The organism is uncultured Hymenobacter sp. (assembly GCF_964243305.1).
GTDB lineage: Bacteria > Bacteroidota > Bacteroidia > Cytophagales > Hymenobacteraceae > Hymenobacter.
Genome location: NZ_CAXTEF010000012.1, coordinates 12602 through 68907, shown reverse-complemented (window position 1 = coordinate 68907; position 56306 = coordinate 12602). Strand labels below are relative to the sequence as shown.

General features: G+C 62.3%; 53 protein-coding genes and 1 other RNA gene (1 of these 54 cut by a window edge). 28 read left to right on the top strand and 26 right to left on the bottom strand.

The genetic code is table 11. The features are described 5' to 3' along the window. The 6 genes in view from pseC to ACFE70_RS09370 are tightly spaced (at most 19 nt apart) and all read left to right on the top strand, a layout consistent with a single transcriptional unit that may run on beyond the window. Positions 1 to 1170, top strand: partial view of a UDP-4-amino-4,6-dideoxy-N-acetyl-beta-L-altrosamine transaminase gene (pseC, locus tag ACFE70_RS09395; RefSeq protein WP_375417478.1) — the 3' portion only. The gene continues 12 nt to the left of window position 1, outside the view; 1170 of the gene's 1182 nt are visible here — the last part of the coding sequence; its start codon lies beyond the left edge, outside the window; it ends in the stop codon at positions 1168 to 1170. An 18-nt stretch (positions 1171 to 1188) separates the two neighbouring features. Beyond that, positions 1189 to 1842 carry a pseudaminic acid biosynthesis-associated methylase gene (locus ACFE70_RS09390; protein ID WP_375417477.1) on the top strand — a complete coding sequence of 218 codons (654 nt, stop codon included), beginning with the start codon at positions 1189 to 1191 and terminating at the stop codon, positions 1840 to 1842. Further along, entirely contained in the window at positions 1842 to 2576 is a 735-nt protein-coding gene (locus ACFE70_RS09385) for a cytidylyltransferase domain-containing protein (protein WP_375417476.1), read from the top strand. The genes ACFE70_RS09390 and ACFE70_RS09385 overlap by 1 nt, the downstream gene beginning before the upstream one ends. A gap of 4 nt (positions 2577 to 2580) precedes the next feature. After that, positions 2581 to 3489: a class I SAM-dependent methyltransferase gene (locus tag ACFE70_RS09380; protein ID WP_375417475.1), complete on the top strand. Its 909-nt coding sequence runs from the start codon at positions 2581 to 2583 to the stop codon at positions 3487 to 3489. A gap of 19 nt (positions 3490 to 3508) precedes the next feature. Beyond that, positions 3509 to 4138 carry a GNAT family N-acetyltransferase gene (locus tag ACFE70_RS09375; protein WP_375417474.1) on the top strand — a complete coding sequence of 210 codons (630 nt, stop codon included), beginning with the start codon at positions 3509 to 3511 and terminating at the stop codon, positions 4136 to 4138. Continuing rightward, positions 4104 to 6044 carry an NAD-dependent epimerase/dehydratase family protein gene (locus ACFE70_RS09370; RefSeq protein WP_375417473.1) on the top strand — a complete coding sequence of 647 codons (1941 nt, stop codon included), beginning with the start codon at positions 4104 to 4106 and terminating at the stop codon, positions 6042 to 6044. Before ACFE70_RS09375 ends, ACFE70_RS09370 begins: the two co-directional genes overlap by 35 nt. A 90-nt stretch (positions 6045 to 6134) precedes the next feature. Here the strand turns inward: ACFE70_RS09370 and ACFE70_RS09365 are convergent, their stop codons facing one another. After that, positions 6135 to 7646 carry a tail fiber domain-containing protein gene (locus ACFE70_RS09365; RefSeq protein ID WP_375417472.1) on the bottom strand — a complete coding sequence of 504 codons (1512 nt, stop codon included), beginning with the start codon at positions 7644 to 7646 and terminating at the stop codon, positions 6135 to 6137. A gap of 710 nt (positions 7647 to 8356) precedes the next feature. Here ACFE70_RS09365 and ACFE70_RS09360 point away from each other — a divergent pair. The 7 genes from ACFE70_RS09360 to ACFE70_RS09330 all read left to right on the top strand — a co-directional run bounded on the left by ACFE70_RS09360 (position 8357) and on the right by ACFE70_RS09330 (position 16421). Then, on the top strand, positions 8357 to 9025 hold the full coding sequence (locus ACFE70_RS09360) for an HAD family hydrolase (protein WP_375417471.1): 669 nt from the start codon (positions 8357 to 8359) through the stop codon (positions 9023 to 9025). An 84-nt stretch (positions 9026 to 9109) separates the two neighbouring features. Beyond that, complete coding sequence (gene pseI / locus ACFE70_RS09355; protein WP_375417470.1) at positions 9110 to 10153, top strand: pseudaminic acid synthase; 1044 nt, start codon at positions 9110 to 9112, stop codon at positions 10151 to 10153. Then, complete coding sequence (locus ACFE70_RS09350; RefSeq protein ID WP_375417469.1) at positions 10143 to 11450, top strand: hypothetical protein; 1308 nt, start codon at positions 10143 to 10145, stop codon at positions 11448 to 11450. Before pseI ends, ACFE70_RS09350 begins: the two co-directional genes overlap by 11 nt. A gap of 23 nt (positions 11451 to 11473) precedes the next feature. Continuing rightward, the gene (locus tag ACFE70_RS09345; protein ID WP_375417468.1) at positions 11474 to 12892 is read left to right on the top strand and encodes a DUF7033 domain-containing protein; all 1419 of its coding nucleotides are present in this window, start codon (positions 11474 to 11476) and stop codon (positions 12890 to 12892) included. A gap of 23 nt (positions 12893 to 12915) precedes the next feature. Next, a complete protein-coding gene (locus ACFE70_RS09340; protein WP_375417467.1) occupies positions 12916 to 14397 on the top strand; it encodes a lipopolysaccharide biosynthesis protein in 1482 nt (493 codons plus the stop codon). Positions 14398 to 14522: 125 nt separating this feature from the next. Continuing rightward, the gene (locus ACFE70_RS09335) at positions 14523 to 15809 is read left to right on the top strand and encodes an AAA family ATPase (RefSeq protein ID WP_375417466.1); all 1287 of its coding nucleotides are present in this window, start codon (positions 14523 to 14525) and stop codon (positions 15807 to 15809) included. 15 nt (positions 15810 to 15824) lie between these two features. After that, positions 15825 to 16421 (top strand): hypothetical protein, encoded by a 597-nt coding sequence (locus tag ACFE70_RS09330; protein ID WP_375417465.1) that lies wholly within the window; start codon positions 15825 to 15827, stop codon positions 16419 to 16421. 6 nt (positions 16422 to 16427) lie between these two features. Here ACFE70_RS09330 and ACFE70_RS09325 read toward each other — a convergent pair whose 3' ends face one another. From ACFE70_RS09325 to ffs, 7 genes are all read right to left on the bottom strand, one after another. Further along, complete coding sequence (locus ACFE70_RS09325; protein WP_375417464.1) at positions 16428 to 17465, bottom strand: Gfo/Idh/MocA family protein; 1038 nt, start codon at positions 17463 to 17465, stop codon at positions 16428 to 16430. Further along, a complete protein-coding gene (locus tag ACFE70_RS09320) occupies positions 17462 to 18646 on the bottom strand; it encodes a DegT/DnrJ/EryC1/StrS family aminotransferase (RefSeq protein WP_375417463.1) in 1185 nt (394 codons plus the stop codon). The genes ACFE70_RS09325 and ACFE70_RS09320 overlap by 4 nt, the downstream gene beginning before the upstream one ends. Beyond that, complete coding sequence (locus tag ACFE70_RS09315; protein WP_375417462.1) at positions 18643 to 19599, bottom strand: glycosyltransferase family 2 protein; 957 nt, start codon at positions 19597 to 19599, stop codon at positions 18643 to 18645. Before ACFE70_RS09315 ends, ACFE70_RS09320 begins: the two co-directional genes overlap by 4 nt. Positions 19600 to 19755: 156 nt before the next feature. Continuing rightward, on the bottom strand, positions 19756 to 20403 hold the full coding sequence (locus ACFE70_RS09310) for a cell division ATP-binding protein FtsE (protein ID WP_375417516.1): 648 nt from the start codon (positions 20401 to 20403) through the stop codon (positions 19756 to 19758). Between the two features lie 155 nt (positions 20404 to 20558). Further along, positions 20559 to 20762: a fructose-6-phosphate aldolase gene (locus tag ACFE70_RS09305; protein WP_375417461.1), complete on the bottom strand. Its 204-nt coding sequence runs from the start codon at positions 20760 to 20762 to the stop codon at positions 20559 to 20561. A 159-nt stretch (positions 20763 to 20921) separates the two neighbouring features. Beyond that, entirely contained in the window at positions 20922 to 21578 is a 657-nt protein-coding gene (gene fsa, locus ACFE70_RS09300; protein ID WP_375417460.1) for a fructose-6-phosphate aldolase, read from the bottom strand. Positions 21579 to 21715: 137 nt separating this feature from the next. After that, an RNA gene (gene ffs, locus ACFE70_RS09295) (signal recognition particle sRNA small type) lies at positions 21716 to 21812 on the bottom strand. A 294-nt stretch (positions 21813 to 22106) separates the two neighbouring features. On the opposite strand from ffs, the gene guaA reads away from it, so the two are divergent. Then, on the top strand, positions 22107 to 23645 hold the full coding sequence (gene guaA, locus ACFE70_RS09290; RefSeq protein ID WP_375417459.1) for a glutamine-hydrolyzing GMP synthase: 1539 nt from the start codon (positions 22107 to 22109) through the stop codon (positions 23643 to 23645). 100 nt (positions 23646 to 23745) lie between these two features. Beyond that, the gene (locus tag ACFE70_RS09285; protein WP_375417458.1) at positions 23746 to 24435 is read left to right on the top strand and encodes a type 1 glutamine amidotransferase; all 690 of its coding nucleotides are present in this window, start codon (positions 23746 to 23748) and stop codon (positions 24433 to 24435) included. A 78-nt stretch (positions 24436 to 24513) separates the two neighbouring features. Here ACFE70_RS09285 and dgt read toward each other — a convergent pair whose 3' ends face one another. The 6 genes from dgt to ACFE70_RS09255 all read right to left on the bottom strand — a co-directional run bounded on the left by dgt (position 24514) and on the right by ACFE70_RS09255 (position 32396). Then, positions 24514 to 25887, bottom strand: coding sequence for a dGTP triphosphohydrolase (dgt, locus tag ACFE70_RS09280; RefSeq protein WP_375417457.1), 1374 nt, complete (start codon positions 25885 to 25887; stop codon positions 24514 to 24516). A gap of 279 nt (positions 25888 to 26166) precedes the next feature. Next, the gene (locus ACFE70_RS09275; protein WP_375417456.1) at positions 26167 to 26838 is read right to left on the bottom strand and encodes a DUF1361 domain-containing protein; all 672 of its coding nucleotides are present in this window, start codon (positions 26836 to 26838) and stop codon (positions 26167 to 26169) included. 60 nt (positions 26839 to 26898) lie between these two features. Beyond that, positions 26899 to 28368: a TolC family protein gene (locus tag ACFE70_RS09270; RefSeq protein WP_375417455.1), complete on the bottom strand. Its 1470-nt coding sequence runs from the start codon at positions 28366 to 28368 to the stop codon at positions 26899 to 26901. Next, the gene (locus ACFE70_RS09265) at positions 28358 to 29761 is read right to left on the bottom strand and encodes an HlyD family secretion protein (RefSeq protein ID WP_375417454.1); all 1404 of its coding nucleotides are present in this window, start codon (positions 29759 to 29761) and stop codon (positions 28358 to 28360) included. Before ACFE70_RS09265 ends, ACFE70_RS09270 begins: the two co-directional genes overlap by 11 nt. Positions 29762 to 29889: 128 nt before the next feature. Further along, positions 29890 to 31653, bottom strand: coding sequence for a peptidase domain-containing ABC transporter (locus ACFE70_RS09260; RefSeq protein ID WP_375417453.1), 1764 nt, complete (start codon positions 31651 to 31653; stop codon positions 29890 to 29892). An 89-nt stretch (positions 31654 to 31742) separates the two neighbouring features. Further along, on the bottom strand, positions 31743 to 32396 hold the full coding sequence (locus tag ACFE70_RS09255) for a TetR/AcrR family transcriptional regulator (protein WP_375417452.1): 654 nt from the start codon (positions 32394 to 32396) through the stop codon (positions 31743 to 31745). Positions 32397 to 32590: 194 nt separating this feature from the next. Between ACFE70_RS09255 and ACFE70_RS09250 the strand changes: the two genes are divergently transcribed. The 6 genes from ACFE70_RS09250 (at position 32591) to ACFE70_RS09225 (ending at position 39055) form a co-directional block, all read left to right on the top strand. After that, entirely contained in the window at positions 32591 to 34471 is a 1881-nt protein-coding gene (locus tag ACFE70_RS09250) for an ABC transporter substrate-binding protein (RefSeq protein ID WP_375417451.1), read from the top strand. Positions 34472 to 34546: 75 nt separating this feature from the next. Then, the gene (locus ACFE70_RS09245) at positions 34547 to 35152 is read left to right on the top strand and encodes a cysteine hydrolase family protein (RefSeq protein ID WP_375417450.1); all 606 of its coding nucleotides are present in this window, start codon (positions 34547 to 34549) and stop codon (positions 35150 to 35152) included. Between the two features lie 147 nt (positions 35153 to 35299). Next, positions 35300 to 36637, top strand: a complete 1338-nt coding sequence (gene hemL / locus ACFE70_RS09240) for a glutamate-1-semialdehyde 2,1-aminomutase (RefSeq protein ID WP_375417515.1) — start codon at positions 35300 to 35302, stop codon at positions 36635 to 36637. A 115-nt stretch (positions 36638 to 36752) separates the two neighbouring features. Further along, positions 36753 to 37613, top strand: coding sequence for a hypothetical protein (locus ACFE70_RS09235; RefSeq protein ID WP_375417449.1), 861 nt, complete (start codon positions 36753 to 36755; stop codon positions 37611 to 37613). 144 nt (positions 37614 to 37757) lie between these two features. Further along, positions 37758 to 38297 (top strand): dCTP deaminase, encoded by a 540-nt coding sequence (gene dcd, locus ACFE70_RS09230; RefSeq protein ID WP_375417448.1) that lies wholly within the window; start codon positions 37758 to 37760, stop codon positions 38295 to 38297. A gap of 206 nt (positions 38298 to 38503) precedes the next feature. Next, complete coding sequence (locus ACFE70_RS09225) at positions 38504 to 39055, top strand: hypothetical protein (protein WP_375417447.1); 552 nt, start codon at positions 38504 to 38506, stop codon at positions 39053 to 39055. Between the two features lie 82 nt (positions 39056 to 39137). Here the strand turns inward: ACFE70_RS09225 and gldC are convergent, their stop codons facing one another. Both gldC and dnaN read right to left on the bottom strand, forming a co-directional pair. After that, positions 39138 to 39491: a gliding motility protein GldC gene (gene gldC, locus ACFE70_RS09220; RefSeq protein ID WP_375417446.1), complete on the bottom strand. Its 354-nt coding sequence runs from the start codon at positions 39489 to 39491 to the stop codon at positions 39138 to 39140. Between the two features lie 189 nt (positions 39492 to 39680). Then, positions 39681 to 40805 carry a DNA polymerase III subunit beta gene (gene dnaN / locus ACFE70_RS09215; protein ID WP_375417445.1) on the bottom strand — a complete coding sequence of 375 codons (1125 nt, stop codon included), beginning with the start codon at positions 40803 to 40805 and terminating at the stop codon, positions 39681 to 39683. A gap of 163 nt (positions 40806 to 40968) precedes the next feature. Between dnaN and ACFE70_RS09210 the strand changes: the two genes are divergently transcribed. Together ACFE70_RS09210 and ACFE70_RS09205 are read left to right on the top strand one after the other, a co-directional pair. Continuing rightward, entirely contained in the window at positions 40969 to 41148 is a 180-nt protein-coding gene (locus tag ACFE70_RS09210) for a hypothetical protein (protein WP_375417444.1), read from the top strand. Continuing rightward, the gene (locus ACFE70_RS09205; RefSeq protein WP_375417443.1) at positions 41136 to 41429 is read left to right on the top strand and encodes a type II toxin-antitoxin system RelE/ParE family toxin; all 294 of its coding nucleotides are present in this window, start codon (positions 41136 to 41138) and stop codon (positions 41427 to 41429) included. Before ACFE70_RS09210 ends, ACFE70_RS09205 begins: the two co-directional genes overlap by 13 nt. Positions 41430 to 41437: 8 nt before the next feature. Here ACFE70_RS09205 and ACFE70_RS09200 read toward each other — a convergent pair whose 3' ends face one another. The 5 genes from ACFE70_RS09200 to ACFE70_RS09180 all read right to left on the bottom strand — a co-directional run bounded on the left by ACFE70_RS09200 (position 41438) and on the right by ACFE70_RS09180 (position 46255). After that, positions 41438 to 41884: a hypothetical protein gene (locus ACFE70_RS09200; RefSeq protein WP_375417442.1), complete on the bottom strand. Its 447-nt coding sequence runs from the start codon at positions 41882 to 41884 to the stop codon at positions 41438 to 41440. 29 nt (positions 41885 to 41913) lie between these two features. Continuing rightward, entirely contained in the window at positions 41914 to 43617 is a 1704-nt protein-coding gene (gene gldG, locus ACFE70_RS09195; RefSeq protein ID WP_375417441.1) for a gliding motility-associated ABC transporter substrate-binding protein GldG, read from the bottom strand. A gap of 45 nt (positions 43618 to 43662) precedes the next feature. After that, a complete protein-coding gene (gldF, locus tag ACFE70_RS09190; RefSeq protein ID WP_375417440.1) occupies positions 43663 to 44388 on the bottom strand; it encodes a gliding motility-associated ABC transporter permease subunit GldF in 726 nt (241 codons plus the stop codon). Between the two features lie 161 nt (positions 44389 to 44549). Next, positions 44550 to 45458, bottom strand: coding sequence for a gliding motility-associated ABC transporter ATP-binding subunit GldA (gene gldA / locus ACFE70_RS09185; RefSeq protein ID WP_375417439.1), 909 nt, complete (start codon positions 45456 to 45458; stop codon positions 44550 to 44552). Positions 45459 to 45559: 101 nt separating this feature from the next. Then, positions 45560 to 46255 carry an SDR family oxidoreductase gene (locus ACFE70_RS09180; RefSeq protein WP_375417438.1) on the bottom strand — a complete coding sequence of 232 codons (696 nt, stop codon included), beginning with the start codon at positions 46253 to 46255 and terminating at the stop codon, positions 45560 to 45562. A 34-nt stretch (positions 46256 to 46289) separates the two neighbouring features. Here ACFE70_RS09180 and ACFE70_RS09175 point away from each other — a divergent pair, with 34 nt between their 5' ends. After that, positions 46290 to 47105 (top strand): GIN domain-containing protein, encoded by an 816-nt coding sequence (locus ACFE70_RS09175; protein WP_375417437.1) that lies wholly within the window; start codon positions 46290 to 46292, stop codon positions 47103 to 47105. Positions 47106 to 47180: 75 nt separating this feature from the next. Here ACFE70_RS09175 and ACFE70_RS09170 read toward each other — a convergent pair whose 3' ends face one another. Then, complete coding sequence (locus ACFE70_RS09170; RefSeq protein ID WP_375417436.1) at positions 47181 to 47894, bottom strand: SDR family oxidoreductase; 714 nt, start codon at positions 47892 to 47894, stop codon at positions 47181 to 47183. 122 nt (positions 47895 to 48016) lie between these two features. Here ACFE70_RS09170 and ACFE70_RS09165 point away from each other — a divergent pair, with 122 nt between their 5' ends. After that, complete coding sequence (locus ACFE70_RS09165) at positions 48017 to 48748, top strand: MlaE family ABC transporter permease (protein WP_375417435.1); 732 nt, start codon at positions 48017 to 48019, stop codon at positions 48746 to 48748. A 108-nt stretch (positions 48749 to 48856) separates the two neighbouring features. Further along, positions 48857 to 49657 carry an ABC transporter ATP-binding protein gene (locus ACFE70_RS09160; protein WP_375417434.1) on the top strand — a complete coding sequence of 267 codons (801 nt, stop codon included), beginning with the start codon at positions 48857 to 48859 and terminating at the stop codon, positions 49655 to 49657. 177 nt (positions 49658 to 49834) lie between these two features. Here the strand turns inward: ACFE70_RS09160 and ACFE70_RS09155 are convergent, their stop codons facing one another. From ACFE70_RS09155 to ACFE70_RS09140, 4 genes are all read right to left on the bottom strand, one after another. Further along, on the bottom strand, positions 49835 to 50371 hold the full coding sequence (locus ACFE70_RS09155) for a YfiT family bacillithiol transferase (RefSeq protein WP_375417433.1): 537 nt from the start codon (positions 50369 to 50371) through the stop codon (positions 49835 to 49837). A gap of 145 nt (positions 50372 to 50516) precedes the next feature. After that, positions 50517 to 51152: a bifunctional nuclease domain-containing protein gene (locus tag ACFE70_RS09150; RefSeq protein WP_375417432.1), complete on the bottom strand. Its 636-nt coding sequence runs from the start codon at positions 51150 to 51152 to the stop codon at positions 50517 to 50519. A 233-nt stretch (positions 51153 to 51385) separates the two neighbouring features. Further along, a complete protein-coding gene (locus tag ACFE70_RS09145; protein WP_375417431.1) occupies positions 51386 to 52363 on the bottom strand; it encodes an electron transfer flavoprotein subunit alpha/FixB family protein in 978 nt (325 codons plus the stop codon). Between the two features lie 125 nt (positions 52364 to 52488). Continuing rightward, positions 52489 to 53226 carry an electron transfer flavoprotein subunit beta/FixA family protein gene (locus ACFE70_RS09140; protein WP_375417430.1) on the bottom strand — a complete coding sequence of 246 codons (738 nt, stop codon included), beginning with the start codon at positions 53224 to 53226 and terminating at the stop codon, positions 52489 to 52491. Positions 53227 to 53302: 76 nt separating this feature from the next. On the opposite strand from ACFE70_RS09140, the gene ACFE70_RS09135 reads away from it, so the two are divergent. Together ACFE70_RS09135 and ACFE70_RS09130 are read left to right on the top strand one after the other, a co-directional pair. Continuing rightward, a complete protein-coding gene (locus tag ACFE70_RS09135; protein ID WP_375417429.1) occupies positions 53303 to 53641 on the top strand; it encodes a tetratricopeptide repeat protein in 339 nt (112 codons plus the stop codon). Between the two features lie 181 nt (positions 53642 to 53822). Then, on the top strand, positions 53823 to 56303 hold the full coding sequence (locus tag ACFE70_RS09130; RefSeq protein ID WP_375417428.1) for a M1 family metallopeptidase: 2481 nt from the start codon (positions 53823 to 53825) through the stop codon (positions 56301 to 56303). The last annotated feature ends 3 nt before the right edge of the window (positions 56304 to 56306 follow it).

The window sequence follows — 56306 nt, the reverse complement described above, 5'->3', positions numbered from 1 at the left end:
TCCTTCCACCCCACCCGCCCCCTACCCTACGGCCGGCAGCACATCACCGAAGCGGATGTGGCGGCCGTCACGGCCGCCATGCAGGCCGACTACCTGACGCAGGGGCCCACCGTGGGCGAGTTTGAGCAGCAGTTTGCCGCCTACATCGGGGCCAAGTTTGCCGTGGCTGTGAGCAACGGCACGGCCGCCCTGCACCTGTGCGCGCTGGCGCTGGGCGTGGCGCCGGGGCAGCGTGTCATCACGACCCCGCTCACTTTTGCTGCCTCGGCCAACTGCGTGCGCTACTGCGGCGGCGAAGTGCACTTTGCTGATATCAACCCGGACACTGGGCTGATTGATTTAGCGCAAGTGCGGGGCCTGCTGGAAGCGCATCCCCAGGGTTATTTCCAGGGCCTGATTCCGGTTGATTTCGCCGGGCTGGCCGTGAATTTAGAGCAGGCCCGGCAGCTGGCTGACGAGTTTGGGCTCTGGATTATTGAGGACTCCTGCCACGCGCCAGGCGGCTTTTTCGTCGATGGGGGGGGTAGGGAGCAGTGCTGCGGCAACGGGCAGTTCGCCGATTTGGCCATCTTCAGCTTTCACCCCGTCAAGCACATTGCTACCGGCGAGGGCGGCATGATTACGACTAACCGCGAAGACCTCTATCATCACCTGTTGCGGCTGCGTACCCACGGCATCACCCGCGACCCGGCCGACTTGGTGCGCGAGCCTGATGGCGGCTGGTACATGGAAATGCAGGAGCTGGGCTACAATTACCGCCTGCCCGACATGCTTTGCGCGCTGGGTTTGAGTCAGCTCGCCCGCGCCGACGAGGGCCTGGCCCGCCGCCGTGAGCTGGCCGCCCGCTACGACGCCGCTTTTGCGAATCTGCCCGGCGTGACGCCGCTGGCGCCCGGCCAGCCCGGCCATGCCTACCATCTTTACGTCATTCAGGTCGTGGACCGGCGCGGGCTGTATGACTTTCTGAAAACCCGGCAAATCTTTGCGCAGGTCCACTACATTCCGGTGCACCGGATGCCCTACTATGAAGCTTTGGGCTGGCGCGCAGGCGACTTTCCACACGCCGAAGAATACTACCGACACTGCCTGAGCATTCCGCTGTTTCCCACGCTCACGGATGAGGAGCAGGACTACGTCGTGGCGTGCATTCGCAAGTTTATCCTTTCCTAATTTCCCCACCCCCTCGTTTTGCAACACACCCCGCAGGAAAACTTCTGGACCGGCGACTTTGGCCGCGACTACACGGACCGCAACTCGCGCGAGCTGGACGAGTGGAATGCCTTCTACCGCGCTACCTGGGGCCAGACCAGGCTGGAGATGAACCAGGATTTCGTGGGCGAGCTTCCCCGCGACGCCCGGCTTCTGGAAGTGGGCTGCAACACGGGAATGCAGCTGCGGGGCCTTCAGGAAGCTGGTTTTACCGACTTGTACGGCGTAGAATTGCAGCCCTACGCGGTTGAGAAAGCCAAACAGTACACGCAGCACATCAATATTGTGCAGGGCAGCGGCTTTGATTTGCCCTTCAAGGACAACTTCTTTGAGGTGGTGGTCACCAATGGCGTGCTGATTCACATCGCGCCGGCCGACCTGCCGCGCATCATGGCCGAAATGGTGCGCTGCTCCCGGCGTTACATCTGGGGATTTGAGTACTTCGCTCCCGAGCTGACGGCCGTGCCGTACCGGGGAAACGAGGGCTTTTTGTGGAAGGCGGACTATGCGCAGCTGTTTCTGGCGCAGTTTCCGGGGCAGCTCCGGCTGGTGAAGCAGGAGCTGTTTTCTTACGTGACAGACGCCGAGCGCGGCAACCAGGACGTGATGTATCTGCTCGAAAAGATAAACTGATGCGGCGGGTCGGCATTATTTCGCAAGTGCGTATGGGCAGCACCCGCCTGCTGGGCAAGGTGCTGCTGCCGGCCGCCGGCCGCCCGCTGCTCGACTACCACGCAGCGCGCCTCGCCGGCAGCGGCCTGCCCGTGGTGCTGGCCACTACCACCGAGGCGGCCGACGACGTGCTAGCCGCCTACGCCGCCGCCCACGCCCTGCCCTGCTACCGGGGCTCCGAAACCGACGTACTGACCCGCTACCACGAAGCCGCCCAACACTTCGGCTTCGACGTGATAGTGCGCGTGACCAGCGACTGCCCGCTGATTGACGGCGAGCTAATCGGGGCCGCCGTGGGCCGCTACCTGGCCGAGGGCAACCCACGCGCCTACCGCTCCAATGGTGTGGTGCGCACGTTTCCACGGGGGCTGGACTTCGAGATTTTCTCGGCCGAACTGCTGGCCGAAGCCTTTGCCCACGCCAGGCTGCCCTACGAGCGCGAGCACGTGACGCCCTACCTGAAAACCACGCTGGCGGCGGCCGGGCGGGTAGCTTTGCGCGACGAGGTGTGGGCCGGCGGCGACCTGAGCCGTTTCCGCATCACCCTCGACACGTCCGAAGACTACGCCGTGCTGCGCCGGCTGATTGAGGAGCACGACGCCGCTTCCCTACCCCTGCCCGCGCTGCTGAAGCTGCTGCCGGCCCAGCCCGACCTCATGGCCCTGAACGCCCACATTGAGCAAAAAACCACGTGAGCTTATGACCATTCCCGACGGGCTGCGCCGCAACGAGCTGGGCTACTATGAGGTGACCGACAAGCCCACGGCGGCCGAGCTGCGGGCCTATTACGCCCAGCGCTACTACCAGGAAAACCACGCCACCTACCAGGCCGCCTACCCCCCCGCCGAGCTGGAACACATCCGGGGCAAGCTGCGCCTGCGGGCGCACGTGGCGCAGGCGCTGGCGGACGCTACAGCTCCCGGCCGCTTCCTCGACGTGGGCTGCGGCGAGGGCTGGGCCCTGGCCTACTTCCAGGAGCAGGGCTACGACGTGCTGGGGCTGGACTTCAGCAGCTTCGGCCTCGACCAGCTGAACCCGGCCCTGCGCGAGCGGCTGCGCACCGGCGACCTGTACGAGCAGCTGGTAGCGCTGCGCGCTGAAAAGGCGGCTTTTGAACTGCTGTGGCTCGATAATGTGCTAGAGCACGTGCCCGACCCGGCGGCGCTGCTGGCCGGCTGCCGGGCCCTGGCCGCGCCCGGCGCGGTGCTGATGGTAGAAGTACCCAACGATTTCTCGGCGCTCCAGGAGCACCTGCTGACCGCCGGCCACATCGACCGGCCCTTCTGGGTGGCACTGCCCGACCACCTCTCCTACTTCAACCAGGCTGGCCTGACGGCCCTGGCCCTGGCCACCGGCTGGCGCGTGGCCGACGTGCTGGCCGACCACCCCATCGACCTCGATTTGCTCAACCCCGCCACCAACTACGTGCGCGACCGCGCCGCCGGCCCCGCCAGCCACCGCAAGCGCGTCGAGCTGGACAACCTGGTGCAGCACGCCGCGCCGCTGCCGGCCGTGGCCGCCTATTACCGCGGCTTAGCCGGCGTGGGCCTGGGCCGCAACATCGTGGCCTTTCTACGGCCCGACGGCGCCGAAACGGCCGCACCCTAAGTTTTCTGCTTTCCTCGTCATGCTCCCTACCCCCCCTCCCTGGCCCAATGCCTATGCTGCTCTGCCGGACCTCACTGCGCCCGCGCCGGGCCGGGCCGGCTACGCTCTGATGCCCATTCGGGCGACTGACCGCGAAGCCATTCGGCAGTGGCGCAACGCGCAACTCAACGTGCTGCGCCAGACGGAGCCGCTGTCGGTAGCCGCGCAGGACTCGTACTTTGAAAGCACGGTGCGGCCTCTTTTCAGCCAGCCCCAACCAAATCAGCTCCTGTTTTCGCTGCTGCTGGACGGAGCACTGGTGGCCTATGGCGGGCTGGTGCATCTGCACTGGCCGGATCAGCGCGGCGAGGTTTCCTTCCTAGCCGACCCGGCGCGAGTGGCCGACCCAGCCACCTACCGAACTGATTTTCAAGCCCACCTGCGCCAATTGGCAGCCCTGGCTTTCGGGCCGCTGAAATTGAATCGTTTGTTCACCGAAACCTACGACGTTCGGCCGGCGCACGTCGCTATTTTGGAAGAAATAGGGTTCCGGCCCGAGGGACGGCTACGCCAGCACGTGCGCCTGGCCGGTACCTTTGTGGATTCCCTTCTGCACGGCCTGCTGGCCGCCGACTATGTCCCCTACCCCCCTGAACTTCCCGTTTCGTAAAGTTTTCGTCAGCGGCGCGGCCGGTGTCATCGGCCAGGAAATGGTAGCCCTACTGACTGCTTTGCCCGGCGTCGAGGTACTGGCCGCCGACCTTAAACCCCGCCCGGCCACTTTTCCGCCCCCCATCCGCTACCGGCAGGGCGACCTTAACTTTCTGACTGAGGCTGAGCTGGCGGCCTTTGAGCCGGACCTATTTGTTCACTTGGCCGCCACTTTCGAGCGCAGCACCGAAACCTACGGGTTTTGGGAAGAGAACTTCCAGCACAACGTGCAGCTCAGCCATCGCCTTATGACGGTGACTAAGGGCCTGCCCAGCTTGCACCGGGTAGTATTTGCATCCAGCTACCTTATCTACGACCCGGCGCTTTACACATTTGCGACCCCGCCCGCCGCCCCGCGCCGCCTGCGCGAAGACGACCCGCTGCAACCCCGCAACCTGACGGGCATGGCCAAGCTGGCCCACGAAATTGAACTGCGATTTCTCGACGGCTTCCGGGGGACGCAGTTCACGACCGTAAGCGCCCGCATTTTCCGGGGCTACGGCCGCAACTCGCGCGATGTAGTGTCGCGCTGGGTGCGGGCAGCTCTGGCCGACGAGGAAATCACGGTCTATGGTGCTGAATCGCAGTTTGATTACCTCTATGCTGCCGACACGGCCGAGGGTCTGCTGCGCCTGGCTGCCGCAGAGCAGACCACCGGCATCCTCAACTTAGGCACCGGCCGCGCCCGCCGCGTGGCCGACGTGGTGGCCGAGTTGCAACGTCACTTTCCCGGCCTGCGCACCCGCATTGAGCCCTCGCCCATTCCCTTCGAGGGCTCAGAGGCCGACCTGACGGCCTACGTGGCCGCCACCGGCTGGACGCCGCCCACCGCCCTGGAGACGGCCATTCCCGCCCTTATTGCCTACGAGCGCGGTCGCCTTGACGATGCCCCGACTGCCGCTGCGCCCGGCCATGTGCTCATCACCAGCGCGGCGGCCAAGGTGCCGCTGGTGCAGGCCGTGCGGGCCGCCGCCACCCGCCTGCACCCGGCCGTGCGCGTGGTGGGCGGCGACCTGAATGCCGCCGCTACAACTCAATACTTCACCAACGACTTCTGGGCCATGTCAGCCCTGAATGACGCCGTACTACCCGGCCTGCTGGCTGAATGCCAGGCGCGCGGCATCACCCACATTATCCCGACCCGCGACGGCGAGTTAGCCTTCTGGGCCCGGCACCGGGCGGCGCTGGCCGCAGCCGGCATAGCGGTGCTGGTGAGTGAGCCGGCCGCCGTCGCGCGTTGCCTCGACAAGCTGGCATTTGCCGAGTTTGGGCAGGTACGCGGCTTACCCGTCATCGCCACTGCTTTGCACCCCGATGAGCTGCCGGGCGCCCCGGCCCTGCTGGTGGTGAAGGAGCGCCACGGGGCCGGTTCGCGGCAGCTGGGTTTGGCGCTGAGTCCGGCGGCGGCGCTGGCTCACGCCCAAGGCCTGCGAGAACCGGCGTTTCAGCCCTACGTGACGGGGCGCGAAATCAGCGTCGATGCCTACGTGGACCAGCGGGGCCGGGTGCACGGGCTGGTAGCGCGCACCCGCGACGTGGTGGTGAACGGCGAGTCGCAGGTGACAACCACGCTGCCCGACGAGGCGCTGACGGCCCAACTCACGGCCATCGTGGCGCAACTAGGTTTATACGGCCCGCTCGTGCTGCAAGCCATTGTGGATGAGGATGGCGGGTTGCACCTTATCGAGTGCAACTGCCGGTTCGGCGGCGCTTCCACGCTGGGCATCGCGGCCGGCGTCGATTCGTTTTTCTGGTTTTTGCAGGAAGCGGCCGGGAATAATTTGGCCGATTTTCCGTTCTGCCCCGCCGCTGTGCCCCTGCGCCAAGTGCGGGCTGCGGCCGACATGGTGACGGTCGTAGGATAGGCTTTTTCCCGCGCCGCCACTATCACATAGTTAAAAGCAAGGAAGGCCCCGCACTTTGTGCGGGGCCTTCTGCCGACAACATCAGACCATTCAGCGGGTAAGAACCATCCGCCTACTCACGACTTCTTTACCATTCACGCGCAGAGTGTAGATATAAACACCGGCCGATAGTGAGCCAGCTTGCACCTCTACCGCCTGCTGGCCACCGGCCAGATTGGACAGTGTTTTTACGGTGCGGCCCTGCATATCGCTAATCACGAGGGTGGCCCCGGTTATGCCAACCGGCAACGAATAGTCAATCCGGGTTGCCTGGCCGAAAGGATTAGGCGCGTTCTGCTCCAATTTCACCTGGCTCATATCCAGGCTGGCCGGAGCAGCTTTGTCCGTGGGAGCACTATCCATGCTTTTCCCCACCAATGTCCGCAGCTCGGCCACTTGCGTTTTCAAGTCCGTAAGCTGCTGTTGCAGTTGCGCTGCCTCTGTTTGCTTGGCATCAAGCTGCTTTACAGCCTCTACCAGTACGGGAATAATTGCATCGTAATTTACGGCGAAGAAGCCATCTGCTTGCTTAACGACAGCTTCGGGCATTACCTTTTGTAATTCCTGGGCGATGAAGCCATCCATGCGGCCATCTGGGAAGCTCCGCTCCGCGAATTCCTTCTTCTTGAAGGCATACGTGCGGCCGTTGATTTTGCGAATCATATCCAGCCCGTTTTTCAGCGGCTTGATATCCGACTTAAACCGCTCATCAGACGAGATGAGAGAACCTGAACCGGTAACCGTGCCGGATGCGACTACTTGTCCGTTGGCGCGCACTTCAAAGATAGCATTACCCAGCCTCCCATTATTCTGGTTGTTAACCGAAAATATGGGGCGGGTTACTATTGCGGAGCCATCTGTCCGACGCCCAAGTATGGTCACGAGAGGTCTGCCAATTCCGAACTCATCAATTACATCATTGGCCGGAGCTACTTCACCAACAATAAACAAATTTTGCCGCACATCATTAGTGCGGGTTGAAATAATAGCAGGCGCAAATTGACCCGCAGTATTCGTAGAATTAGTAATTGACAAGAAATTGCCGGGCGCATCTGCTACGCCAATTCGGAGGGGTATTTCTCCACCTGACACGGCCGTTGCCGTAATTTCAGCGGCCGGGGCCGCGGTGCCTCCTTGCAGTTTGAGCACGTCCGTGAACGTGTTGTTAAACTGGTTGCTGATAAAGCGCATCCGCAGCACGCTGTTGACGTTCTCGCCCCAGCCAACTATCAGGTCTTCCGCGCCCGTACCGGTATTGGTTACTTGGTTGAACAGCCCGAACTGAGACCTTTTTTGCAGCCGCAAGCCGTAAGGAAGCACGCCGCCTACCCCGAATGGTGACTCCCCCAGCGCCGACCAGTTATCGTTGAGGGCAAACTGGCCGAACAAACCACTGCGAATTTGACCCAACGGGCCGGTAGCGCCGGAAGCTGGCGTTCCATTGACCGAAGTGCCCTGAATGGTTTGCCCAGGGGTTAGTACTTGCGCAGAGGCGGTGCTACCGGCAGCGACGCCCAGCATGATAAGGAGCGCCGTGACGCGAAAAATGGTAGATGGTTTCATGGCTTTTTTTAAGTTATGAGTGTAATCGCCTACTCTGACAGCACTACCACGCTCGGCTTTTCAGCCGCCGGGCGTAGTAAGTCACAGTACTCATCGTTTTTTACAGCCCTTGGTGCCATCTCATGACCAGTGGATTGGACACGGCTGTTCCGTTCACCTCCTTTCCGGGTTAAAAAAGTTGAAAACCTTACGTCAGTCTCGAAAACCGAAGAAATCACGGCTTTAGAACGACTAGTGATAAGTCGTTGAGCGGGAGCAAGAGGCCACGCAGCACGGTATCCAACCTTGAATAAAGGAGGTGTCCGCAAGGGTAATATGAGCATCTCAGGCAAGCTGTGGCCTAATATGCTAGTCAGAGGATAACGATAAACGCTACTGTCTGGAATTGTGCCTTGATGAACAGGCGACTTCAGCTTAAAGACCAGCTTGGTAAAATAATGTTTGATTCAAAATGAAAAATAAGTTAATTTATAAATTACAGACGCTGACATAGCGCATAAGCCAACATGACGCATAATGAGATAATGCGCAAGGCATACCTTTGCGGCCCCGTTCATCGATAATTTTGCACCCGTCTTACCACAGACTACGCCGCTCGCGGCCGAAACCCGGCTGGCTTACGTGCTGCGGCACTTCTGGCGGATATATGAGTCAGAATTAGCGGTGCGCTTTGGCAAACCGGGAGGGGAGTAAGCTTTTTCCGTGCCTCCATGCCCGTTCTCGTTTTCGACCTCGACGACACGCTCTACCCCGAGTTGAGCTACGTGCACGGCGGCTTTCGGGCGGTGGCCGAGTTCCTGGCGCCGCACTTGAATCGGCCGGCCGTGGAGGTGGCCGCCGAGCTGATAGCCGAAGAAGCCGCCCACGGCCGGGGCCAGGTGTTCGATGCCGTGCTGCGCCGCCACGGCCGCTGGAGCCAGGGCCTCGTGGCGGCCTGCGTGCGTACCTATCGGCGCCATCAGCCGGCCGGCCTGACTTTATATCCCGATGCGGAACGCTGCCTGGCCCGGTTTGCCGCCTGGCCGCTCTATCTGGTCACCGACGGCCACAAGGAAGTGCAGGCGCGCAAGGTGGCGGCTTTAAGTTTAAGCAAACGCTTTCGCCACGCCTACCTCACCAACCGCTACGGCCGCCACCGCGCCAAGCCCAGCCCCTACTGCTTCGAGCTGATTTGCCGCCGCGAGCGGCTGGCGCCGGCCGCCGTGTGGTACGTGGCCGATAACCCGCGTAAGGATTTCGTGGGCCTCAAGCCCCTGGGTTTCCAGACCGTGCGCCTGCTGCGCGGCAGCTACGCCCACCTGCCCGCCGACGCCGCCCACGAAGCGGCCTACCGCATTCAGTCGCTCGATGAGCTGACGCCGGCTCTGCTGCTGGGCTAAAAGGGGGGGTAGGGAGTGAGGGGGGTAGGGAATGAGGGGTCCGGGGCGGGCGCTACCTTTACGCATTCGATTTCACGCCCTGCCATGACCGAAATTTATATCGGCGGCCGTCCCGTCGGCCCCGCGCACCCGCCCTTTGTCATCGCCGAGATGTCGGGCAACCACAACCAAAGCCTGGCCCGCGCCCTGGCGCTGGTGGATGCCGCCGCCGAGGCTGGCGTCCACGCCCTCAAGCTCCAGACCTACACTGCCGACACCATCACGATGGACACTGGCTTCGTCATCCGCGAGGAGGGCCAGTCGCTGTGGGAAGGCCGCGACTTGTATAAGCTCTACCAGCAGGCCCACACGCCCTGGGAGTGGCACGCCGAGATTTTTGCCCGCGCCCGCCAGCACGGTTTGCTGGCCTTCAGCTCGCCGTTTGACGAGACGGCGGTGGATTTTCTGGAAACCCTGGACGTGCCGGCCTATAAGATTGCCTCGTTCGAGAACGCCCACTGGCCGCTGCTGCGCCGGGTGGCCGCCACTGGCAAGCCCGTGATTGTGAGCACCGGCGCGGCCACGCTGGCCGAGATTGATGAGGCCGTGCGGGTGCTGCGCCAGGCCGGCTGCCGCGAGCTGGTCTTGCTCAAATGCACCAGCACCTACCCCGCCTCGCCCCAGAATACCAATCTGCGCACCATCCCGGTGCTGGCCGAAGCCTTCAGCTGCCCCATCGGCCTCTCCGACCACACGATGGGGGTAGGGGCCAGTGTGGCGGCGGTGGCGCTTGGCGCCTGCGTCATCGAAAAGCACTTCACCCTGAGCCGCGCCGAGGGCGGCGTGGATGCGGCTTTTTCCTTGGAGCCCTCCGAGCTGCGGCTGCTGGTTGAGGAAACCGAACGCGCCCACCAAGCGCTGGGCACGGTGCAGCTCTGCGTGCAGCCCGACGAGGAGAAAAGTCGGGTCTTCAAGCGCAGCATCTACGTGGCCCGGCCTATCGCGGCGGGCGAGGAATTCACGACCGAGAACCTGCGCATCATCCGCCCCGGCGACGGCCTGCTGCCCCGCTTCTGGGAAACCGTGCTGGGCCGCCGCGCCGTCCGCGCCCTACCCCCCGGCACGCCCCTGACCTGGGATGCGCTCTGAGCCGCGGCCGCTGCCGGTCCGGCTGCGCGACATTTTGCAGCTACGCTTCACGGCGGTTTTCGCCGGTATGGCGCCCGCCGCGCTGGATAGCATCTCGCCCCTTAATCCGTTACGGCGCTTGGCGCGGGTGCTGGCCTACGCGGGTTTGCGGCTGGTCGGGCACGTGTTTCAGCCGGTACGCAACAAGGAGGAGCTGGGCGGCAAGGTGTGGCTCTACGTGGTGAGCGCCAACAACTACGAGGCGCTGGAATTTATCCGGCAAGCCCGGCCCGATGCGGTGCTCGTGGCCGGGCAGGGCAAGCAGATTGGGCGATATAATCAGGCCGTCAACCGGCTTTCGCTGCGCCGCAAGCTGCTGTATTACTGGCAGTATCCGGGGGCTTTATTTAGTTTGCTGCGCCGGGAAAAACACCGGGCCTGGCGGTTTTTCGACCTGATTTTCTACGCCATCGGCTACTACGAGGTGTACCGCCGGGCACTGCGCCACTACCAGCCGCGGGCCGTCGTTTTCTCCAACGACCACAACGACGATGCCCGCTCGCTGCTGCTGGCCTGCCGCGCCGAGGGCGTGCCCACGGCCTACGTGCAGCACGCGAGCGTGAGCACCAGCTTCCCGCCCCTGGGCTTTGATTTGAGCCTGCTCGAAGGCCAGGATGCTCTGGATAAATACCGCCGGTGCGGCCCCGTGCGGGGCCGCGTCGAGCTGGTGGGGATGCCCAAGGCCGACCTCTACCTGGCCCGGCGTAACCTCGCGCCGGCCGTGCGCCGCGTGGGCCTGGCTTGCAACATCCACGACCCGCTGCCCGCCCTTCAGCAGACGCTGGCGTATTTGCAGCACGAACTGCCCGACCTCACCTTCACGCTGCGCCCGCACCCCAGCGACGGCCGCGACTTCGGACCGTTGCGCCAGCAGCTGCCGCAGCTGGAGTGGTCGGATGCGCGCCGGGAAAATGTGTTTGACTTCCTCTTGCGCCACGATGCGCTGGTCGCGGCCGACACCTCTACCCACCTGGAAGCCACGCTCCTTAACGTGGCCAGCCTCTACTTCCGCTTCGGCACCAACCCGCTCACTGATGATTACTACGGCTACGCCGCGCGCGGCCTCGTGGACCGGGCCGATTCCCTACCCCAGCTGGCCGGGCTGCTGCGCCGCTACCAGCAGCACAAGCCTGCCGACCTCTACCGTCGCGCCGCCTACTACAACGCCACGCTCGGCACGGCCTTTGAGGGCCGCAGCCGCGAGCTGAGCCTGCGCGTGCTGGCCACCTGGCTCGACGCTAAGCGGGTGGTGGCTTGACCTGCCGCCGTACCTTCGCCGCCATGCCTCCCGCCGTTGCTCCAGCTTTCGTGTCCACTGTCTCTGCTGCCCGCCCCTTGCCGGCGCCGGTGAGTGCCCAAACCCGGCTGACGTACGTGCTGGGGCACTTCTGGCAGGCCTATGAGCCCCGACTGCCGGTATGTATTGGCGAGGTGGGGGGGGTAGGGGTTGAGGTAGAAGTCGCTGACGGCGCCGCCAATTTTTTTGCCGGCACGGCGCCGCAGCCGGTGGCGCCGGTCTGGCGCACGTGGCGCGGGCAGCGGCTGCCGTTTTTCTTTACTGAAAACGAAGACTCCGAGCTGCTCACGCGGCTGTCGGGACGGGCCGCTATTAACGTAGATATTATCTCGGCAGCGTTCTATCTGCTCAGCGGCTGGCAGGAGTATTTCAGTCAGGATCAGGATGCGCACGGGCGCTTCCCTTATGCCGCCAGCGTACAACGCCGCTATGATTTTGTGGCGGTGCCGGTCGTGAACTACTACTTCGACTTGCTGAAAACGGCCATCGAGCACGTCACGGGACGCGCGCTGACTCTCCGCGGCTGGCCCGGCGGCGCGCCGCTGGCCGCTTTCATCAGCCACGATATCGACCTGCTGCGCGGCGGCTGGAAGGCCCCCGTGAAGCGGGCCCTGCGCCAAGGCCGCTGGGCCGAGGCCCTGACCCGGCTGAGCCGCCTGCGCCAGTCGCGGGGCGCCTGGAACAACCTCGAACACGTGGCCGCCCAGACCGCCCGCTACGGCGGCAAGAGCACGTTTTTCATTTTACCCTGCCCTCACCCCGCCCCCGATGGCACCCCTAACGCCAACTACCGCCTCGGCCCCCGGCTGCGCGCGCGCCTGCGGGCACTGGCCGCGCAGGGCCACGAAATTGGCTTGCACGGCAGCATCGGCAGCAGCCTCAATGCCCGCCAGCTGGCCACGGAGCAGCAGCGGCTGCCCGGCCCGCCGGCCCGCGGCCACCGCTTTCACTATCTCAAGTGGGACCCGCGCCGCACGCCCCTTGTGCTCGACAAAGTAGGTTTTGACTATGATACGACGCTGGGCTTCGCCGAGCATTTTGGCTTTCGCAATTCCTACTGCCACCCGTTTCAGCCCTTTAACTTCGCCACGCATTCCGCCCACCGCTTTCTGGAAATCCCGCTGCTGCTCATGGATGTGACTTTGCACCACCCGTGCTACTTGCAGCTGAGCGCCGAGCAGGTGCTGCCCGCCCTGCGCCCGGCGCTGGCCCAGGTCGAGCAGTTTGGCGGCGTGGCGGGCATTCTGTGGCACAACAATCACTTCGACCCCGAGAACGTGGTGAACGGCCCCGCGCAGTTTCACGAGCTGATGCGGGACTTGCAGCAGCGGGGTGCCGCCTTCCTGACCGGCACCGAGACGGCCACCTGGTATCAGCGAGAAGCCCCAACTGCTCACTCGTAATTCATAACTCGTAACTCAAGTAAGTGGGCATCGTTCTGCGCCAGGGCCTGCGCAACACCCTGATTTCCTACGTCGGGCTGGCCATCGGCTTCGTCAACACCACCCTGATTTTGCCGCGGCTGCTGGCCCCGGCCCAGATTGGCCTGACCGGCGTGCTCATCTCCATTGCCACGATTGCGGCGCAGGTGGCGGCGTTCGGCTTTTCGAGCACCACGCTGCGGTATTTTCCCTACTTCCGCAACCGCGAGGCCGGACACTCGGGTTTTCTGCCGCTGCTGCTGGGCCTGCCCTTGCTGGCGTTCGGGGGGGTAGGGCTGGTGGTGGTGCTGGCCCGGCCGCTGGTTTTGCGCTGGTACGCCCACGACGCGGCCCTGCTGGGGCCCCATTACCTGGTGGCCGTCGGGCTGGGGCTGGCCATCCTGGTGTTTTCGCTGCTCGACGCTTATTTGCGGGCCTTGTTTCACTCGGCGTTCTCCTCATTTTTGCAGGAAGTGCTGGTGCGGCTGCTCATCGTGGCGGCGGCGGCGGCCTACGGGCTGGGCTACCTGCCGTTTGGCGGGTTCGTGCTGGCTTATCTGGGGGCGTATGCGCTGTCGGCCCTGCTCTTGCTGGTTTATCTGGGGCGCATTGGCGAGCTGCACTGGCGACCCACGCGGGCCGTTTTCACGGTGAGGCCGCTGCGCGAGCTGCTGGCTTTCGGCGGCTTTGCCTTGCTCGGCAATATCTCGGGCACCATCCTGGTCACGATTGACGCCCTGATGGTGGGCGCCAAGCTCAGCCTGGCGGCGGCCGGCATCTACGCCATTGCCTTCAACATGAGCACGGCCCTAACCATCCCCTTCCGGGCGCTCTACAAGACGGCTTTTCCACTCATTGCCGAGTACTGGAAAGCCGGCAAAATGGCCGAAATGGCTCACTTCTACCGCCGCAGTACCCGCCTCAACACCGTGCTCGGCTGCTACCTGGCCCTGGGCATCGGCCTCAATCTGGACTTTGTGTACACGCTCATTCACCGCCCCGAATACGCGGCTGGCTCCACGGCCGTGCTGCTTTTGCTGCTGGGCCGCCTCCTGGATGGCATCACGGGCGTCAATGGCATCATCGTGGTCACCTCGCCCCGCTACCGCGTTGATTTACTGTTTAATATCTCGCTGGCGGCGGCCATAGTGGCCCTCAACTGGCTCCTGATTCCGCGCCTGGGCCTGAGCGGCGCGGCCCTGGGCAACTGCCTGGCCCTGGGCGGCATCAACCTTATCCGCACGCTCTTCGTGTGGCGCGCCTACGGTCTGCAACCGTTTGATAGCCGCATTCCGCGCATCCTGGCCGTGGCCGCGGCGGCCGGCGCGGCGGCCTGGGCGCTGCCGGCCTTCCCTACCCCCCTGCTCACGCTGCTGGCCCGCGGCAGCACGCTCACGCTGCTCTACGGCGCCGGGCTGGGGCTCAGTGGTGCGGCGCCGGAGCTGCGGGCGCTGGCGGCGGGGGTTTGGAATAGGGTAAGGGGGTAGGATTAAAGTGGTGGTTAGTTGACAAAGGCAAGGCACTTGCATCCTGGCGTTCTACATAAGTCCCTACCACCCGCAGCCTGCGTATTTATCTTCGTCTCCTTATTCGCCTCTAGCGGCGTACTCCAATGGCCAAGAAATCAAAACTTCAAGCTGCCTCCGACGCTCTAGCCGCCCCGCAGCAGCCCTACTACTTGCAGCGGGCTCAAATCAAAGACTTTCGGTCCATCCGCGATTCCAATGTGGAATTTAGGGCAGGACTGAATATCATTATCGGGGCTAATGGATCGGGAAAAACAAATTTTGTGCGGTGCCTTCAAAATAGCTTGGATAAACTAAGCCCTAGCTTTAATGGAGATGTAGAGTTGTATATAAGTGGTCGGGAAGAATTGATAGTAAGACCTACCAAGCAAAGTACTGCGACTGAGGACGATTTACTGAACGGTAATTCATATTATGATAACAAACAACGGCTTATTGAGCTATCAACTGGAGGCGTAAATTTTTATGGCGAATCATTCTCATCAGCGCATCTTAAATACAAGTCCGAACTGGCCTCAGCAGATAAATCTTGCTTATTAAGTTTGATAGCAATCTCACATGGTATTCCTACCCCTTATCACTTAATTGATGTAGCGGAAGACTTCGAAATAGACCCTCGTTTTATTGGTCATAACAATTTTGAAAATTCTCTTTTTGTTACTGCTCTGGTAACGAGTATTAGCAGGGCTCTACTATTCATCAATGGTATACCAAGCATCAATGGTGTACCAAAGATTAAGGGCCCATTACCGACGCATAAACAAGTAGGTGCTGCACTTCACGAAGTGGAAAAGTTTTATTTAAACTTTCTAGTGCCCCAGTTAAAGCAATTCACCCCGATAAGTAATTTGCGTTTTACAGCTTCCTATAACACTTACGCTAATTCTTCGCAGCACCGAGTAATTGTCAAGGGCATCACTATTGATTTCAAAATCAATAGTGACTGGCTACCATTTAGTGCTCTATCAAGTGGCACCCAGCGCTTATTTTATATTTTATCCGAAACTGTTGCTTCTTTGCTAGTATTACCGAAAAAAAATTTGTATCGAACTACCACATATGATAAAATTATTCTCTTAGAAGAACCTGAACTTGGCATTCACCCCGATCAGCTAGAGAAGTTGTTGCTATTTCTTCGCGAGCAATCCGAAAAACATCAGGTTATTATCACCACGCACTCACCGCAGGTGCTGGACATGCTGAACGAGGATGAGTTGGACCGCATTACGATTTGCGAGCTGCACAAAACCAAAGGCACACAGTTTCGCAAGCTGAAAAAGGCGCAGATTGCCACGGCGCAGCAATTCATGAAAGAGAAGGGCGTATTTCTGAGCGACTATTGGCGCTACGGCAACCTGGAAGGCACTAATTAATCGGGCGCCGGAACAATGCCAACCAGCAATAAAAAGCCAGTGCGAATAGGCCTGCTAGGGGAGTCACCGAACGATACGGCGGCGCTGAAAGTGCTTCTCCAGCAGCGATACGCGGAGCGCATCCACGTTTTTGCGCTCCTTAAAAATCTGAAGGCCGATAAAGTCGCGGGACTGAAGGCTTTGCGAATGCTGCCCAAAGTTTACGCGAGCGAGCGGCCCGACATCGTTGTATTTACTCGCGACCTCGACGCGCTGGCTTCCGACACCGCGCAGGTGATGAAGCGGCAACAGGAATTCGACGACATCAATGGTTGTGTGGGCGGCAAGGGCATTTTTCTGCTGCACATCTACGAGTTTGAAGCACTAATTATGGCGCATATTGCCCCCTTTAATGCGCTCTACACCTGCGTTTGCAAGCCACAAGCCGACCCCATGCGCATAATAGACCCGAAAGGGGAATTGCGGAAAGCCTCCCGTAAGGGGAAGCGCGGTGAATACTCAGAGAACGACTGCGAAGAGATATGCCGGAGGCTGGATTATACCGAACTAGTTAAAAACTGCACGTACTTCCGCAGGTTTGACCAGGAATTTGCCAATAGACTGCTGAAATAGCGGCCACTACCTCAGCCTATAAATCCGCTCAATCAACTCCACTACCTGGCAGCCTTCCTCGGCGCTGGCGGCCACGGTGCCGCGCCCGCGCAGCGTCGCCACCACGTTGTCGATGACCTGGCCGTGGTTGGCGGCCGAGCCCTGGTAGGGGCCGTAGTCGTTGGCCGGGTTGGTGGGCGGCAGGGGGGGTAGGAAATAATTCTGCACGTGGCAGTACTCCACTTTATCAAGGTACTGCCCGCCGATTTTGAGGGCGCCGCGCTCGGCCACTACCGTCAGGGAGCTTTCCAGGTTGCGGTCCCAGACGGCGGTGCTGTAGCTGAGCGTGCCGCTGCCGCCGCCCGCCACCAGGTCGAAGGTGACCAGGCCGCTGTCCTCGAACTCGGTGATTTGCTGATGATTAAAGTTTTGAAAGCGGGCCGTGAGGTTGGCTACGTCGCCGAACACCCAGCAGAGCAAATCCACGAAGTGGCTGAACTGCGTGAAGAGCGGGCCGCCGTCCTGGGCCAGGGTGCCGCGCCAGCCGCCGGGCCGGTAGTAGCGGGCATCGCGGTTCCAGAAACAGTTGATTTGCACCAGGTAAATCTGCCCCAGCCGGCCTTCGTCCACGAGCTGCTTGAGCCAGGCGGCGGGCGGCGAGTAGCGGTTTTGCATGACGCCAAACACCAGCCGGCCGGTTTGCCGGGCGGTTTGCCCGATGGTTTCGGCATCCATCGTGGTCAGGGCCAGCGGCTTTTCGACCACCACGTGCAAACCGGCGTGCAGCCCCGCCACGGCCTGCGCCGCGTGCTCGCCGTTGGGCGTGGCCACGGTGAGCACGTCGGCGGCGGGGCCGGTTTGCAGGTAGCTTTCTAGTGAGCTGAACAAGGGCACGCCCGGAAACTCCGCCGCCAGGGCCGGCGCCAAGTCGGCCCGCACGTCAATCAGGGCGGCCAGTTCGGCGCCGGCGTGGCGCGCCACGAGCGCCGCGTGGCGGCGGCCAATGTGGCCCACGCCGCAGATGGCGAAGCGAACCGGCGAAATAAGCGGGATAGGCGGGCTCACTGGACGGCGCTAGGAAGCTTGAAAAAAGCGTGTAGGCAACCGGCCACGTAGGCCTGCTGCTCTGCCGTCAGAAGCGGATGAATCGGCAGCGACAACACCGCCTGGCACAGCCGCTCGGCCACCGGAAACTGCCCTTGCTGATACTTCAGGTACGCATACGCCGGCTGCTGGTGCGCCGGCAGGGGGTAGTAAATCATGGTCGGCACGCTGCGCTGCCGCAGGAATTCGCGCAGCGCGTCGCGGCGGCTGGCGTCTTCCAGCGTAATCGTGTATTGGTGAAACACGTGGCTGCTGCGCGGGTCGCGGGCCGGGATGCGCAGGCCCGGCAGCGCGCCCAGTGCGGCATCGTAGCGGGCGGCCACGGCCTGCCGGGCGGCGGTGGCGGCGGGCAGCTGGCGCAGCTTGACTTGCAGCAGGGCGGCTTGCAGCGTGTCGAGGCGGGAGTTGAGGCCGACGCGCTGGTGCACGTATTTTTGGCTTTGGCCGTGATTGGCGAGCTGCTGCAAGCGCGCGGCGCGGGCCGCATCGCGGGTGAGCAGGGCGCCGCCGTCGCCGAGGGCACCCAGATTTTTAGAGGGGAAAAACGAGGTAGTCCCTACCCCCCCCACCGTGCCGGCATAGGCGGTTTCGCCGTCGGCAAACCGGAACGTGGCGCCGATGGCCTGGGCGTTGTCCTCAATCAGCGGAATGCTATGGCGCGCAGAAATGGCGCGCAGCTGCTCTAAATCAGCACATTGGCCAAATAAATGCACCGCGATGATAGCGCCGGTGCGCGGCGTGAGGGCCGCCACCACGGCGTCGGGGTCGAGGTTAAAGGTATCGGGGCGCACGTCGGCCAGCACCGGGCGCAGGCCGAGGAGCGCGGCGGCCTCCAGCGTGGCGACGTAGGTGAAGGCGGGCACAATGATTTCGGCGCCGGCCGGCAACTCTAGGCTGAGCAGGGCCAGGGTGAGGGCGTCGGTGCCGTTGGCGCAGGGCACCACGTGAGTGCCACCCAGGTACTGGCCCAGCTCTTTGGCAAATTCGGCCACGGCTGGCCCCTGAATGAAGGCGCCAGAATGCAGCACTTCGCGCAGCGCTTCATCCAGGGCCGGCTGCAGAGCTGCGTGCTCGGCGGCTAGGTCGAGCAGTTGGATGGGCGAAGGGGGGTAGGCGGGCACGAAACTCAAACGACAAATCAATTACCGCGGTCAAAGGTAGCCGGCGCATTCCCTACCCCCTCCAATTCCAGCAAGGTCCAGAGCAGGCGCAGCAAATCAAACTGCCGCAGGTCCGGGTCGGCCGAAAGCAGGTTGCGCCGCAGCCGGGGCGCGGCGGCCTGCAGGGCGGCGCGGGCGGCGCGGGCCAGCCCCAGCTGGCGCAGCCGCAGGGCTAGGCGCAAGAGGCGCGACTCCTCCATCCCTACCCCCTCCTTTTCATGCTGAGCGCGGTAGAGCAGCACGAGGTTGCGCACGGCGTGCCGCGACTTTTCCAGGAACCCGGCCGCCGGCTCCAAGCCCTCATCGTGGCGCACGGGATTATCCAGGCGCAGCACGGGCACGGCGGCCCGGCGCAGGTTCCAGCCCAGTTGGGTGTCTTCGTGGCCGTAGTGGCGCAGCTGCTCGTTGAGCGGAAAGCGGCGGTAGACGGCCGCCTGAATCAGCAGGTTGTTGAGCATGAGCTGACTGTAGGGCGCGCGCTGGCGCACGGCGGCCGGGCGCGCCTCGCGGGCGGTGGCGTAGCGGTAGCGCAGCTGCAAGTCGGCTTCGGCGGGGGGGGTAGGCGCGTAGCTGATGCCGCCCTCCAGCACCGGCGCCCGGTGGCGGGCGTCGGCGTAGCGCTTCAGAAAGTGCGCGTCGGGCAGGCGGCCGTCGTTATCCAGCAGCAGCAGCCACTGCTGCTGAGCGCGGGCGGCCAGCCGGTTGCGGCAGGCGGCGCGGCCCACGTTGGCCGGCAGCTCTTCGTAGCGCAGGCCGGGCAGCGCGGCCAGCGGCCGGTTTAGCTGCCGGTATTCCTCACTTGAGCCATCATCCAGGCACAGGATTTCCACCGGGCCGGGCCAGTCGGCCAGCTGCGCGTGCAGCTCCTGCACCAGGGGCCGCACGGCGTGGTTGAAGACCGGAATAAGGATGGAGAGACCGTTAGTGTCAGGCACGTCGAGCTGCGGGCAAGCTAGTCAGATTGTACTCCCTACCCCCGTCTGTCATCCTTATCTGGCGTCCGCTTGCGAAGAGCCTTCTCGCGGTTGAACATCGGTTGAACATCAATCGTAGCAATGACTCGTTCAGAAGTGACAAGGTCCCTGGCAAGCTCAGGATGACACTGCCGGGTTCGAATCCAGCAGCTGCCCGTCGCGGCAGGTCAGCACGCGGTGGGGGTAGTCTTTGATGAGCTGGAAGTTGTGGGTGGCCATGAGCACGGTAGTGCCGGCGTAGTTTATTTCCCGAAACAGCTGCATAATGCCGTCGGCCACTTCCGGGTCGAGGTTGCCGGTGGGCTCGTCGGCCAGCAGCAGCAGCGGCTCGTTGAGCAGGGCGCGGGCAATGACGACGCGCTGCTGCTCGCCGCCCGAGAGGCGGTGCGGCAGCCGGTTCGTTACCTGGCTCAGGCCCACGCGCATCAGCACCTCCTGCACCCGCTGCTGCTTGCGCACCTTGCCCTTCCAGCCAGTGGCGCCGAGCACGAACAGCAGGTTTTCAGCCACCGTGCGGTCGGAAAGCAGCTGAAAATCCTGAAACACAATGCCGAGCTTGCGCCGCAGATACGGCACCTCGCTGGTCCGGAGGCGAGCCAGGCCGTAGCCGGCCACCGTGCCGGTGCCGCCGCCCAGCGGCAGGTCGGCGTAAAGGGTTTTGAGCAGCGACGATTTGCCGGCGCCCGTGCGGCCCACGAGGTAGGCAAACTCGCCCTTTTCCAGCGAAAATGTCACGTCCTGCAACACCGCCTGCGTCTCCTGCATCACGGTTGCCGCGTGCAGCGCCAGGACTGTCTCGACCACGGATTTATCGGATTTGTTGGATTCCACGGATTTCGGGGACGATTTTCAAACGGTATTCACGCTGCCTTTCAGTTCACCAATTTAATGACGAGCTATACTTAATGCTTTTCAGCAGATTAAATAGCCAGCGGGCGCAGCTTGCCAAACTCCAGTTCGCTGATGACGGCGGCCAGCTCTATCTCCTTGCCTTCCAGCCCGTAGCGATACAAATCCTTGAGCGGGCGGTCGGCGCGGAAATACGCAATCAGGACGAATTGCTCGTCGCGCAATTGAATATAATCCGGGATTTTGGCCTTGCCTTTGACTTTGATAATGTACATTTCTTTGAGTTATGAGTTAAAAGAACGTCATGCTGAGCAGAGCGAAGTATCTTGCGTGCGGCACTATCTCAATCGTTACTACCTGATGGTTACTTTCCCTGGCAAGATGCTTCGCTCTGCTCAGCATGACGTTCTTTTAACTCACAGCTCATAACTTAATCAAGCATTGACCTTGGCGTGGTCGGCCAGAAACGTGGCCAGGCCTTTGTCGGTGAGCGGGTGCTGGAGCAGGGCGGTGATGACGCTCAGCGGGCAGGTCACGACGTCAGCGCCGATTTCGGCGCACTGAATCAGGTGGGGCACGTGACGTACCGAAGCGGCCAACACCTCGGTGGGGTAGCCGTAGTTGCTGAAGATGTTCACAATCTGCTCCACCAGGGCCAGGCCGTCGTGGCCGATGTCGTCGAGGCGGCCCACGAAGGGCGAGACGTAAGTGGCGCCGGCTTTGGCGGCCAGCAGGGCCTGCCCAGCACTAAATATCAGGGTGCAGTTGGTTTTGATGCCCTTGTCGGCGAAGTGCTTGATGGCCTTGATGCCGTCCTGGCTCACCGGCACTTTCACCACGATGTTGGGGTGCAGCTCGGCCAGCTCCTCGCCCTCGCGCACCATCGTCTCAAAATCGGTGCCGATGACCTCGGCCGACACGTCGCCCTCGACCAGCTCGCAAATCTGCCGGTAGTGGCGCATCACCGCGTCCACGCCCCGAATGCCTTCCTTGGCCATGAGCGAAGGGTTGGTGGTCACGCCGTCGAGCACGCCCAGCGCCGCGCCTTCGCGGATGTCGTTGAGGTTGGCGGTATCGAGAAAGAATTTCATGGGAATTTTAAGAGGTAGTCAGACTACCGACTACAGTAGTATTGACTACCATTAACAAAAAAAGTCGGCCCCAAAGCTACTCAATTAACCCGCGAGACGCGGACAAGAGCAGCGGCGGGGCCGACTGGAAAAAGCAAAAAAAAGCAAGCCAAAATCGCACCGCTCAACCACCTACCCTTGCTACCTTCCGGTCCTGGGGGAGTTCAGCAGGAGCTGGTCGTTCTGACTTGCCGCTGTAAAGATACGCCGCAAAGCAGCTGGAACGACAAGCTCCGCTCCTTTTTTAAGGAGGGGATGTTCCGGCGCAGCAGAAATGGGGGGGGGTGCGCGTCGTTGAACAGGGCGGCAACGGCCGCAACAATTCTGCGCTGCGCCATTTCCAGGCCACCCAATTCCCTACCCCCTTCTTTTTTCTAAGAGACCCGCCGGGCTTCCCTGTTCAACGACGCGCACCACCCCGATTTTTGCTGCGCAAAAATGTCCCCTCCTTAAAAAAGGAGGGGAGCTTTTCTGTTCTGCTACCTTTGCTTGATGCAGCAAATCCTCATCCTTGACTTCGGCTCGCAGTACACCCAGCTCATTGCCCGGCGCGTGCGCGAGCTGAACGTGTTCTGCGAGATTCACCCCTTCACCCACGCCCCGCAGCTGGCCGACCGCGCCGATTTGCGGGGCGTCATCCTGTCCGGCTCGCCGTGCTCGGTACGCGAAGACGGCGCGCCCAACCCCGATTTGAGCGCCTTTTTAGGTAACGTGCCGGTGCTGGGCGTTTGCTACGGGGCGCAGCTGCTGGCCTTTCAGCAGGGCGGCGAGGTGCTGCCCTCCACCATCCGCGAGTACGGCCGCGCCCGGCTCACCCACCTCAATCAGCACCATCCGCTGCTGGCCGGAATGCACCTGGATTCGCCGGTCTGGATGTCGCACGGCGACACCATCAAGACCCTGCCGGCGGGCTTCCTGGTCTTGGCCGGCACGCCCGACGTGGCCGTGGCCGCCTACCAAATCGAGGGGCAACCCACGTTCGGCATCCAATTTCACCCCGAAGTCACGCACACCCACGAAGGCAAGCTGCTGCTCAAAAACTTCGTGGTCGATATCTGCGGCTGCGAGCAGAGCTGGACGCCGGAGCACTTCGTGGATTCAGCCGTGGCGGCGCTGCAAACCACCATCGGCCCGACCGACCAGGTGATTCTGGGCCTCTCCGGCGGCGTCGACAGCAGCGTGGCGGCGCTGCTGCTGCACCGCGCCATCGGGCCGCGGCTGCACGGCATTTTCGTGGATAATGGCCTGCTGCGGCAGGAGGAGTTTACCTCGGTTTTGAAGGCCTACGAGGGCCTGGGCCTGAACGTGACCGGCGTAGATGCCGCCGCCGAGTTCTACGCCGCGCTGGCCGGCATCAGCGACCCGGAAGGCAAGCGCAAGGCCATCGGCCGCACTTTTATTGAGGTCTTTGACCGCGAAGCCCACAAAGTAGAGGGCGCCCGCTGGCTGGCACAGGGCACGATTTACCCCGACGTGATTGAGTCCGTCTCGGTGAAGGGCCCGGCCGTGACCATCAAAAGCCACCACAACGTGGGCGGCCTGCCCGAGCTGATGAACCTGAAAGTGGTCGAGCCGCTGCGGATGCTCTTCAAGGACGAGGTGCGCGAGGTGGGCGCCGCGCTGGGCCTGCCGGAAGAGATTCTGCATCGCCACCCGTTTCCCGGCCCCGGCCTGGGCATCCGCATCCTGGGCGACATCACGCCCGAGAAAGTCGATTTGCTCCAGCGCGCCGACGCCGTGTTCATCAACCTGCTCAAGGAGCGCGGCCTCTACGAGCACGTCTGGCAGGCCGGCGCCATGCTCTTGCCGGTGCAGAGCGTGGGCGTGATGGGCGACGAGCGCACCTACGAGCGCGTCGTGGCCCTGCGCGCCGTGACCAGCGTGGACGGTATGACTGCCGACTGGGCGCATTTGCCCTACGAGTTTCTGGCCGAAGTCTCCAACAAAATCATCAACCAGGTGCGCGGTATTAATCGCGTGGTGTATGATATTTCGAGCAAGCCGCCGGCCACGATTGAGTGGGAATAAAGACCACAGATTAAACAGATTTTAACGGATTAAACGGATTATTTGAGGGCCCGCGCCTTTCAGCTTGGTTGCGTTGTAGTTTGAGAATTGGGATTGTCTTATGCTGATTCACGTTTTGCAGCACGTGGCCCACGAAGGGCCGGGCCTGCTGGCCGACTGGGCCGCCGCGCGGGGTCACGAACTGCGGCTCTGGCCGGTTTTTGCGGCTCCGCACGCGCTGCCGGCTTTGGGGCAGGGCGAGGGGGTAGGGATTCTGGGCGGGCCGATGAGCGTGCACGATGCGGCCAAGCTGCCCTGGCTGCGGGCCGAAAAGGCGTTTATCCGGGCGGCGCTGGCGGCGGGCGCGCCGGTGCTGGGCATCTGCCTGGGCGCGCAGCTGCTGGCCGAGGCGCTGGGCGGCGCCGTGACGGCGGGCGCGGAGCTGGAAATCGGCTGGTTCCCGGTGCGGCTGAGCGCACCCCCTGATTCCCTACCCCCCTCCCCCGCCGCAATCACGGTGCTGCACTGGCACGGCGAGACGTTCACGCTGCCGCCCGGCGCCGGGCCGCTGGGCAGCTCGGCGGCCTGCGCGGTGCAGGGTTTCCGGCTCGGACGGGGGGTAGGCGTGCAGTTCCACCCGGAAGTCGATGCAGATTTAGTAGCCGAAATGCTGCGCTATGAAGGCCACGAGCTGGCCGGCGGTGGGCAATTCGTGCAAACCGTTGAGGAACTAACTAGCGGCCTCGCCGTGCATGGCGCCGGGGCGCGGGTCTGGCTGTTTGAGCTGCTCGATGAGCTGTTTGGGCAGTAGCGCGGACTTGGTAGTTCGCGCGTGAACGAGCCCCGCGCAAAATATTCACTCGCGGACTACCAAGTCCGCGCTACTGCCCTAAAACCCTTTCGGCAGCTCAATGCCCTTGATGATTTTATACAAGCTCAGCGCGTTCTGGTCAGTCATACCGGCCACGTAATCAGTGAGTAATAAAATCTGCTCGTAGGCCGGGGCGCCCGCCTGCGGGCCGATAGCGCGGTACTGCGGGGGCAGCAAATCGAGCAGCTTGCGCGAGCGGTGATTTTGCTGGCGGTCGAAGATGGCGCCCAAGAAAGCATCGAGCAGGCCGCCGAGCACCTCGAAGCCGGCCGCCTCGATTTCCAGCACCGGCCGGCTGCGGTAGAGCTTCTCGATGCTCAGGTGCTGCACTTCCTGAAGGTCCGGGTAGCAGCTGATTTCCTTGATGAGCGGCGCGTCATACCTGCCGCTCAGCATGGTCGGCGCGTGCTGGGCGAAGAGCGTGGCCGTCTCGTCCACGAGCTTGCCGATGAGGCGCGCGCGCAGGTAGCCCAGCTCCTCGCGCCAGTCGTGCCAGCGCAGGCTGCGCGGACGCTCGGCGCTGTCGCCCAGCATGTTACGCAACAGGCCCAGGCCGCGCTGCTCATCAATCAGGCCCAGCTTGAGGCCATCTTCAAAGTCAATGATGCGGTAGCAGAGGTCGTCGGCTGCTTCCACCAGAAAGGCCAGCGGGTGGCGGTGGTAGTAGCCGGCTGGCGCATCTTTGCCTCGCAAGCCCAGCTCCTCGGCCACGAGCTTGAAGCGGGCATTCTCGGTTTGAAAATGTCCGTACTTCTTCTCGCTCGCGCCGCCGGTTTTCGCGGCACTTTCTACAATTGACGGCCGCGGATACTTCGTGAACGCGCCCAGCGTGGCATACGTCAGCCCCAATCCTGCTGAACCAGTATTATGGGCGGCGTAGGTGTGGGTGAGGATGCGAAAGCCGGCCGCGTTGCCCTCAAAGTGCAGCAAGTCGGCCCGCTCGGCATCGGTCAGGTTGGTAATAAATCGTTCGGCTTCGCGGGAGCCGAAGTAAGCCGAGATGGCATCCTCGCCGGAGTGGCCGAAGGGCGGGTTGCCGATGTCGTGGGCCAGGCAGGCGGCGGCCACGATGTCGCCGCAGTCCTGGTCGAACTCCGGCAGCGTCTGGCTCAGCTCCGGCTGCTGCTCCAGCAGGCGCCGGGCCGAGAGCCGGCCCAGCGAACGGCCCACGCAGGCCGTTTCGAGCGAGTGCGTGAGGCGGGTGTGCACGAAGTCGGTTTCGGGCAGCGGCATGACCTGCGTCTTGCGCTGCAAGCGCCGAAACGCCGAGCTGAACACGACCCGGTCGTAATCCGCCAGATACGGGGAGCGGCCGGGCTGCGCGGCCTCGGCGGGACGGTCGGGGTAGCGGCGGGCGGAGAGCAGGCGAAGCCAGGGCGAGCTATCTAGCATCTTCTGGTCTTAGTGTGCAAACTATTGATAGTATCATCAGGGAGTTACGGACTAAAAGTGACCAAAACCAACATTGGCCAAGCCTTTAAGCGAAACTGGGTTGTCGCCTGTTTGAAGGTCAGATTCAATCTCCCGTTTTATTCTTTTTCTTGTAGCAGGCCCGAAACCAGGAATTGGAAATTCGTCTAGCCGCGCCAGCCATTCTGGAATAGCTTGTATTTCGTCTGCCGCCTTTCCACTAGGCGATTATAGTGTAGAGCTTCATTTGAAATTACTTCCCTACCCCCGCCCCAGCTGCCGCACCGTCAGATACCCTAGCAGCAGAAACACGGCGAATACTAGCGTCACGCCCCAGGTGCCGGGGAAGCCGAAGGGGTGCACGATGCGGTTGAGGATGTCGTAGAACAAGGCCACGGGGTTGGTGAGCACGTCCCAGGAGTTGAAGCGCAGGTAGCGGCCGAGGTAGATGCCGAACGAGCCCAGCGTGAGGGCCAGCGCGGCAAATATCCAGCCCGCCGTCGCCCCGAGCCGGCACCGCACCAGCGCCTGCATGTCGGTGAGGGAGGCATAGGCCAGCATCAGCCCGTTCCAGGCACAGCTCAGGATGAGGGCCAAATCGTACCAGTAGGGCACGGCCGGCCGGGGCTGCAAATGGAATAGGTCGGTGAGCAGATAGGGCGCGTTGGGAAAAAACAGGAGCCACACCGCGCCCACCGGCAGCAGCACCCGCGCCCGCAGCGGGCCCCGCGCCACGGCCAGCAAGGAGCTGAGCACAAAGGGAATGGCGGCCAGAAACAGATTCCAGAGCAGAAAGAAAAACTTGAACTCGTGCGAGAGCAGCACCCGGCCCAGCACCAGGCCCAGACTCAGAGCCAGCGAGGCGCCCAGCGTCAGCAGCAGCGGCAGGCGCGGGCGCAGGTCGGGGGCAGAGACGGCGGGAGGGGTAGGCATGAAGCGAAGATAGGAACGGCAGAGTTCAGACCGGGCGCCAGCGCTCAGCGGGCTATTTCCCTACCCCCCGCCGGCCGCGTAGCGCAGCTGGGCCTGGGTTTGGGCGTACTTGGCTTGCAGCTCGGCCAGCTTCTGGCGGGCCGCCAGCAGGCTGGCTTCGCGGGAGTTGATGAGAAACACGGTGCTCTCGCCGGCCTCGAAGCGCAAAACCTCGCCGTCGCGCAGGCGCTGGTAGTTGAGGGTAGCCTGTTGCTGAATGCGCAGCTGTTCCAGCAGGGCCTGCCAGTCGTTGGCGGCACTTTGCAGGGCGTTGCCGACCTGGCGCTGGTCCTGGTCCAATTGAAAGCCGGCGTCGCGGAGCTTGAGCTGATTGAGCTGGCGCTTGGCCCGCTCGGCGCGCAAAAGCAGGGGGTAGGAAAGGCTCAGGCCGAGCTTGTAGTTATTGACCGAGTAGCCGCCCTGGAAGACCTGCGGCCGGCCTTCGAGCCCAAACGGCTGGCCGGGCAAAAGCAGGTTGTAGTCGAAACTGAGCTTGGGCAGCAGCTTGTTGAGCAGCAGGCGGTTTTCCAGGCCCAGCTGCACCTGCTTGACGCGGGTTTTAAGCAAATCGGGGTGGAGCTGCTGGGCCTGGGCCGTGAGGCTTGCCAGCGTATCGGGGGGTAGGGCGCGCCAGGCCGGGGCGGCGGGCAGCGGCTGGGGCCGGGCGCCGGGCGGCAGCTCGCGCGGGCGCCCTTCGGCATCCCAGAGGTAAGTAGAGACAACCAGCGCGGCATTTTGCCACTGCACGCGGGCGGCCACGCGCTGGCCCTGGCGGTTTTGCAGCTCGGCCAGCGCCTCCACCGAGTCGATGGCAGCTAAATCGCCGGCCTGCACGCGCTGGCGGGTGGCGCGGAAGCGCACGGCCGCCACCTGCTCGTTGCGGGCGAGCAGGCGCAGGCGCTCGGTGGCCAGGGCCCAGTCCCAGTAGTCCTTGCTGGCGCTGAGTAGGAGCTTGTTGCGGATGCCGCGGCGCTCGGCTTCGGCCAGGCCGGCCAGGGCCTGGGCCACGCGCAGGGCCGTGCGGCGCTCGTCAATCAGCAGGCCCTGGCCCAGCGGCACGCTCAGGCCCACGTAGCTCAGGCCGCTGCTGGCCGTGTACTCCTGGGGGTTGACGTAGGGACCCACGCCGCGGTCCCAGCCAGCCTTCACGTCGACGCCAAACCAGGTGGGGATGCGCAGAGCCGTTTCCCAGTCGTGGAAGTACGCTTTCTCCTTGAACTCCTTGCCGTAGTACTTGGCGCTCACGCTGGGGTCGAAGCCGCCGCGGGCCTGCCGGATTTCCTGCTGCGCCCGCTGGGGGTTCAGGGCCGCCTGCCGGGCCACGGGATGATGCTGGCCCACGAGGTTGAGAAAATCGGCGTGGGAGAGCTGGGTTGAGTCGGCGGGCGCAGCCGGGGTCTGGGCCCGGATTGGGGCGGCGAGCAGGGGTAGGAAAAAGAGCAGCAGAGTGGCAAAGGCACAACGGGGCGTCCAAAGTGTTTTATTCCTCATTCCCATATCTTTCACTTTTAGCCGCTTTCCCTTCCTTGCTCCCCTTCGCCGCCACGCCGGCCGGATAGGCCGCCGCGTCGCCTACGTAGTTGGGGGGAAAGCCATTGATTTGGCGCCACAGCTCGTACCACACCGACACGTCGTCGAGCAGGGCCCAGCCGTAGACGCCCGAGCCCACGCGCAGCGGCGCGGGCCAGGCTTCGGTGCCGGGTTCGTGAGTCACCAGCACCCGGTACTGGCCCTGCGAGTCAATGTTGTCAATGACCTGCACCACGCCGCCGAACGTGCCGAATGAAGAGCCCGGCCAGCCCGTGAACACCAGCGCCGGCCAGCCATCGAATTGCAGGCGCACGCGCCGGCCCACCCGCAAGAGGGGCACGTCCATCGGCTTGACGTACAGCTCGGCGGCCAGGCGCGGGTTGGCCGGCATCATGGTCACCAGGTCCTCGCCTTCCTTCACGATTTCGCCCTCGCCCTGTTTCAGGGCCCGCACTACGTAGCCGGTCTGGGGCGCGGTGATGAAGTAGTAGCCGGCCCGGATGCGGAGGTTGGCCAGCTCGTTGCGCATTTTGGCAATCTCGCCTTCCGTGCTGAACTGGTAGCCCGTAGCCGAGCGCCGCTCGCTCTCGCTCTTGGCCAGCTTGTCGGCATAGTCGGCGTCGAGCGACTGCAACTCGATGCGCGCGCTAAGCGAATCCTGGCGTGAGGCGGCCAGCTTGTTTTGCACGGCTTGCAGCTTGGCGGTGCTCTCCTGAAACTTGAGGCGGCGCTGCTCCAGCTCGGTCAGGCTTTTCAGCCCTTGCTTATACAGAAACTCCTGGCGCTCCTGCTGGCGCTGGGCAATGGCGTAGTCCGCCTCGGCCGCCACCAGCTCGGCGCGGTCCGAGCGCACTTTCAGGTCGGCCTGGCGCACCTTGTTGCGGGCCTTGCTCAGGCTGGCTTGCAAACCCAGGCGCAGGGCCACCTGCTGGCCGCCGAGGGCCTGGGTTTTGGCTTCGTTCTCGCGCAGGCCGGCAATCTTGGCTTCGAGCTGCTCGCGGGTGCGCAGCAGCAGCTCGGGGTCGAAGTACTTGTCCTTGATTTCAACGATTTCGGCCAGCGTGTCGCCTTTCTGCACCAGCTGGCCCTCCTGCACGCGCCAGCTTTTAATGCGCCCGCCGATGGTGCTCGGCACGGTCTGGGGGCGGTCCTGGGGGCGCAGCGTGGTCAGTTGGCCGGTCGAGCGAATGTTCTGGGTCCAGGGCAGAAACCCGGTCAGCAGCACCAGCAGGCCCAGGCCGCCGGCCCAGCGCGCCAGCGTGCGCCCCGCCTGCGGCGTGCGCGCCCGCGCAAAGGCGGTGAAGCGGCCCGCCTCGGGGTGGGTTTCGGGGTCGGGATGTTCAGCGAAAGGCATCTTCTTTAGTTATGAATTATGAGTTATAAGGTATGAGTTGGGCAGACGCAGCGCGGATTCGGTAATTCGCGGGTCGAATCGCGGCTCCTACCCCCTACTCGCAGCCAACAGGGTTTGTGCTACCGCCCTTAAGCGGCGACCAGCGCGCGCAGGGCAGGCGAATGCTGGACTTCCGACCAGGGTCCTTCGGCGACCATCCGGCCCTCTTCGAGCACGGCCACGCGGGAGAGCAGGGCCAGCAGCTCGGGCTGGGTGGTGCCCAGAATCAGGGTCCAGGGCATGGCGGGGGCCAGCAGGCGGCGCAGCACGCGGGTGCGCTCGGCCAGCGGGGCGGTCGGTAGCAGCTGGTCGAGCAGCAGCAGGCGCGGGCGCCCCACCACGGCGCGGGCCAGCAGCAGCTTCTCGGTGGCGCCGGCACCGAGCGAATAGCCCGGCCCGACCCTGGTCTGCAGCCCGTCGGGCCGGGCGTAGAGGTCGTCGCGCAGCCCCACCAGCTCCACGGCCCAGGCCGCGTCGGCCGAGGTGAGCAAGGGCTGATTGAGGGTGATGTTTTCGAGCACGGTGCCCGAAAACAGGTGCTGGTGGCTCAGGCTTTCGCCCACGGCGGCGGCCAGCGCGTCGGGGCTCAGGTCGGGCAGCGGCAGGCCGGCGTAGGCCACCTGGCCGGTGTAGCCCACCAGCTGACCGGCCAGCAGATGCAGCAGCGTGGTTTTGCCGGCGCCATCGGCCCCGACCAGGGCCAGGTGCTGGCCGGGCATCAGGGCGAAGGAGACGCCATCGAGCACCGGGCGCGGGCCGCCGGGATAGGAATACGAGAGCCCGCGCACTTCCACGGCCAGGCCGGGCGCGGCGGCCGAAGCCGCATCCAGACTAGTCCCTACCCCCCCCGTTCGCGGCAAGGCCGCCGTGCCGCGGGCGGGCGCCGCAGCTTCCAGGTCGAGCACGTGGCCGATTTTGTCGAGCGCCGTCAGGGCGTCATATACCACGTCGATTTTCAAAATGAGCTTTTCAACGGCGTTGATGGTGAGAATAATAACGATTTCGGCTGCCACGAACTGGCCGATGTTGAGCTGCTTGCTGATGAGCAGGTAGCAGCCGATGCCGAGCAGAGCAGCCGTAATCAGGGTTTTGAAGAGCACGAAGCCCCAGGACTGCGCCACGAGCACCCGGAAGTGGGCGCCGCGGGCGGCCAGGTAGCCGCCCAGCAGCTCGTCGGTGCGGCCCAGGGCCAGGCCCTGCCGGGCGGGCAGCCGGAAGCTGCCCACCGTGCGAGCCACGTCTTCGAGCCAGGCCACGATGCGGTACTTGTACTGGCTCTCTACTATACTGGTGCGCAGGCCCTTGGGCCCGGTGATGGCAAGCAGGGCGTAGAGCAGCCCGACCAGCACCAGCCCGAAGGCGATGAAAATGGGGTGGTAAAAGGAAAGCAGCACCAGCCCGAACAAAATCTGGAGCGCGGCGGCCGAAAACTCGACCAGCATCGTGGCCAGGCCTTTCTGCAGGGTCGGCACGTCGAGCAGGCGGTTCATCAGCTCGGGCAGGTATTCACCCTTCAGGGCCTCGGGCCGCACGCGGGGCAGGCGCACGGCAAAATCGAGGGCCACGCGCGCCATCAGGCGCTGCTGAATGTACTCGACCAGGTATACCTGCATAATCTGCAAGCCCCCGACCAGCGCCGTGCCCAGCACAATCAGCCCAATCAGCACCACCAGCGAGGTGCTGACGGCCCCGCTGCTCACAAAGCCAATCACCGACTGCACGCCCAGCGGCAAGCTCAGGCTGATGGCGCCGGCCAGGGCGGCGTACACGTAGAGGTAAGTGATGTCGGCCCGCTCGGCCAGCAGCAGGCGAAACAGGCGTTGAACCGGGGAAAGAGCGGCGGAATCGGCCATTTAGTTAGTGATTAACGATTAGTGATTAATGTTCTCAGTGTTTAGGAAAATAAAGCCGACACTAGTTGTCAGCCATTAGCCGCTAATCACTATTGTAAGACGCTCAGTGCCAGCTGCTCCAGGAAGGCCAGCACCTCGCCGCCGTCGGTGAGGGAGGGCAAATGCTGGGCGAAGAAGGACTGCTTGCGCGCCGACTCAACCAGAGTGCTGACCAGCGCGTGCGGATGGGGGTAGGCGGGATTGATGGCCCGCACCACCTCCGCCAGGTCAGCAACCAGGCACTTGTACTCGCGAAAAAAGCCCGCCTGATTGTCGGCATCCACTTCCTTGGTCAGGTAGGCTTTGCTGGCCTCAGCCACCACCACGCGGTAGAGAGCAGCTTCGTCGAGGTCGGGCGTGGCGGGATCGTCGGTGCCAGCCTCGCAGACTGTGGCCAGGGCCAAGTGCAGGCGTTGGCGCGGGTCGGCCACGTTGTGCAGGGCAAAGCGCACCCGGAAGCGCAGCCAGGCCCAGTGCCAGCTCACCAGGTAATTTAGCAGACGGTGCTTGTTTTCAAAGTAGCGGTAGAGCGAGGCCTCCGTAGAGCCCATCGCCGCCGCCAGCTTCTTGAAAGTAAACGCCTCAAAGCCAAGCTCATCGAGCAGGCGCACGCTCTCGGCCAGCAGGCGGCGGCCGAGGGCCGTGTCCTGCGGGTCGCGCAGGTAGAGGTGCTCGTTGAGGTCAGGGTGCAGGGTAGGAAGCATACGGAGCGGAAGAACAGACCAGTAATTTCTGCTTCGCAAAGCTAGCAACACCTTTGGATGATGAAAGTTTTACTATCACTGATAAAAGTAGTTTTCTAAGAGCTGGCTTTTAAGAACTGGCTTTCGCGCCGACCTGGCAGTCGGCGACCCTGCCCCTGCGTACTTTTGCCGGGCCGCTCACCTTGTTTCTTTCGATGTTGCTCACCTTTACTCGTTGGCGTTGGTTGGCGCTGATTTGTCTGGGGCTTTGGCTGCCGCCGCTGGCGGCCTTGGCCCAGGCGCCCGCCGCCAAACCAGCAGCCAGCCCGACGGCCAAGCCAACAGCGGCTAAGCCAATGGCTTCGCCCGCGGCCCCGAAGTCCGCCGCTTCCAAGCCTGCCCTCCCCAGGCCCGCCGCTTCGGGGGCGCCCGCCGCGCCGGCCGCGCCGCGCCGCTACCCGCCCGGCGAGCAGGGCGCGCACTACCGCCTGGGCAAAACGGCCCTCGACCAAGACAACTTCGAGATGGCCCGGCGCGAGCTGGAGCCGCTCACCGCGCCCGACGCCCGCTTTGCCCGCGCCGCCGATGCCACCTACCTCAGCGCCGTGGCTGCCACCCGCCTAAGCCAGTGGGCTGAGGCCGAGCAGCTGCTCAACCTGCTGCGCCACGAATATCCCACCTACCCCAATTTGCCCGACGTCCTGCTGCTGCAAGGCCAGGTCTCGTTTGAGCAAAGCGACTTCGATACCGCCCTGCGCGCCCTGACGGAGCTGCCCGACACCACGCTGGCCGCCGAGCGCGAAAACCTCAAAGCCGCCTACCTGCCCCGCCTCAAGGACCGCGCTACCTGGCAGCGCCTGCTGGCCCGCCACCCCCAGGATGCCGCGCTGGGCCGGGCGGCGGCCGAGTTTCTGGTGGCCGCCGGTAGCGAAACTGACCGCGCCCAGCTTGACCAGCTTGTGGCGCGCTTCAGCCTCGACCGCCGCCGCTATGTCATCCGCCCTACCCCCCGCGCGGCGCGCAAGGCCAGCTACAACGTGGCCGTGCTGCTGCCCTTCGAGCTGAACGACCCGAGTTGGCAGACCCAGCGCAAAAACCAGTTCGTGACCGACCTCTACGCCGGCCTGCGCCTGGCCCAGGACTCCTTGCAGCGCGCCGGCCGGCCGGTGCAGCTCTTTGCCTACGACACCGGCGCCGACACGCTCACGCTCAAGGGCGTGCTGGCCCTGCCCGAGCTGGCGGGCATGGATTTGCTGGTGGGGCCGATTTACAAGTCCGGCGCCCGGCTGCTGGCCCGCTACGCCCAGCAGCACCAGATTGCCTGCGTCAATCCGCTCTCGCAGGATGCCGCCCTGGTGGCCGACAACCCCTGGCACTACCTGTTCTCGGCCAGCGCCACCACGCAAGGGCGCGAGGCCGCCCAGTTCGCGTTCAGCACGGTGGGGGGGGGTAGGCCGGCTATCATTCTGCACGAAGACAGCAAGGACGAGGCGGATTTTGCCCTGGCCTATCAGGTTGCCTACGAGGCCCTGGGCGGCCGGGTCGCGGCCCGGCGGCCGTTTAACCCCGCCGCGGATGAGTCAGTGGCCGCCGCCTTTGCCGGCCTCGACCTAGCCGGCGCCGGCCACATCGTGGTGGCGTCGGACAGTTACCGCGCCGGCCGCCAGACGTTCACTGCGCTGCGCGCCGTGCCGGCCGCCCAGCGGCCGGCGCTGCTGGCGCCTGGCGCCTGGCTCGACAGCCCCCGCCTGGAGCCCACGCAGCTGGGCACCGGCGTCACCTACCTTGTTCATCCCAAGTACTTCGACGCGGCGGCCCCCGGCTACCGCCGCTTTCGGGCGCAGTACCTGGAGCGGCAGCGCCTGCCGCCCAGCGTCTTCGCCGGCACTGGCTACGAGCTGCTGCTCTACTTCGGCCAGCTTTTGCACCAGTACGGCCCCAGCTTTCAGGCCGGGCTGAGCGTCGAGCCGGTAGTGCCGGGCGCCGTGTTTTCAGGCCTGGGCTACCCCGACGGCGCCCACGACAACCAGCACGTGCCCTTCACCAAGCTGGAGCGCCTCGACGTGCAGGTACTGAACCCACCCCTACCCCGGTAGGTTACGCTAACGCCTGCCCGCGGACCAATTGCTGGCCAATTCCTTCTGTTTCCGCTCCTTCTTTCAAGCTCTCCTATGCTCTTCTCGTCCGGCCCCGCGCCCGCGCTGCTGCTGATTGATATTCAGCAGGCTTTTGATGACCTAGCCCACTGGGGCGGCGAGCGCAACAACCCTGACGCCGAAGTCAACGCGGCCCGGCTGCTGGCCTACTGGCGCGCGCATCATCTGCCGGTTTTTCACGTGCAGCACAACTCCACCACGCCCGGTTCGCCGCTGGCGCCGGGCCAGCCCGGCAATGCCTTCAAGCCCGAAGTAGCGCCGCTGCCCGGCGAAACCATCATCCCGAAAAACGTCAACAGCGCCTTCATCGGCACCGATTTGGAGCGGCAGCTGCGCGAGCAGGGCCTGACCACGCTCGTCATCGCCGGGCTCACCACCGACCACTGCGTCTCAACCACCACCCGCATGGCCGGCAACCTGGGCTTCCGGGTGTATCTGGTGGGCAATGCCTGCGCGACGTTCAACAAAAAAGGACCGAACGGCGAGGCGTTCAGCGCCGACCTCATCCACCAAACCGCCCTGGCCAGCCTGCACGACGAGTTTGGCGCCATCGTGACCACGGCCGGCATCCTGCATCATCTCGAATCGGGCCGGCCCAGCGCCGCCCCGGCTCACGAGTAAGCCATTTGCCTCTACTAGTTTGTTTCTTAGCGCTTTAGCGAAGCCAGTGCCGGCATTTTGGCTTCCCTACCCCCCTGCCAGTGCTCAATGCCTTCGCGCCTCTTTTGCTTGATTATGCCAAACACCACCAGCCAGAGCCAGATTGATATGACCAGCCAGCCCACGGCTGGCCCTACCCCCCTGCCCACCCGCAACTGCCCAACCAGTGACGAGCTGTTTGCCCGCGCCCAACCCCTGATTCCGGGGGGCGTCAACTCGCCGGTGCGCGCCTTCCGGGGGGTGGGCGGCACGCCGGTGTTCATGCAATCGGCGCAGGGCGCCTGGCTGACCGACGTGGACGGCAACCGCTACGTGGATTTCATTAACTCCTGGGGCCCAATGATTCTGGGCCATGCGCCCGAAGTGGTGCTGGAGGCCGTGCGCCAGGCCCTGCCGCACTCGCTCTCTTTTGGCACGCCCACCCGGCGCGAAGTTGAGATGGCCGAATTAATCATCGAAATGGTGCCCAGCGTCGAGAAAGTGCGCCTGGTAAACTCCGGCACTGAGGCCTGCATGTCGGCCATCCGGGTGGCGCGCGGCTACACGGGGCGCGACAAAATTCTCAAGTTCGAGGGCTGCTACCACGGCCACGGCGACTCGTTTCTGATTGCAGCTGGCTCCGGCGCCCTCACCCTGGGCGCGCCCGACTCGCCCGGCGTGCCCGTGGGCGTCGCTCGGGATACGCTCACGGTGGCTTACAATGACTTGGCGGCCGTCGAGCGCGTCATCGACGCCAACCCCGGCCAGATTGCCGCCCTCATCCTGGAGCCGGTGGTGGGCAATATGGGCCTGGTAATCCCTACCCCCGGTTTTTTGCAGGGACTGCGCGAGCTGTGCACCCGGCACGGCATCGTGCTCATTTTCGATGAGGTGATGACCGGCTTCCGCCTCGCGCCGGGCGGCGCGCAGGAGCGGTTTGGCGTGACGCCCGATATGACCACGCTGGGCAAAATTATCGGCGGTGGCCTGCCCGTGGGCGCCTACGGGGGTAGGGCCGATATTATGAACCAGGTGGCGCCGGCCGGCAAAGTCTACCAGGCCGGCACGCTCTCGGGCAACCCGCTGGCCACGGCCGCCGGCATTGCCCAGCTGCGCCACCTGCGCGACAACCCCGGCCTCTACCAACAGTTGGAGGCGACCACCGCCCGCCTGGCCGACGGCACCCGCCAAATCGCGGCCGAGCTGGGCCTGGGCTATACCGTGAACCAAGTCGGCTCAATGTTCAGCTTGTTCTTCACGTCGGCGCCGGTAAATAATCTGGACGACGCCAAGCGCTCGGATACGGTGGCTTTCGGCCGCTACTTCCACGCCATGCTGGAGCGCGGCCTCTACCTGCCGCCGTCGATGTACGAGTCGCTGTTTATTTCCACGGCTATTGACGACGAGTTGGTGGATAAGTACCTGACGGCCTGCCGCGAGTCGCTGATAGAAGCGCATCAGCTTTAACGCAAAGTTTAGAAGAAGTAAAAAGTAAGTTTCGCAAAAGCCGGACTCACTTTGCGAAACTTACTTTTTACTTCTTCTAAACTTTGCGTTAAATTTTAGCCCGACCTTTGCCGGCATGTTGAAACGCTGTTTATTCTTCCTGCTCCTGCTCCCCGGCGTACTACTGGCGCAGTCCGAAACGCCGGCCCAGGCCAACAAGCGCCTGTTCGACCGCACTGTGGACGAGCTGAACTATCGCACCTTCGAGACGGTGTACGACAAGACATTTACGCGCCAGAAATTCCCGGAAAGCCTGCGCACCGCCGCCGCCCGCCGCGCCTTCGACGGCTTCGCCGAAAACCCGGCCCTGAAGCAGCTCTTCCTGAACTACAACGGCGTGGCCGAGCGCTACAAAACCCGCTTCGGCAACGGGCAACTCACGCTGGCCGAGTTTCAGCGGCAGCTCAACGGCATCCTGCGGGATAAGAATTTCGAGTTCTTCATCCGCGGCCTGCCCCGCGACGAGCGCGTGGCCCTCATCCGGGCCGAGCAGCGCTACATCCGCCAGGCCACGGCCCAGTTCAACGCCTCGGCCGAGCCCAGCAGCCCCGCCGCTGAGCCCGATGAGGCGCCCGTCAGCTCGGTGCCGCTCACGACCAACGCTGAGCCCGCCCCTACCCCCCCTTCAGCCGACGAAGCCCGCCAAGCCACAACTGACGCCGACGACGATACCAGCCCCAGCTTTGCGGCGCCCGCCGCGGCCCGCCCCGCCGTGCCCCACGACTGGCTCGACTACCTCACGCTACTGCTGAGTTTGACCAGCACGCTGCTGCTGCTCTATCTGCTCACCAGCGTGCTGCCCGCCTTCCGGCGCCGCCTCAATGAGCTGCCCGGCCTGCCCGAAGAAGAGCCGGGCCCCAGCCTGCGCACCCGCTTCCGCCGCGAAACCAGCTCCGGCCTGGAAGAAGACCATTACGATGACGAGGAAGCTAATTAAAAATGATTAAAAGGCAATCATGCGGAGCGCAGCGAAGCATCTGGCGTGAGGAAGTAATCAGGTTAACCTCACAATTAAGCTACTGCTGCCCACCAGATGCTTCGCCGCGCTCCGCATGATTGCCTTTTAATCTCCTACAAAAAAATGATTCTGACCGACCAGCAAATCCGCGCTGAGATGCAGCGCGGCACCATCGTTATTGAGCCCTACGACGCCAGCTGCCTGGGCACCAACTCCTACGACGTGCACCTGGGCCGCTACCTGGCCACCTACCGCGACGAAGTGCTTGACGCCCGCCGCCACAACCAAATTGACACCTTCGAGATTGACGAGCACGGCGGCTACGTGCTGCAACCCGGCCGCCTTTACCTGGGCGTGACCGACGAGTACACTGAAACCCACGCCACAGTGCCGTTTCTGGAAGGCAAGAGCAGCGTCGGGCGCCTCGGCATCGATATTCACGCCACCGCCGGCAAGGGCGACGTGGGCTTTTGCAACCACTGGACCCTGGAAATCAGCGTTTCCATGCCCGTGCGCGTGTACCGCGGGATGCCCATTGGCCAGCTCATCTACTTCACCGTGCAGGGCACCGTCGAGACGCTCTACCACCACAAAGCCAGCGCCAAATACAACGAGCGCAGCGACCGGCCCGTGGAAAGCATGATGTGGCGCAACCACTTTTAAGGCTCCGCAGAGGCCATAAATAGCTTTTCTTAAGTCTTTAAACTGTTGCTTGCCAGGCTCAGGGCGGGCTTGGGCAGGCCGAACCAGCCCCCCGTTTTCATCGTTAAGGAACAGCCGGCCCGGATGCCAGGAGTAGCCCAATCCCCGTCAGGCGCTGGCCTGGTCCTTGCATCCGGGCTCGTTACAAACTCTAAACTCCTCAGACGATGAACTCGAAACTCGCTTTTGCCGCGCTGCTGCTCCTGGCGCCCGCGGCCGCCGCAGTCGCGCAGCAGGCCCCGCCGGTTGGGGGGCCCGTCATGGTGCGGGACCAAACGCAGTCGTCCCCCCGCCTGAACCCGGTGCAAGCCCGTGCCGAGCGCCTCAGCACTCGCATGGCCCGGCAGCTGCGCCTCAACGGCTACCAATCGGCCCGGGTGCGGGCCATCAACGAAGACAAGGCAGCGAAAATGGCGGCCATTGAACGCAAGAACGCCGGCAACCAGAAGGCTATCGACCAGCAGGCCAGCGCTGTGTACCGCGAGCGCGACCAGGAGCTACAGGCCGTGCTCAGCACCGACCAGTATTCCAGCTACTACGAAACGCGCGCCGCTTACAGTAAGTACGACCGCGACTATGCCAACAGTGCCGCCACGGCCGCGCTGGTCAACTCAGTGCAAAACCCTACCCCCGTCCGCGCCAACGACGCCACGATTGGGCCGGCCCGCACCAAGCCCGTCAGCCGCCCTGCCGGCAACCTGGGCCGCAACGCCCGCTAGGTTTCCCTACCCCCGTCCAAAAAGCCAAAGCCCCCTTCAACTGCTGAGGGGGCTTTGGCTTTTTGGACGGGGGTAGGGAAACCTATTGCAGCGGCTCGGTGCGCTGCTCGCTTTCCTGCTCATCCAGGTACTCCGAGAGCTGCTTGCAGAGCGCCCGCATCATCTCGGCCATCTTCTTGTCATTGGTCGCCGTGATGATGTTCTCGGCCATCGAGCCGATGTTATCAACGCAAAAGCGTTTCATTTCATCGACGGGCATGTCCTTGGTCCAGAGGTCGATTTTCATCGTGCCCGCCTGCTCCCGGTCCCAGAGGGCAATGTTCATCGCCTTGGCAAAGTGAATATCCGGCCCCGCATCGGTGGCCGACCAACTAATGGCCTCGGGCACTTTCTTATCGTCCAGCGCAATGCTGAACCGTATTTCTGATTTGACCACAGATTAAACGGATTTTAACGGATTAAACGGATTATTTGGGGGCCCGACTCGATGACGAATAATAAAGGCTGGAACAAATCTACCAAGGACCAGCATGGCCTACCAGTGCCTGCCAGAGCGTGCCAGGAATTACCCAGCGCGAGCCCCCAAATAATCCGTTTAATCCGTTAAAATCCGTTTAATCTGTGGTCAAACGTAGTTATTCAGCATCACCGGCATCACCAGCATCAGGATGCTTTCATTCTCATCGGCCACGGTCGGCATGAGCAGGCCGGCGCGGTTGGGCGTGCTCAGCTCCAAGGTGATTTCGTCGGCGTCGATATTATTGAGCATTTCGAGCAGGAAGCGGGCGTTGAAGCCAATCTCCATGTCCTCGCCGTCGTACTGGCAGGCCAGGCGCTCGTTGGCCTCGTTGCTGAAATCTAGGTCTTCGGCCGAAACCGTCAGCTCGGAGCCCGCCAGGCGCAGGCGCACCTGATGCGTGGTTTTGTTGGAATAGATGCTGATGCGGCGCACCGAGCTGAGCAGCTCCTGGCGGTTGATAATGAGCTTGTTAGGGTTGCTGACCGGAATTACGTTCTCGTAGTCGGGGTAGCGCTCATCAATCAGGCGGCACACAAGGCGCATCTGATTAAACGAGAAAAAGGCGTTGCTCTGGTTGAATTCCACTTTCACCGGCGTGGTCTCGCTGGGCAAAGCGCTCTTGAGCAAGTTGAAGGCCTTGCGCGGCACGATGAGGTTGGCCGTTTGGCCGGCGCCCACGTCCTGCCGGCGGTAGCGCAGCAGGCGGTGCCCGTCAGTGGCCACGAATGTTACCTGGTTGTCAGCCAATTGGATAAGTACGCCCGTCATGGCCGGCCGCAGCTCGTCGGTGCTGACGGCAAAAATGGTTTTGTTGATTGCCCGCGCCAGCGACGACGAGGGAATTTCCAGTGGCGCCGAGCCCTTCACGACCGGCACGCGGGGAAAGTCAGTTGCGTTTTCGCCGGCCAGCTTGTAGCGCCCGTTGGCCGAGCCGATTTCGATGGTGTAGGTTTCCTCGTCCAGGGTGAAAGTCACGGGCTGGTCGGGCAGGTTCTTGAGCGTGTCGAGCAGGATGCGGGCCGGGGCGGCAATACGCCCGGCGTCGCGCGCCTCCACGGGCAGTTCGGTTATCATGCTCGTCTCCAGGTCCGAGGCCGTGATGGTGAGCTTGCCGCCCTCAATCTCGAAGAGAAAGTTCTCCAGAATGGGCACCACGGGGTTGTTCGTGACCACGCCATTGATGCTCTGCAGCTGCTTGAGCAAGGCGGAAGACGAGACGATGAACTTCATAAGGGGAGAGTTAAAAGGCGGGTTTTGGGCGGGGTGAGGAAGGTCGGCAAAGATAGGTAGGATGGGCGGGCTTTGGAAAGGATTTTTCGGATACCAGTTCCTGACCGCCGAAGCATCATGTTGCAGCTAACCTGTATATTTAACCAACTAAACCAACCTCGTCATGACTAAGGAAGCAGTCGTAAAGGCAATGAATACCTTGCCCGAAAATTTTGATATAGATGTCCTGATGGACAAGCTCATTTTTATTGAGAAGGTCGAAGAGGGATTTGCCGCTGCTGACCGCGGCGAAATTAAGACGCACGAAGAAGTAAAGGAAATCGTGAAATCATGGCGCAAATAGTCTGGTCAAATCCGGCCATTGAAGATTTGCAACAGTTGCGCGAGTTCTACACCCAGTTCTCAAACGGCTACGCTGACCGGCTTATTGACAAACTAATCGAGCGCGCTGACATCCTGATAAGCTTTCCGCAGAGCGGCCGGATGGCGCCGCAGTTCAACGATGGGCACACACGGGAACTGGTCAGTGGCGACTATAGTATCATCTATCGCATTCCGAACGCGAATACAGTTATCATTTCCCGCATTCAACACAATGCCCGGCCGCTTACCAGGTTAAACTAGTGTTGCCCCTACTTCCGGTATATCACGGGTTTGTTAGGGTACCATGAAAACGAGAACCTATTTAATATATCTTGTCGTCTGAGGTGCTGGTGATAATCGGCTAATACTGCATCTTTCCAGTTAACGGCAACGCTAGGTAAAAAATGCGGCAGATTTTCCCATAGAGCATCGAACAAATTAAAACTTCCATACATACCGTCTACATCATTTACATAAAGTCTTTCACCAGTTATGTATATAATATTTATAAGGTGATGTTCTTCGATTCCCCAATCTCCATCTGCGGATGTAATCCAAGCTTGCACAGTCTGAACGTCGCTCCATTTTAGCAGGGTCTGATGCAAGCGCTTAATTCCTAGTGCATCTATACGAAAAGACGTTTCTGGCACACGGAACGGAAATGATTTCTCCGGCTCACCTTCGCTTTCATAGGAAATAATCCGAGTTTCTGACATCCTTAAGCAGAACTAAGGTATACATTATTTCATGCCCCAAACCGCGCATACCGCCGCTTCCGCCGCCAAGCGCGCACGGCCCCGAACACGGCCAGCAGCAGAAGCGGCGCGCCCAGGTTCAGCAGCTGCCAGCGTTGGCGCTGCTCGGCCAGCTTCACTTTATCCAGGGGGCGCAGCGTGATTTGCTTGCCGCGCACGGCGATGAGGCCGGTTTCATCCAGCAGGTAATCGACGGCGTTGAGCACCAGCTCGCGGTTGGCAAACTCGGTGTTGGCGAGGCGGTCGAAGCCCAGGCGGAAGGGGTTGCCGGTTTTGGGGTCGATTTCGGAGCGGATGAAGTCGCCGTCGGCGATGACGACCACTTTACTAGGCCGGGCGCCGGGTGTCACGTCGGGCTGAAATTGCAGGGTGCCGGGCCGGGCACGGTTGGCAAATACCGATTTAAACTGCCCTTCCAGCAAGTAGGCGACGGGCTGAAACGGCTTGTTGTAGAGCTTGGCGTTGGGCTCCAGGCGGGCGTCGTTGAAGTTAACGGGCACGGGCGCCGGCAACACCCGCGTGTAGCGCGAGGTGAAGAAAAGCGGCGTCTTGCGGATACCCACCGCCTTTACCGTATCGAGGCTGCTGGCAAACTTCAGGTACACCGCATCGAGGTTGCGCGTGATGGGGTGCGGGCTGAAGCGGTTGATGAGGGGGTAGAGCTGCCAGGGCAGCGGCTCAACTTTGGGCTTGTTGCCCTCGGTGCCGGTCACGAGCGGGATGACACCGGAGTTGAGGTCGAGCAGCAGGTTGGGGTTCAGACGCAGACCGTATCTAAACAGCAAATCTTCCAAGTTCAAATTATAGGGCGTGGCCAGCGCGGCGCCATTGCGCGAGACGCTGTCCAAATCGACGCGCAGCGCATCGAGAAAGAACAGCGCCCGGCCGCCCTGCGTGATAAACTGATCGAGCTTAAATTTCTCGGTTTCGGAATAAGCCCCAGTCGGCTTGGCCACGATAATGGCATCGAGCAGCGCGCGCAAGTCCGGCATCTGCGCCAAATTCACGCGGTACACGTCGTAGTTCTGCTGCAAGGCGCCAAGCATGTCGCCGGCTTCGGCGTTGCTCAGCTCGCCGTGGCCCAGCACGACGCCAATGCGCTTGCGGGCACCGGGCGAGAGCTGCCGGATAGTGCTGGCCAGCTCATACTCCAGACCCTCAATGCTTTGATTGAGGCGCACGTCGGCCGGGGCGGCCTGGTTGCCGCGCAGCAGCAGCACGTTTTTCTCCTTGCCATTCACGGCCACGGTGGCCCAGGGAAAAATGATTTTTTCGACCCGCTTGCCGTTTTCAGTGGCGCCTAGATTAGTTGGCTTCAGGCCTTTTTTTAGTAGCGTGCCGTAAAAATTATTGCGCGCTTTTTCAGTCGTGGCGGCACTGGGGTCGATAAATATAAAATTCAGATTCGCGCCGCCATACACCTGAAACTCGGTCAGCGTTTCGCGCACCGCCTGCTGCAAGCGGCGGAATGCAGGCGGGAAGTCGCCGGCCAGGTACACCGTCACCGTCACCGGCTGCTTTAGCTCGCTGAGCAGCGTTTTGGTGGCCGGTGACATCGTGTAGCGCTTTTCCTCCGTTAAGTCGAGCCGGAAAAAGAGCTGCTGTCCGATAAAGTTAAACAGCAGCAAACCGCCGAGCACGGCCGCAAACCGCGCTAAATCGCGCCGCTTGCGCGAGGCGGCGGCAGCGGGCATTAGCGGGTTTGCCGCCGGCGAAGGGGGTAGGGAATTAATTGCCATCTACCAATTTCGGCTGCGCAACACCAGCCGCGTGGCTTGCAAGGCCAGGGCCACGATACTGAAGAAATAAATAATGTCGCGCGAATCAATCAAGCCCTTGCTCAAATCGCGGTAATGCGCCGCGATGCCTAATTGACTCACGTAATAAGCCGGACTGCCTTCCAGCACGGAGGCCAGCGAGTCGAAGCCCGAATACAGCAGAAAACACGCTACCACGGCCAGCAGAAAGGCAATAATCTGGTCACGGGTGCAGGCCGACGCCAGCACGCCCAGCGCCGCAAATACGGCCGCCAGCAGCGTCAAGCCCACGTAAGAGCCGACCGTAGCCGCCGAATCAATATTGCCTTCGGGACTGCCTAGTTTGTAAATCGAAAAATAATAAAGCAGCGTCGGAATTAACGCTAATAAAGCCAGCGCCAAACAAGCCAGGTATTTGCCGCCAATTAGCTGGCTCTCAGTCAGCGGCCGGGTTAATAAAAGCTCCATCGTGCCGGCTTTTTTCTCTTCCGCGAACGTGCGCATGGTGAGCGCCGGAATTAGAAACAGGAATATCCAGGGCGCCAGGTTAAATAAAGTTTGCAGGTCGGCGTAGCCGTAATCCAGCACACTGCTATCGGGAAAAACCCAGGTAAATAAACCGGCCGCGACGAGGAAAACGCCCAGTACCACGTAGGCAATGGGCGAATTCAGGAAGGAATTAAATTCTTTTCTTAGGATGGTTAGCATACTTTAAAATCAGTCATTTTAACCTGTTGGTCATGCTGACGAAGGAAGCATCCTATTACCACGTCACCGCGGAACGGCGCAGTGATTAACAGATTAGTGCTCGTTCAAACATAATAAGATGCTTCGCGGGGCTCAGCATGACATAGGGGGTAGGGAATTAGCTACTTCGTTAACTCTCCAAAAATAGCCTCCAGGCTCTGCTGCTCCTGCCGCAGGCCGAGCAACACCCAGCCTTGCTGCGCGGCCAGCCGCGAAATATCGCCGCGCAAATCGCGGCCGGGGTCGGCGCTGATGCGGTACAAGAAGCCACTTTCCATCCCTACCCCCCGCACGCCGGGCAAAGCCAGCAGCGGCGTGGAGTCAATGGCCGTCTCGAACTCGGCCCGAATCACGGTTTCGCCGGCGGCGCGGGCGGCCAGCTCACTCACCGGCGCGTCGGCCACCAGCCGGCCGCGGCTGATGATGACGGCCCGCGAGCACAAGGCCGTGACTTCGGGCAGAATATGGGTGCTGAAAATCACGGTTTTATCTTCGCCCAGCTCCCGGATGAGCTGCCGGATTTCCTGAATCTGATTCGGGTCGAGGCCAGTGGTGGGCTCATCGAGGATGAGCACGGCGGGGTCGTGGAGCAGCGCCTGCGCCAACCCCACGCGCTGCCGATAGCCTTTGCTGAGGGCGCCGATTTGCTTGTTTTGCTCGCGGCTCAGCCCCACGCGGGCCACCAACTGGCTGACGCGCTGCCGCAGCGCCGGGCCGCGCAGCCCGTGCACGGCCCCGATAAATTCGAGGTACTCGTGCACATACATGTCAAGATAAAGCGGGTTGTGCTCAGGCAGATAGCCCACATTGCGGCGCACGTCCAGCGGGGCCTGCTGCACATCGTGGCCGGCCACGACCACCGTACCCAGGCTCGGCGGCAGGTAGCCGGTCGCAATCTTCATCGTCGTGGACTTGCCCGCGCCGTTCGGTCCCAGAAAGCCCAGGATTTCGCCCTTGCCCACGGCAAACGAAATAGCATCCACGGCGGCCTGCGTGCCAAACAGCTTCGTTAAATTCTGAACTTCTACCACAAAAATATAGTGATTAACGGTTAGTGATTAATGATTGGTATTAGTTGGTCAGTTTATGCTTTAGAAGAAATAATTAATCACTAATCACCAATCGTTAATCACTATTTTTTCGGCTGCAAGGGCCGCATCTCGACGTCAACGACGAGGAAGTTGGGCGGCGTCTCCAACGCGTAGACAATGGCGCTGGCAATGTCCTGGGGCTGCATCATCTGCGCGTTGGCCTCGGTGCCGGGAATGCCGTCGAAGAAGTTGGTTTCGGTTGAGCCAGGATAGAGGCAGCTGACTTTGATGCCGTCGTTGCGCACTTCCTTGAACAGGGACTGCGAAAAGCCTTTGACGGCGAATTTGGTGGCGCAGTAGCCGGCCATCTTCTCGATGCCGGTCTGCCCGGCGATGGACGAGATGTTGACGATGTGGCCCAACTGCTGGCGCTTCATCTGCGGCAGCACGGCCTTGGTGCAGTAGAAGAGGCCGTGCACATTGGTATCGAACATCAGCTGCCAGTCTTCACTGCTAAAACCGTCCACCGGGCCGGCCACGCCCAGGCCGGCGTTGTTGACGAGGCCATGAATTTCCGGCCCCAGCTCGCGCTGCGTGTTGGTAAAAGCTTCCTGCACGGCGTGCTCCTGGCGGACATCACACTCAAAAAACATAAATCGCTCGTGCTCAAGGCCTTCGGGCGCGGTGCGGCCCCAGCCGGCCACCGCCGCGCCGCGGGTTAGCAGGGCTTCGGCCGTGGCCCGCCCGATGCCCTTGCTGACGCCGGTAACGATGATGACTTTGCCGGTAAGCTCCATGAGGCGAACTTTGGGAATGCTTTGGAAGAAGAGGATGACCTTTTTACGGCCGCAAGTTAGCCCCGTTGGACGCCTTGGCCGCGCCGGGTTAGGCCGCGGGTTCAATCCGGCGAGGGGAGTAGGACGGCTGCTGCTAGCGCTGACTGCCGCCCTGAGCGCCTGCGGCTCCGATACCAACTGCCTGACCAGCACCGGCCCCATCCGCACCGAGCGGCGCGAACTGCCCACCGGCCTGCGCAGCGTCTATGCCTCCGACAACGTGGATTTAATTCTGGTGCAGGACACGGTGAGTGCGCCCTACATGGAGGTGCGGGCCGGTAAAAACCTGCTCAGCAGCCTCGAAACCCGCGTCGAGGGCGACCAGCTGACGCTGACCAACAACGCCCGCTGCAACTGGGCCCGCACCTACGACTCGCCCCGCGAGGTGCGTTTGCACGTGCCTCACATCGAGAATGTGTTTCTGCGCGGCTCCGGCAACATCAGCACCGCCGGCCAGTTTCGGCAGAAAGCCATCTTCTTTCACCTGCAAAGCGCCGGCGACATGGACCTTGACATTCAGAGCGACTATCTCTGGATTGATTTGTATGAGCTGGGCGACGTGCGCGTGCAAGGCCAGACGCGCGAGCTGAACCTGACCGTGGACGGCAACGGCCGCTTCTTCGGGCAAAACCTGCGCGCCCGGCAGTGCTACTTCACCACCACCCGCGGCGGCAACGGCGACGCCCACGTGCTGGCCACCGAAGCGCTGGGCGGCACCATCGCCGGCAACGGCACCGTCTACTACGCCGGCAACCCCGCTTACCTCGACCTGCGCCTCACCGGCCCTGGCCAGGCCCAGCGCGTCCCGTAACAGACGCCTGCGGCTCAATGAAGAATGAGGAATTATATGGCCGATAATTCCTCATTCTTCATTGAGCCGCAGGCGTCAGAGCACGTCGCCGAGCTGGGGCCGGATGATAATTTCCTCGACCACCGCCTGGGGCGAGAGCGCAAAGGCCGAGAACACGGCTTCGGCTACATCTTCGGGCTTGATGAAGCGAGAGGGGGGTAGGGAAGCGGCCTCCCAGCTGGCGGTGAGCGTAGCGCCGGGCAGCACCGCCGTCACGCGCAAGCCGCTGCTTTTTAGCTCTTCGCGCAGGGTCTTGGTGAAGCCGTAGAGGGCAAACTTGGCGATGCCGTAGGAGCCGCCGTTGGGGTAGGCCATGAGGCTGGCCGTGGAGCAGATGGTGAAGATGTGGCCCCTGCCCTGCGCCAGCAGGGCCGGCAGCAGGGCCTGATTGAGGTCATAGGCGCTGAGCAGGTTCACGGCCAGCAGCTGGCGCAGCTGCGAGCCGTCGGCGGGCTCGTCCTGGAGGCGGCCGGGGAGGAAGGCGCCGGTGTTGTGCACCACGGCGGCCAGCGGCCGGCCCAACCCCAGCACAAACTGGGCAAAGCGGCGGCAGTCGGCGGGCTGGCTCAGGTCGGTGGGCAGCACGTGCAGCGGCGCGGCGCCCATTGCCGCCTGCAGGGCCTGCAAATCGGCGGCCGAGCGGGCGCAGGTGGCGACTGCATAGCCGACGCCGAGAAAGCGGGCGACCAGGGCCCGCCCAATGCCTTTGCTGCCGCCAGTGATGACGACGAGTTGCGAAGAAGAATCCACGAGTTGCGGGTTAGTCAGTTACGCCCCTTTTTACGTAAGCAAACGCAATCACAGCCGGGCCTGATTTGCGGCCACCGGCGCGGCTCCCACTTCTCTCCGTTCCCTCCCCTGCCTCCGGCTTTATGCTCAAAATCTTCGGCAACTTTATCCTCTTCATCCAAAGCATGATCACCCGCACCGAGCGGTTTTCCGTGCTCTGGAAGCGCTTCATCGACGAGGCCATTCTTATTGGCGTCGATTCCATCTTTATTGTAGGCATTGTCTCGGCCTTCATCGGCGCCGTAACCTGCATTCAGATTGCCTATAACCTCGTCAACCCGCTCATTCCCAAGTCAACCATCGGCTACATGGTGCGCGAGATGACGATTCTGGAGCTGGCCCCGACTATTACCAGCATCGTGCTGGCGGGCAAGGTCGGCTCCAGCATCGCCGGCGGCCTGGGCACGATGCGCATCACCGAGCAAGTGTCGGCCCTGGAAGTAATGGGCATCAACTCAGCCTCGTACCTGGTCTTGCCGCGCATTCTGGCGTCGATGTTCATGTTTCCGCTGCTCGTGATTCTGGCGATGGCACTCTCCATCTTGGGCGGCTACCTGGCCGGCACGCTCTCGGGCGTGTTGGCGGCGCAGGACTACATCGAAGGCATCCGCACCGACTTTATTCCCTACAACGTTACTTTCGCCCTCATCAAGGCGGTGGTGTTTGCCTTCCTGGTTTCCGCCATTTCGGCTTATAAAGGGTACTTCACCGAAGGCGGCGCCCTCGAAGTGGGCGGCGCCAGCACGGCCGCCGTCACCAATTCCATCATCGCCATTCTGCTGGCCGACTACGCGCTGGCAGCCATACTTTTGTAGACTTAGTTGTCGGTTGACAGTTGTTAGTTGTCAGATTGAGCTAACAATTGCTAATGAGATTTACGAACTCGGCTCTAACAACTAGCAAAGACTAACTGACAACGGAAAATGATTGAAGTATCTAACATTCAGAAAGCCTTTAACGGCAATCCCGTGCTGCGGGGCGTGACTTGCACCTTTGAGACCGGCAAGTGCAACCTGGTGCTCGGCGGCTCTGGCACCGGCAAAAGCGTGCTTTTGCAGTGCATCGTGGGGCTGATGAAGCCAGACATTGGCTCCATCACCTTCGACGGCACGGTTTTCACGAATAACAAGGTGGGTATTCGTCAGGAAATCCGGCGCAAAATCGGGATGCTGTTTCAGGGCTCGGCCTTGTTTGATTCGCTCACGGTGGCCGAAAACGTGGAGTTTCCGCTCAAGATGCTGACCTCGGAGATGGCCGCCGATGAGCGCCGCGACCGGGTCGAGTTCTGCCTCAAGCGCGTGGGACTTGAAAACGCCGGCGCCAAGATGCCCTCCGAGATTTCGGGTGGCATGAAAAAACGCGTCGGCATTGCCCGCGCCATCGCCCCGAACTGTACCTACCTGTTCTGCGACGAACCCAACTCCGGCCTTGACCCGGCCACGAGCATCAAAATTGACGAGCTGATTCACGAAATCACTCATGAGTACGGCATCACCACCGTCATCATCACCCACGACATGAACTCGGTGATTGAAATCGGCGAGCACATCATCTTTCTGCACAAGGGCGAGAAGCTTTGGGACGGCACCAAAGATGAAATCCTGAACGCGCAAGTGCCGGAGCTGAAAGAGTTTATCTTCAGCAGCAGCCTGGTGCGGGCCGCCAAACGCGTGGACGATGAGGGCGGCCTGACCGCCATCACCGAGTCGGACTATAAGGAGTAAACCGCCACCTGAATCGCAGATGGTGCCGATTAACCGAGCTGACGCTGATGCGAATTAGCGTTGATTCAAAATCAGGGGGGTAGGAACTTTGGCTTCCTACCCCCTCCTTTCAAAGCAAAGCGGCCCTACCTCCATCAGGAAGTTGGGCCGCTTTGCTTTGAAAGGAGGGGGTAGGGATTAGGCGGTGGCCGGCAGCAACAGGTGCAGGTGCGCCAGGTGGTGCCGGCCGTGCCAGGCGTATAGCACGGTGGCTTGGTCGAGGGTGAAGGCGCGCTTCGTCTCGGGATGATAGAACGGGCGCTGCCACTGCGCCGCGCTCAGATGGTGCAGCAGCGTGACCCAGCGCGAATGCAAGGCCGTGAGCAAGTCCAGCGATACGGTGATGGGCGTGGCGGCCATGTCGGGCAGCTCAGCCCAGGCGGCCTCGTCGTAGGGCCGGATGGTAGGGTTGTCCTCGGTCAGGGCCAGCTTGTAGCGGGTGTAGCTGTTCAGGTGCGAGTCGGCCAGGTGATGAATGACCTGGCGGCCACTCCAGCCGCCAGGGCGGTAGGGGTCTTGCAGCCGGACGCCACCAATCTGTCGGGCTACGGCGAGCACCTGCGCGGGCAAACCGGCAATCTGCTGCACGTAGCCGGCGCGCCCGGCCGGGCTGAGCGGGGCGGTCGGCAGCTCGCAGTGGCCGATAGGGTAGCTGAGCGCTTCGTTAGTGGTCATCGGGTTCATAAGGCATTCATAAGGCAAAGAAAACCAAAAACGCTGCTTCCAGCCAGGAAGCAGCGTTTTGTTCTTATTACTAACCACCTGTTATCCTACTTGCCTGAACAATCTGCAGAATCCACCCAATCTGCCCCAGCTGCGCTTAAGGGTTGCGCTTGTTCAGCTCGTCGCGAATTTTGGCGGCTTTCTCGTAGTCCTCTTTCTCCAGGGCCTGCGTGAGCATTTTGGTTAATTCCTCGAACGACACTTGGCCGCTGGGGTCGCGGGCTTCCGGCGTCTTGCTGGGCCGGCTGCGGGTGCCGGCGTCATCGTCTTCATCCTCGTCTTCGTCGTCCTCATCATCGGCTTCGGTGTCGCTCTCGTCGAGGTCGGAAAGGATGATGCCGGCTTCGCTGAGCACGCTTTCCACGGTGAAGATGGGCACGCCGAAGCGCAGGCCGATGGCAATGGCGTCGGAGGGCCGGGCGTCGATATCGAAGGTGGCGGCGCCATCCGAGCACACGATGCGCGAGTAGAACACGCCCTCCTTGAGGTCGGAGATGACGACTTCCAGGATGACGACGTGCACGTGCTCGGCGAAGGACTTGAACAAGTCGTGGGTTAGGGGCCGGTTGGGGCTGATTTTCTCAATTTGAATGGCAATGCTCTGCGCCTCAAACATGCCGATAATGATGGGCAGGCGGCGGTTGCCATTTTTCTCGCCCAAAATCAGGGCAAACGAGCCAGACTGCGACTGGCTCGAAGAGAGGCCAAGAATTTCGAGCTGAATTTTTTTCACAGGTTACGAAAGGAATAGGTCAGCGAATAGCAGCCGGGGCGCGGGAGCGCAAGTACGGCAACGGTACGCGAATTTTAGAACAAAGTAGGGCAATTAAGTTAAGAAAGAACGTCATATTGAGCCCCGCGAAGCATCTGGCCCGCTGACTAATCATTGACCAGCAACGATTGAATTAGTGACGGGCGAGATGCTTCGCGGGGCGCAGCATGACGTTCTTTCTTGCAGCCTTCGGCTTAGCCCAGCTCCTTGACGGCCTGGGTCAGCTTGGGCAGCACCTCAAACACGTCACCCACGATGCCATAGTCGGCGGCTTTGAAGAAGGGCGCTTCGGGGTCTTTGTTGATGACCACAATCACCTTCGAGCTATTGACGCCGGCCAGGTGCTGGATGGCGCCCGAAATGCCGCAGGCAATGTAAAGGTTGGGCGAGACGGTGATGCCGGTCTGGCCCACGTGCTCGTGGTGGGGCCGCCAGTCCACGTCCGAGACGGGCTTGGAGCAGGCCGTGGCCGCGCCGAGAGCTTTGGCGAGGTCCTCAATCAGGCTCCAGTTTTCGGGGCCTTTCATGCCGCGCCCACCGGAGACCACGAGCGACGCCTCGGGCAGCAGCACGCCGCCGGCCTGCTCCTGCATCACCACCTGCTGGGGGGCATCGGCAAAGTCGGCCTCCGTCAGCTGGGCCTGAAAGGCGACGACCTCGGCGGTTTTACCGGCTTCGTGAGCAGGCTCCAGCGAGTTTTTCTTGACGGCGATGATTTTGCGCTCCCCGCTCAGGGTCACGTCGGAGAAAGCTTTGCCGGAATAGGCGCCGCGCTTGACGGTGAAGCTGCCGCCATTAATTTTGGGCAATTCGACCACGTTGGTGGCTAGGCTGGCGCTGAGCCGCACCGACAGGCGCGAGCCCACAGCGGTGCCCACGTTGGAATTGGCCACCACAATCACCTGGGCCTGCTCCTGCCCGGCCGCCGCCGCGATGAGCTTGGTGTAGGCATTGTTGGCAAAGTTCTTCAGGCGCGGCTCTTTATCATAGAGCACCTTGCTGATGCCCTGCTCGCCGAGCTGGGCCAGGTTGGCGTCGGTGGCCTCGCCTACGGCGACGGCCGTGGCCGTGGTGCCGAGCATGGCGGCGACCTGCGCGCCGTAAGAAGCTACTTCGAGCGAAGACTTCTTGACTTCGCCATTATCGCATTCAACTATTACTAATACGGACATGATTTTCTGTTTTGTCATCCTGAGCTTGCGAAGGACCTTATCACGTTCGCGCCAGAAAGAGGGGTAGGGATTCTGACGAAAGCAGCCGTGATAAGATGCTTCCTTCGTCAGCATGACAGACGTTATTAAATCACTTTGGCTTCGTTGCGCAAGAGCTTAATCAGCTCGCCGGCGCTTTCGGCGGGGATGAGCCGGACGCCCTGCTTCTTGGGGGGTAGAGCGTATTCCGATACCTGGGTGCGGGCGGGCTCGCCGACCGGCGGCACCACTTTTAGAGGCTTGGTGCGGGCCGTCATGATGCCGCGCATGTTGGGGATGCGGGGCTGGCACATGGGCTCCTGGCACGACACCACGAAGGGCGTATTAACGCTAATGATTTCCAGGCCGCCCTCGATTTCGCGCTCCAGCGTGGCGCTGGGGCCGCTCATGTCGAGCTTGCGGGCCGGAGCGATGGTCGGCACGCCGAGCAGCTCGCCTACCATGCCGTGCACCTGAAAGCCGTTGTAGTCAATGCTCTCCTTACCCATCAGAATCACGTCGTAGGCGCCTTCCTGGGCGATGGCGGCAATCTGCTCGGCCACGAAAAAGGCGTCCTGCGGGAAGGCGTTGACGCGGATGGCATCGTCGGCGCCGATGGCCAGGGCCTTGCGGATGTTGGGCTCGGTGTCGGCCTCGCCCACGTTGAGCACCGTCACGGTGCCGCCCAGGGTTTCTTTCAGCTCGATGGCGCGGGTCAGGGCGTACTCGTCCCAGGGGTTAATCACGAACTGCACCCCGGCTTTGTTGAACTCCTTGTTGTCGGGGGTGAAGCTAATCTTGGTGGTCGTGTCGGGCACGTTGCTGATGCAGACCAGAAATTTCATCGAAAGCAGCTAAAATGAGAAGATACGGCGATTTTAACCGAATTTTGAGGCAAAGATAGCCTAAATCCCTACCCCTATGTCGCCCGCTCCTATCCGTCTACAGCAGCTGCTGGATTTCTACGAAGCCGACCCGAACGATGCCTTTATCATCTACGCGCTGGCGACGGAATACCGGGAAAACGAGCCCGACCGGGCCTGGGACTACTACCAGAAGCTGCTGCAAGAGCACCCCGACTACGTGGGCACCTACTACCACGCCGGCAAGCTGCTGGAGCAGTTTGGTAAGCCTGACGAGGCCGAAAAAGTTTACCGCGAGGGCCTGAAAGTGAGCCGCCGCGCCGGGCAGCTGCACGCGGCCAGTGAGTTGCAGCAGGCCCTCAGCAAGTGCCTGGGCCTGGACTACGAAGACGAATAGCGCCTCGTAGCGCGGACTTGGTAGTCCGCGAGCCATACCACTAAAGTCGTTCGCTCGCGGACCACCAAGTCCGCGCTCCTTCCCTACCCCCCTGCCTACGCTGCAACGCCCCATTCATCGGCCCGACTTTAGCCGCCCGGCCGCCCGACTTCATCATTTCACTACCCCCCTCCCTTTTTTCATGCGCAACACCTTTCTCCTGAGCCTCGGCCTGCTGCTGGCTGCCCCCGCGCCCGCCCAAACCGCTGGCGGGGTGGCCCCTACCCCCCCCGAAACGCCCTACCGCGCCGCCGCGACCAAAATCAACGACCTGGTCCACACCAAGCTCGACGTAAGCTTCGACTACGCCAAGCGCTATCTCAACGGCGCGGCGCGGCTCACGCTCCGGCCCCACGGCTACGCCACCGACTCGCTGCGGCTCGATGCCAAGGGCATGGACATCAAATCGGTTGCGCTCGTAGAGGGGGGTAGGGAAACCCCGCTCAAGTACGACTACTCGGATAAGCTGAACCTGCGCGTCAACCTGGGCCGCCGCTTCAAGGCCGGCGAGGAGTACACCGTGGCCATTGCCTACACGGCCAAGCCGGATGAGCTGAAAGCCAAAGGCAGCGCCGCCATCAGCGACGCCAAAGGGCTGTACTTTATCAACCCCGACAGCACCGAGCCCAGCAAGCCCCGCCAAATCTGGACCCAGGGCGAGACCGAAGCTTCGTCGGCCTGGTTTCCAACCATTGATAGGCCGAATCAAAAGACCACTTCTGAGATTTCGATGACCGTGCCCAGCAAGTATGTTACGCTCAGCAACGGCGCGCTCGTGAGCCAAAAGCCCGCCGGCCCCGGCCTGCGCACCGACACCTGGAAGATGGACTTGCCCCACGCGCCCTACCTGTTCATGATGGCCGTCGGCGACTTCAAAATCTATAAGGACACCTGGCGCGGCAAGGAAGTGAGCTACTACCTGGAGCCCAAGTACGCGCCCTACGCGAAGCAGATTTTCGGCAACACGCCCGACATGCTGGAGTTTTTCTCCACCCGCCTCGGCGTCGAATATCCGTGGAACAAGTACAGCCAGATTGTGGCCCGCGACTACGTGAGCGGCGCGATGGAAAACACCACCGCCACGCTGCACGGCGAGTTCGTGCAGATGACCGACCGCGAGCTGCTCGATAGGCCCTACACCAACGAGTCCGTCATTGCCCACGAGCTGTTTCACCAGTGGTTTGGCGACTACGTGACGGCCGAGAGCTGGTCGAACATCACCGTCAACGAGAGCTTTGCGGACTTCTCGGAAGGGCTTTACGCCGAGCACAAGTACGGCCGCGACGCCGGTGACCTGCACCAATCATATAACCTGCGCCGGTACCTGGCCAGCCCCTCGGATGCCGCCAAGCAGCTCGTGCGCTTCCACTACGAGGACAAGGAGGAAGTTTTCGACCTGGTGAGCTACCAGAAGGGCGGGGCCATCCTCAATATGCTGCGCACCTACCTCGGCGATGATGTTTTCTTCGGTGGCCTGCAGAAATACCTCACCGACAACAAGTTCGGCAACGGCGAAGCCCAGCAGCTGCGCCTGGCCCTGGAAGCGGTGTCGGGCCAGGATTTGAACTGGTTTTTCAATCAGTGGTACTACGGCACGGGCCACCCGGTCGTGACCATAGCCTACGCCTACGACGCGGGCCAGAAGGTGCAGCGCGTGACCCTCAAGCAAACCCAGCCGGGCCAGGTTTTCCAGCTGCCGCTGGCCATTGACCTCTACGTGAACGGCAAGGTGCAGCGCCAGCAGGTGATGATGCGCGAAGCCAGCGAAACCTTCAGCTTCCCGGTTGCGGCGAAGCCTGATTTGGTGAACATGGACGCCAACAAGACGATGGTGTGGCAGAAGACCGACAACAAGTCCATCGGCGAGTACGCTTTTCAGTACAAGAACGCGCCGCTGTACGTGGACCGGCGCGAGGCGCTGGTGGCGGCCGGCGCCCAGCCCGACGATAAGGCCGCCCGCGCGCTGTCGGTGAGCGGCCTCAACGACAAGTTCTACGGCCTGCGCCAGGGCGCCCTGCAGTATATGAAGCTCGACAATGCGGCCGTGAAAAAAGCCGCCCTGCCCGCCATCCGCAAGCTCGCCACTGCCGATAAGAGCTACGCTGTGCAGGCCGAGGCGTTGCGCACGCTGGGCCAGGCCAAGGACAAGCAGGACGAAAAGCTGTTTCGCCGGCAGCTCAGCAGCCAGTCGTATGCCGTGCAGGGGGCAGCCCTGGCGGGCCTGGCCACCGTGAGCCCCGCCGCGGCCCTGGCCGAAGCTAAAAAGCTGGAAAGCAGCGACAACGACAACATCGTGCAGGCCGTCTCCGACGTGTATGCGACGGCCGGCGGCCTGGCTGAATGGCCCAGGGTGCGCGACAAGTTCCAGGCGGCTAGCCCGCAGAATAAGTTCGGGATGCTGCAAAGCATGGTGGCCATGATGAGCCGCATCGACGACGTGCCGGCCTTCACTGAGGGCGTGGGCCTGATGCGCGACCTGAACGTCAAGTACAAAGCGCAGATTGGGCTCAAGATGATGCCCGCTTTTGAAGGCCTTAAGCAGGCCAAGGCCGGCACCGCCAATGCCGCTACGTTTCAGCAAGTCGTAGACCAGGCCGTGGCCCAGGTTGAGGCGGCCAAATAGCCG

Bases quoted from the DNA above. Each gene is read 5' to 3' on its own strand.
- ACFE70_RS09385 (WP_375417476.1), top strand. From the start codon at position 1,842: ATGCGGCGGGTCGGCATTATTTCGCAAGTGCGTATGGGCAGCACCCGC.
- ACFE70_RS09380 (WP_375417475.1), top strand. From the start codon at position 2,581: ATGACCATTCCCGACGGGCTGCGCCGCAACGAGCTGGGCTACTATGAG.
- ACFE70_RS09375 (WP_375417474.1), top strand. From the start codon at position 3,509: ATGCTCCCTACCCCCCCTCCCTGGCCCAATGCCTATGCTGCTCTGCCG.
- ACFE70_RS09370 (WP_375417473.1), top strand. From the start codon at position 4,104: ATGTCCCCTACCCCCCTGAACTTCCCGTTTCGTAAAGTTTTCGTCAGC.
- ACFE70_RS09365 (WP_375417472.1), bottom strand. From the start codon at position 7,646: ATGAAACCATCTACCATTTTTCGCGTCACGGCGCTCCTTATCATGCTG.
- ACFE70_RS09360 (WP_375417471.1), top strand. From the start codon at position 8,357: ATGCCCGTTCTCGTTTTCGACCTCGACGACACGCTCTACCCCGAGTTG.
- pseI (WP_375417470.1), top strand. From the start codon at position 9,110: ATGACCGAAATTTATATCGGCGGCCGTCCCGTCGGCCCCGCGCACCCG.
- ACFE70_RS09350 (WP_375417469.1), top strand. From the start codon at position 10,143: ATGCGCTCTGAGCCGCGGCCGCTGCCGGTCCGGCTGCGCGACATTTTG.
- ACFE70_RS09345 (WP_375417468.1), top strand. From the start codon at position 11,474: ATGCCTCCCGCCGTTGCTCCAGCTTTCGTGTCCACTGTCTCTGCTGCC.
- ACFE70_RS09335 (WP_375417466.1), top strand. From the start codon at position 14,523: ATGGCCAAGAAATCAAAACTTCAAGCTGCCTCCGACGCTCTAGCCGCC.
- ACFE70_RS09330 (WP_375417465.1), top strand. From the start codon at position 15,825: ATGCCAACCAGCAATAAAAAGCCAGTGCGAATAGGCCTGCTAGGGGAG.
- ACFE70_RS09310 (WP_375417516.1), bottom strand. From the start codon at position 20,403: ATGCAGGAGACGCAGGCGGTGTTGCAGGACGTGACATTTTCGCTGGAA.
- ACFE70_RS09305 (WP_375417461.1), bottom strand. From the start codon at position 20,762: ATGTACATTATCAAAGTCAAAGGCAAGGCCAAAATCCCGGATTATATT.
- fsa (WP_375417460.1), bottom strand. From the start codon at position 21,578: ATGAAATTCTTTCTCGATACCGCCAACCTCAACGACATCCGCGAAGGC.
- ACFE70_RS09285 (WP_375417458.1), top strand. From the start codon at position 23,746: ATGCTGATTCACGTTTTGCAGCACGTGGCCCACGAAGGGCCGGGCCTG.
- dgt (WP_375417457.1), bottom strand. From the start codon at position 25,887: ATGCTAGATAGCTCGCCCTGGCTTCGCCTGCTCTCCGCCCGCCGCTAC.
- ACFE70_RS09275 (WP_375417456.1), bottom strand. From the start codon at position 26,838: ATGCCTACCCCTCCCGCCGTCTCTGCCCCCGACCTGCGCCCGCGCCTG.
- ACFE70_RS09270 (WP_375417455.1), bottom strand. From the start codon at position 28,368: ATGAGGAATAAAACACTTTGGACGCCCCGTTGTGCCTTTGCCACTCTG.
- ACFE70_RS09265 (WP_375417454.1), bottom strand. From the start codon at position 29,761: ATGCCTTTCGCTGAACATCCCGACCCCGAAACCCACCCCGAGGCGGGC.
- ACFE70_RS09260 (WP_375417453.1), bottom strand. From the start codon at position 31,653: ATGGCCGATTCCGCCGCTCTTTCCCCGGTTCAACGCCTGTTTCGCCTG.
- ACFE70_RS09255 (WP_375417452.1), bottom strand. From the start codon at position 32,396: ATGCTTCCTACCCTGCACCCTGACCTCAACGAGCACCTCTACCTGCGC.
- ACFE70_RS09250 (WP_375417451.1), top strand. From the start codon at position 32,591: ATGTTGCTCACCTTTACTCGTTGGCGTTGGTTGGCGCTGATTTGTCTG.
- ACFE70_RS09245 (WP_375417450.1), top strand. From the start codon at position 34,547: ATGCTCTTCTCGTCCGGCCCCGCGCCCGCGCTGCTGCTGATTGATATT.
- hemL (WP_375417515.1), top strand. From the start codon at position 35,300: ATGACCAGCCAGCCCACGGCTGGCCCTACCCCCCTGCCCACCCGCAAC.
- ACFE70_RS09235 (WP_375417449.1), top strand. From the start codon at position 36,753: ATGTTGAAACGCTGTTTATTCTTCCTGCTCCTGCTCCCCGGCGTACTA.
- dcd (WP_375417448.1), top strand. From the start codon at position 37,758: ATGATTCTGACCGACCAGCAAATCCGCGCTGAGATGCAGCGCGGCACC.
- ACFE70_RS09225 (WP_375417447.1), top strand. From the start codon at position 38,504: ATGAACTCGAAACTCGCTTTTGCCGCGCTGCTGCTCCTGGCGCCCGCG.
- dnaN (WP_375417445.1), bottom strand. From the start codon at position 40,805: ATGAAGTTCATCGTCTCGTCTTCCGCCTTGCTCAAGCAGCTGCAGAGC.
- ACFE70_RS09210 (WP_375417444.1), top strand. From the start codon at position 40,969: ATGACTAAGGAAGCAGTCGTAAAGGCAATGAATACCTTGCCCGAAAAT.
- ACFE70_RS09205 (WP_375417443.1), top strand. From the start codon at position 41,136: ATGGCGCAAATAGTCTGGTCAAATCCGGCCATTGAAGATTTGCAACAG.
- ACFE70_RS09200 (WP_375417442.1), bottom strand. From the start codon at position 41,884: ATGTCAGAAACTCGGATTATTTCCTATGAAAGCGAAGGTGAGCCGGAG.
- gldG (WP_375417441.1), bottom strand. From the start codon at position 43,617: ATGCCCGCTGCCGCCGCCTCGCGCAAGCGGCGCGATTTAGCGCGGTTT.
- gldF (WP_375417440.1), bottom strand. From the start codon at position 44,388: ATGCTAACCATCCTAAGAAAAGAATTTAATTCCTTCCTGAATTCGCCC.
- ACFE70_RS09180 (WP_375417438.1), bottom strand. From the start codon at position 46,255: ATGGAGCTTACCGGCAAAGTCATCATCGTTACCGGCGTCAGCAAGGGC.
- ACFE70_RS09175 (WP_375417437.1), top strand. From the start codon at position 46,290: ATGACCTTTTTACGGCCGCAAGTTAGCCCCGTTGGACGCCTTGGCCGC.
- ACFE70_RS09165 (WP_375417435.1), top strand. From the start codon at position 48,017: ATGCTCAAAATCTTCGGCAACTTTATCCTCTTCATCCAAAGCATGATC.
- ACFE70_RS09160 (WP_375417434.1), top strand. From the start codon at position 48,857: ATGATTGAAGTATCTAACATTCAGAAAGCCTTTAACGGCAATCCCGTG.
- ACFE70_RS09155 (WP_375417433.1), bottom strand. From the start codon at position 50,371: ATGACCACTAACGAAGCGCTCAGCTACCCTATCGGCCACTGCGAGCTG.
- ACFE70_RS09145 (WP_375417431.1), bottom strand. From the start codon at position 52,363: ATGTCCGTATTAGTAATAGTTGAATGCGATAATGGCGAAGTCAAGAAG.
- ACFE70_RS09140 (WP_375417430.1), bottom strand. From the start codon at position 53,226: ATGAAATTTCTGGTCTGCATCAGCAACGTGCCCGACACGACCACCAAG.
- ACFE70_RS09135 (WP_375417429.1), top strand. From the start codon at position 53,303: ATGTCGCCCGCTCCTATCCGTCTACAGCAGCTGCTGGATTTCTACGAA.
- ACFE70_RS09130 (WP_375417428.1), top strand. From the start codon at position 53,823: ATGCGCAACACCTTTCTCCTGAGCCTCGGCCTGCTGCTGGCTGCCCCC.